This window comes from Candidatus Falkowbacteria bacterium (assembly GCA_016699775.1).
In the GTDB taxonomy this organism is placed as follows: domain Bacteria; phylum Patescibacteriota; class Patescibacteriia; order Patescibacteriales; family Patescibacteriaceae; genus Patescibacterium; species Patescibacterium danicum.
Genome location: CP065010.1, coordinates 805877 through 863547 on the forward strand (window position 1 = coordinate 805877; position 57671 = coordinate 863547).

At 38.9% G+C, this 57671-nt stretch carries 27 protein-coding genes, 6 tRNA genes and 1 rRNA gene (2 of these 34 running past the window's edge); 7 read left to right on the forward strand and 27 right to left on the reverse strand.

Annotation, left to right across the window (positions count from 1 at the left end; all coding sequences use genetic code 11):
* Window positions 1-1483, reverse strand: partial view of a hypothetical protein gene (locus IPN41_04100; protein QQS60271.1) — the 5' portion only. The gene continues 92 nt to the left of window position 1, outside the view; the window shows 1483 of its 1575 coding nt (coding positions 1-1483); the start codon lies at window positions 1481-1483; the stop codon falls past the left edge of the window.
* Window positions 1484-1534: 51 nt separating this feature from the next.
* A complete protein-coding gene (locus tag IPN41_04105) occupies window positions 1535-19612 on the reverse strand; it encodes a fibronectin type III domain-containing protein (GenBank protein ID QQS60272.1) in 18078 nt (6025 codons plus the stop codon).
* A 271-nt stretch (window positions 19613-19883) separates the two neighbouring features.
* On the opposite strand from IPN41_04105, the gene IPN41_04110 reads away from it, so the two are divergent.
* Window positions 19884-20342: a hypothetical protein gene (locus IPN41_04110; GenBank protein QQS60273.1), complete on the forward strand. Its 459-nt coding sequence runs from the start codon at window positions 19884-19886 to the stop codon at window positions 20340-20342.
* 134 nt (window positions 20343-20476) lie between these two features.
* Here IPN41_04110 and IPN41_04115 read toward each other — a convergent pair.
* Window positions 20477-20558, reverse strand: a tRNA-Leu gene (locus IPN41_04115).
* Window positions 20559-20683: 125 nt separating this feature from the next.
* Between IPN41_04115 and tsaD the strand changes: the two genes are divergently transcribed.
* The 3 genes from tsaD to IPN41_04130 all read left to right on the forward strand — a co-directional run bounded on the left by tsaD (window position 20684) and on the right by IPN41_04130 (window position 24086).
* Window positions 20684-21715 carry a tRNA (adenosine(37)-N6)-threonylcarbamoyltransferase complex transferase subunit TsaD gene (tsaD, locus tag IPN41_04120; protein ID QQS60274.1) on the forward strand — a complete coding sequence of 344 codons (1032 nt, stop codon included), beginning with the start codon at window positions 20684-20686 and terminating at the stop codon, window positions 21713-21715.
* 128 nt (window positions 21716-21843) lie between these two features.
* Window positions 21844-22836, forward strand: coding sequence for a tryptophan--tRNA ligase (trpS, locus tag IPN41_04125; protein QQS60275.1), 993 nt, complete (start codon window positions 21844-21846; stop codon window positions 22834-22836).
* 2 nt (window positions 22837-22838) lie between these two features.
* Window positions 22839-24086: a Glu/Leu/Phe/Val dehydrogenase gene (locus tag IPN41_04130; GenBank protein ID QQS60276.1), complete on the forward strand. Its 1248-nt coding sequence runs from the start codon at window positions 22839-22841 to the stop codon at window positions 24084-24086.
* A 21-nt stretch (window positions 24087-24107) separates the two neighbouring features.
* On the opposite strand, the gene IPN41_04135 is transcribed toward IPN41_04130, so the two are convergent.
* From IPN41_04135 to IPN41_04165, 7 genes are all read right to left on the reverse strand, one after another.
* Entirely contained in the window at window positions 24108-25475 is a 1368-nt protein-coding gene (locus IPN41_04135) for a phosphomannomutase/phosphoglucomutase (GenBank protein ID QQS60277.1), read from the reverse strand.
* Window positions 25476-25477: 2 nt separating this feature from the next.
* Window positions 25478-29350: a hypothetical protein gene (locus IPN41_04140; protein QQS60278.1), complete on the reverse strand. Its 3873-nt coding sequence runs from the start codon at window positions 29348-29350 to the stop codon at window positions 25478-25480.
* Between the two features lie 88 nt (window positions 29351-29438).
* Window positions 29439-29843: a ribonuclease HI family protein gene (locus IPN41_04145; GenBank protein ID QQS60279.1), complete on the reverse strand. Its 405-nt coding sequence runs from the start codon at window positions 29841-29843 to the stop codon at window positions 29439-29441.
* Window position 29844: 1 nt separating this feature from the next.
* Window positions 29845-31581 (reverse strand): single-stranded-DNA-specific exonuclease RecJ, encoded by a 1737-nt coding sequence (gene recJ / locus IPN41_04150; protein ID QQS60280.1) that lies wholly within the window; start codon window positions 31579-31581, stop codon window positions 29845-29847.
* 227 nt (window positions 31582-31808) lie between these two features.
* Complete coding sequence (gene lepA / locus IPN41_04155; GenBank protein QQS60281.1) at window positions 31809-33590, reverse strand: elongation factor 4; 1782 nt, start codon at window positions 33588-33590, stop codon at window positions 31809-31811.
* Window positions 33591-33834: 244 nt separating this feature from the next.
* The gene (locus tag IPN41_04160; protein QQS60282.1) at window positions 33835-37188 is read right to left on the reverse strand and encodes a hypothetical protein; all 3354 of its coding nucleotides are present in this window, start codon (window positions 37186-37188) and stop codon (window positions 33835-33837) included.
* A gap of 314 nt (window positions 37189-37502) precedes the next feature.
* Window positions 37503-38690: a polymer-forming cytoskeletal protein gene (locus IPN41_04165; GenBank protein ID QQS60283.1), complete on the reverse strand. Its 1188-nt coding sequence runs from the start codon at window positions 38688-38690 to the stop codon at window positions 37503-37505.
* 56 nt (window positions 38691-38746) lie between these two features.
* On the opposite strand from IPN41_04165, the gene IPN41_04170 reads away from it, so the two are divergent.
* The 3 genes from IPN41_04170 (at window position 38747) to IPN41_04180 (ending at window position 42861) form a co-directional block, all read left to right on the forward strand.
* Window positions 38747-39988: a serine hydroxymethyltransferase gene (locus IPN41_04170; GenBank protein QQS60284.1), complete on the forward strand. Its 1242-nt coding sequence runs from the start codon at window positions 38747-38749 to the stop codon at window positions 39986-39988.
* 9 nt (window positions 39989-39997) lie between these two features.
* Complete coding sequence (locus IPN41_04175; protein QQS60285.1) at window positions 39998-40864, forward strand: bifunctional 5,10-methylenetetrahydrofolate dehydrogenase/5,10-methenyltetrahydrofolate cyclohydrolase; 867 nt, start codon at window positions 39998-40000, stop codon at window positions 40862-40864.
* A 68-nt stretch (window positions 40865-40932) separates the two neighbouring features.
* Window positions 40933-42861, forward strand: a complete 1929-nt coding sequence (locus IPN41_04180; protein ID QQS60286.1) for a RecQ family ATP-dependent DNA helicase — start codon at window positions 40933-40935, stop codon at window positions 42859-42861.
* A gap of 42 nt (window positions 42862-42903) precedes the next feature.
* On the opposite strand, the gene rpsP is transcribed toward IPN41_04180, so the two are convergent.
* The 17 genes from rpsP to IPN41_04265 all read right to left on the reverse strand — a co-directional run.
* Complete coding sequence (gene rpsP, locus IPN41_04185) at window positions 42904-43185, reverse strand: 30S ribosomal protein S16 (protein ID QQS60813.1); 282 nt, start codon at window positions 43183-43185, stop codon at window positions 42904-42906.
* A 129-nt stretch (window positions 43186-43314) separates the two neighbouring features.
* Window positions 43315-43389: transfer RNA gene (locus tag IPN41_04190), tRNA-Gly, on the reverse strand.
* 8 nt (window positions 43390-43397) lie between these two features.
* A complete protein-coding gene (locus IPN41_04195) occupies window positions 43398-43976 on the reverse strand; it encodes a hypothetical protein (GenBank protein ID QQS60287.1) in 579 nt (192 codons plus the stop codon).
* A gap of 1 nt (window position 43977) precedes the next feature.
* A tRNA-Pro gene (locus IPN41_04200) sits at window positions 43978-44048 on the reverse strand.
* Window positions 44049-44141: 93 nt separating this feature from the next.
* A tRNA-Phe gene (locus IPN41_04205) sits at window positions 44142-44214 on the reverse strand.
* 88 nt (window positions 44215-44302) lie between these two features.
* A tRNA-Met gene (locus IPN41_04210) sits at window positions 44303-44375 on the reverse strand.
* Between the two features lie 91 nt (window positions 44376-44466).
* Window positions 44467-44540 (reverse strand) — tRNA-Ile (locus IPN41_04215).
* 287 nt (window positions 44541-44827) lie between these two features.
* Window positions 44828-46313, reverse strand: a 16S ribosomal RNA gene (locus IPN41_04220).
* Between the two features lie 378 nt (window positions 46314-46691).
* Window positions 46692-47576, reverse strand: coding sequence for a DUF4931 domain-containing protein (locus IPN41_04225; protein QQS60288.1), 885 nt, complete (start codon window positions 47574-47576; stop codon window positions 46692-46694).
* 272 nt (window positions 47577-47848) lie between these two features.
* The gene (locus IPN41_04230; protein QQS60289.1) at window positions 47849-50479 is read right to left on the reverse strand and encodes an AAA family ATPase; all 2631 of its coding nucleotides are present in this window, start codon (window positions 50477-50479) and stop codon (window positions 47849-47851) included.
* Between the two features lie 87 nt (window positions 50480-50566).
* The gene (locus IPN41_04235) at window positions 50567-51136 is read right to left on the reverse strand and encodes a hypothetical protein (protein QQS60290.1); all 570 of its coding nucleotides are present in this window, start codon (window positions 51134-51136) and stop codon (window positions 50567-50569) included.
* An 86-nt stretch (window positions 51137-51222) separates the two neighbouring features.
* Window positions 51223-52710: a hypothetical protein gene (locus IPN41_04240; GenBank protein QQS60291.1), complete on the reverse strand. Its 1488-nt coding sequence runs from the start codon at window positions 52708-52710 to the stop codon at window positions 51223-51225.
* A 9-nt stretch (window positions 52711-52719) separates the two neighbouring features.
* A complete protein-coding gene (locus IPN41_04245; protein QQS60292.1) occupies window positions 52720-54474 on the reverse strand; it encodes a hypothetical protein in 1755 nt (584 codons plus the stop codon).
* A gap of 181 nt (window positions 54475-54655) precedes the next feature.
* Complete coding sequence (locus tag IPN41_04250) at window positions 54656-55780, reverse strand: acyl-CoA desaturase (protein QQS60293.1); 1125 nt, start codon at window positions 55778-55780, stop codon at window positions 54656-54658.
* Window positions 55781-55900: 120 nt separating this feature from the next.
* Window positions 55901-56371: a crossover junction endodeoxyribonuclease RuvC gene (gene ruvC / locus IPN41_04255; protein ID QQS60294.1), complete on the reverse strand. Its 471-nt coding sequence runs from the start codon at window positions 56369-56371 to the stop codon at window positions 55901-55903.
* Between the two features lie 162 nt (window positions 56372-56533).
* Window positions 56534-57253 (reverse strand): YebC/PmpR family DNA-binding transcriptional regulator, encoded by a 720-nt coding sequence (locus tag IPN41_04260; protein QQS60295.1) that lies wholly within the window; start codon window positions 57251-57253, stop codon window positions 56534-56536.
* Between the two features lie 103 nt (window positions 57254-57356).
* Window positions 57357-57671: the 3' end of an Nramp family divalent metal transporter gene (locus IPN41_04265; protein QQS60296.1), read on the reverse strand. It continues 1089 nt past the right edge of the window; only the last 315 of its 1404 coding nucleotides appear in the window; its start codon lies off the right edge, out of view; the stop codon is at window positions 57357-57359.

Sequence of the window (57671 nt, forward strand, 5' to 3'; positions counted from 1 at the left end):
GTACACTCATAAAAGTAATGAAAGCAAAAATCAATAATACCAATATAATCAAGGAAAGATATCGGAGCACCAAATCAATAATCTGAGACATAAACCTAAAGGTAACAATCATCATAAGCGGGATTGTTTCATGACTTTCCATATTTTGATTATCAATTACTTTTGCAGTGAGAGAATAAATACCAGCCTTAAATGGCTCAGAAATAAGGAGCATAAATTCTCCTGCCTCATTACTGGTAACACTTTCTTTATAAATAATTTTTTTATCATCCCGAAGAAATATCGTTACTAATGAATGTGGATACGTTAGTCCAGTAACTTTTATATCATCACCTGACTCTAAGCTACTCGTATAATAAGTGATAACCGGAGAATTAATTCCTCCCACCAGAATTTCTTTGGTGGCAACAATAATATTGCCGGCTTTATCAGCAGCTGTAATTGAAATAGTATGAGTACCTGGCTCTAAAAATTGTGTATCAAAAAAATTTTCTTCTGGATTAGGAGTAAGATTCTCAAAAATAGTCTGGCCATCAACATTAATAGTGTAATGACTTAACCCTGACAAATCATCAACTGTCCGAAATGAAACTCCGTTGCCCCGATAACCAATGATAAAATGTTTTGGTGGTGCGGTATCAATATTTAAACAATAATATGAAACATTTCCCCAACCAATAGCATTGCGCAACATAAGACTAAAACAATGTCTTCCATCTTTAAGATCTTCAATCTTTTTTTCAGAAATTGGCGGTATATATGAAACCGTTGGTTTATTAATAATTGACTCACCAACATCAGCCCGAACTTCAAGAACTCCATCTGGTAAACTCCAGGATAACTCCGGAGAATTATTTGTATACCATTTATTTTGATCACTATGAGTGCTTGAAATAATACGGGACACGGTTGGTAAGTCGCTATCAGTATCACTCTCTTCCTTATTCTCATTATCAGTCTCAGTATCAGTTCCGACAATAGTGAATTGAGCTCTACCGCCTAAAGATAACGGGCTTGTGTCTTGATCACCATTAGCCAGAACCGAACCAAACGTATAGGTTACATAAGCAGGACCATTTTGAATTACCTTAAAACTAATAGCTATAACCTTACCCCCATTTCCGCTATAGCCTCGATTCAAAGCCGTACCTTTAAAATTAATAGTTCCGCTTGAGTTGGAAAAAGTCGGTTCCTGTGTCCATAAATTAAGAATAGAACCACTACGGCTTAAGGATGTGACCTGTAAAGTATCTTGTGTGAAGGATACTGCGCCAGAAACAGCGTCAATGGTATCTTTAGCACTATCAATAAGAAGATTGACAGTCACTGAATCACCAACCTTAAACTGACCCGAACTTGGTGAAAAATAAACACTGGCCGCCTGTGCTTGTGTTGGCGAAGATACTAAAAAGAATATACTAGTAAAAAGTAAAAGTAATACATAGATAAAACTATTTTTAAATTTACCACCAAATATTGCCATATAAGTAATTAATAATTCTATTTTTGACTAGAAAAATTCAAATCCAGCTCCTTACTTAACATACTGCTCAGTCACCCAGCCGGTTGTTCCATTATTTAATGTAATGAGATACCAACCCTGTTCATATTTAGTATACACATACGTTTGAGATGGATAGACTCTAGTTCTTATTGTTCCCTGAGTTGAAGGAATACTTCTAACATTCAACCAGCCAGTCGGAGTTGCTTGAACAGTTACAGTTTTTGCTTTGGGAACTATAATTTTCTTTGGTTCAGGAATAGTAATTTTTTCCGGAGTAGCTCTTGAAACTACAGTAACATACTGACCGCTAACCCATCCCTTTCTATTTCCTGAGATTGTTATATTAAACCAACCATTTTTTTCTTGGCTAAATGTATATCGTTGATTTGGATATACTGAGCCCATAATAGTTCCCGTTAATGAAGGTGCACTACGAACTCTCAACCACCCAGTCGGCGTTGACTTAATAACTAATATATTGCCTGTTTCTTTTATAATAACTTGTCCACGACCTGATAATACATAAGCCCAGGCACGGACTACCGACCAATCAAAGGCGGAAACCGGCTTACGTTTGAAAACTTTAATATAATGAGCCACGGCCGCATTTTCTTTAACGATATTACGTGGGAATCGCAAACGATACATCATGGTATGCCAAGCAAGATCATCTGTCAGATCTGCTGGATTATAATTCCTACCAACCAATGTTCTGAAAGCTTGAGAGACTGCTGAAAACTGCTTTTGTTCATAGACTACATTGCGTTTATTTGGTTTTACCCCATCACTAATTTCATTAAGTGCATATACATTAATATAACCTAATGTTTGTAGCTGGTCACCGACTAATTTTAATCGTTCAACCCATCCCTGTCGGATCGTAACATCAGAAACACCGTAAGTTACAAAATTAACCGCCACTGTTAAATCATAATTATTTATGATAACTCCCGACTGTTGAGCGATAGCTATAACTCTACTAATATTATCAGCCTCCCAATTTGTATGTCGTTCTATTCCGAGTATCCTCGTTAAAGCTACTGCATCATCAGCTACGTCGATAGCCCGTTGATTACCAGGAGGGGTTACTGAATCAATCGCCAAGGTAATGGAATCTGAGACAACGAGAGATTCATTACCGGCAAGGTCTTTAAACTTTACAAAAACATTTTTTACTCCATTACCTGGACTTAAGAACCAAGGCTTTGAAGTAACATACGTTTCCCAAGTAGCTCCTGTAAAAGCGCTATTATCAGAGATCATCATATAATTTGCACCTATAGCCGTCATTGTCAAAACTACACTAGTCGTATTAATAACAGCTACTCCAGCAGCAATTGTAACTGATACATTGGTCGGTGGCGTTATGTCTGGAGGTGTACCTCCACCGCCGCCTCCACCGCCGCCACCTCCACCGCCGCCTCCACCGCCGGTGCCAGTAGCTGTAAAGGATTGAGCGGCTTCTGAAGATTCAGAACCAAATTGAACGCTAATATGGAACCAATAATTACCGGCTGTTGGAACAGTTGAATTTAGTGTAGTATCAAAATTTTCTGCCGGCTGAATAAGTTTAGCTGCGGTTGAACTAAAAATATCATCACCGCCACCACAGAAATTATTATCGGCAGTTGTTACACACCAAGTATATTGATATTCATAAGCTGTTGATCCTTCATTAGTTATACGAACAGCTGTGCCAATATTTGGCACCACTAAACTTGGAAAACTTTGAATGAGAACTTGAGCCGGTGATCCCGGGGTTGCACTGACAGATACCGAAGGTGAACCTGTACCAACTAAATTTTTTGCCGATACCCGAAAATCATATGAATTATTGTTAGACAAATTAATTACAGTTGTGGCTGGTGTAGTACTTACGCCATCAGCAAAGGTTGCCCATGTTCCATCAACTGTCAGTTTATACTGCACAACATAATCTGTAATTGGTGAGCCACCATTAGAAACAGGAGCTGTCCAGGAAAGATCAACACTGCTGTCATCAATTGTAGCTGCAAGGTTTGTTGGTACGTCAGGAACACTGGCTGGAGTTACCGAATTACTTGTTCCCGAAGGGCTACTAGTTCCAATTGCATTAGTAGCAGTAGCTGTAAAAGTATATGTAACACCATTAGTTAACCCAGTGACCGTAAGTGGAGAAGATCCACTAGCTGTAAACCCACCCGGACTTGAAGTGACTGTATATGAAGTTATTGCAGAACCTCCGTCAAAAGCCGGAGCTGTCCAGGTAAGCGTAGCACTACTATCTCCAATGGCAGCGGCTAAATTTGTCGGAGCATCAGGGACAGTGGCCGGTGTCACTGAGTTACTGGCAAGCGAAGCACTACTAGTTCCAAGAGCATTTGTAGCGGTGACAGTGAATGTATAAGCTGTCCCATTAGTTAATCCAGTAATAGTGATTGGCGAAGCTCCTCCCGAAGCAGTAAGGCCGCCGGGACTTGAAGTGACAGTATATGAAGTTATAACTGAACCACCATTATTAACCGGTGGAGTGAAAGTGATTGTTGCTTCACCGTTTCCTCTTGTTGCTGTACCAATGGTTGGAGCATCTGGAACAGTGGCTGGAACAACCGAGTTACTAGTTCCAGATGAAGAACTTGTACCAACAGCGTTTGTTGCCGTAACCGTAAAGGTATATGTCGTTCCATTAGTTAATCCAGTAATAGTTAAAGGTGAAGCACCACCGGAAGCTGTAAATCCTCCTGGACTTGAAGTTACAGTATAGCTTGTTATAACCGAACCACCATTATTAACCGGTGGAGTGAAAGTGATTGTTGCTTCACCGTTTCCTCTTGTTGCTGTACCAATGGTTGGAGCATCTGGAACAGTGGCTGGAACAACCGAGTTACTAGTTCCAGATGAAGAACTTGTACCAACAGCGTTTGTTGCCGTAACCGTAAAGGTATATGTCGTTCCATTAGTTAATCCAGTAATAGTTAAAGGTGAAGCACCACCGGAAGCTGTAAATCCTCCTGGACTTGAAGTTACAGTATAGCTTGTTATAACCGAACCACCATTATTAACCGGTGGAGTGAAAGTGATTGTTGCTTCACCGTTTCCTCTTGTTGCTGTACCAATGGTTGGAGCATCTGGAACAGTGGCTGGAGTTGCTCCACCGCTGGCACTAGAAGCAATACTTGTACCAACAGCGTTTGTTGCCGTAACCGTAAAGGTATATGTTGTGCCATTAGTTAATCCCGTAACAGTAATTGGTGATGAACCGCCCGTTCCGGTAAAGCCACCGGGGCTTGAGGTTACGGTATAAGAAGTGATCGCTGAACCTCCATTATTAACTGGTGGAGTAAAGGTAACTATTGCCTGTCCGTTACCCCGAGTCGCCGTACCAATGGTTGGAGCATCGGGAACAGTAGCTGGTACTACTGAATTGCTGGTTGACGAAGCAATACCAGTACCAACAGCGTTTGTTGCAGTGACGGTAAAGGTATAAGTTGTTCCATTTGTTAGACCCGTAACAGTAATTGGTGATGAACCGCCTGTTCCGGTAAAGCCACCAGGGCTTGAGGTTACGGTATAAGAAGTAATTGCTGAACCTCCGTCACTGGACGGTGGGGTAAATGTAATTGTCGCTTCACCATTTCCTCGAACAGCAGAGACGTTTGTTGGGGCTCCTGGAATCGTTACTGGTGTGACTGAGTTACTAGCACTTGATGCCGAACCTGTACCAACAGCATTAGTGGCAGTCACGGTAAATGTATAAGCAGTACCATTAGTTAAACCTGTCACTGTTAATGGCGAAGAACCACCAGAAGCTGTAAAACCACCAGGACTTGAAGTCACAGTGTAAGAAGTAATTGCTGAACCTCCATCACTACCAGGAGCAGAGAATGTAATTGTTGCTTCGCCATTACCAGCAGTGGCAGTTCCAATTGTCGGAGCACCGGGTACAGTTGCTGGCACTATTGGATTACTGGCAGCTGAAGCAACACTAGTTCCAACATCATTAGTAGCTGTAACCGTGAATGTATAAGTCACACTATTAGTTAATCCTGTAACAACAATCGGTGAAGCTCCACCTGTACCAGTAAATCCACCAGGACTGGATGTCACGGTATAAGAAGTAATAGCTGAGCCTCCATTAAATACAGGAGGAGTAAATGTAACTGTCGCTTGGCCATTGCCTCGTGTAGCTGTACCGATGGTTGGCGCATCCGGAACAGTGGCTGGTGTAACAGAATTACTTGCACTGGAAGCTGAACCAGTACCCACAGCATTAGTAGCTGTGACAGTAAATGTATAGGCTGTTCCATTTGTTAAACCAGTCACAGTTAATGGCGAAGAACCACCACTAGCAGTAAAACCTCCAGGGCTTGAAGTTACGGTATAAGAAGTTATAGCAGAACCACCGTCACTACCGGGAGCAGAGAATGTAATCGTCGCTTCACCGTTTCCTCGTGTGGCAGTACCGATAGTTGGAGCTCCCGGAACGGAAGCTGGTGTAACTGAGTTACTTGTTCCGGATGCAGAGCTTGTTCCAACAGCATTAGTCGCGGTAACTGTAAATGTATATGAAGTACCGTTTGTTAAACCAGTTACAGTAATCGGCGAAGCTCCACCCGTTCCAGTAAAGCCACCAGGACTTGAAGTTACAGTGTAAGAAGTTATGGCAGAACCTCCATTGTTAATCGGAGGAGTAAAAGTAACAGTAGCTTCTCCGTTACCTCGTGTGGCTGTGCCAATTGTTGGTGCGTCAGGAATTGTCGCTGGACCAACTGAGTTACTTGTTCCAGATGCAGAACTTGTTCCAACAGCGTTGGTTGCAGTAACAGTAAATGTATATGACACACCGTTAGTTAAACCAGTTACAGTCAATGGCGAAGCACCACCGGTAGCGGTAAATCCACCAGGGCTTGAGGTCACAGTGTAAGAAGTGATAGCTGAACCACCATTATTAATTGGAGGAGTAAATGAAACAGTTGCTTGTCCATTTCCACCCGTTGCTGTACCAATTGTTGGTGCATCAGGAACAGTAGCTGGTGTAACTGAGTTACTGGTTGCTGAAGCAATACTGGTTCCAATAGCATTGGTTGCTGTAACTGTAAATGTATAAGCTGTACCATTAGTTAAACCAGTAACCGTAATTGGTGATGAACCTCCAGTTCCTGTAAACCCTCCTGGACTTGAAGTGACTGTATAAGAAGTAATAGCTGAACCACCATTGTTTGCCGGAGGAGTAAAGGTAATTGTTGCTTCACCATTACCTCGAACCGCCACAATGTTAGTTGGTGGATCAGGTAAAGTTTGAAAATTGAAACGTGGATATGTAGAAGTTTCTACAATATTCCATATAGGTAAAATAGTAAAATCCCATCCAGAGTAAGTTGCTTGTTGTTTCATTACTGATGTGATTGCACCTGTCATTCCGCCAGGGTCAGCACCATTTCCAACTCCATTATTTTTTCCGGATGTGGTAGTATCCCAATAATTTGATGAGTATGTTCCGCTCGTAGGATTACCAGTAAGACCTCCAACATATTGTAGAGCTGAAGAAGCTCCTGCTGCTCCCGAGCTACCAGCACTTCCTCCGGTTCCACCGGTACCAGCTGCTCCACCAGCACCACCGGTTGCACCTGATGTTTTTGTACCCGTTGGTACGCCAATAGAATACGTATTAGTAATTACTGCTGTAGCGTTAGCACCAAGAAGTCCCCCTGCAAAAGCACTCGCACCAGCACCACCAACACCACCGTTAGCACCATTGCCGTTTGCTCCAGCACTACCACCTCCAGCTGCTCCCCCATTTCCTCCGTCTCCACCATTTCCACCATTTCCCGGTGTACCAGCTGTTACTGTTACTGAACCTAGTGCATAGGCATTTGAAATTGTTCCTGTATTATCTCCCACTAAACCACCACCAGTAACCGCTCCACCGACTCCACCAACACCGCCAACAAAACCAACTGTACCGGCACCACCATTACCTGAACCGCCTGAACCACCAGCACCACCATTACCTCCCTTACCGCCAGTACCACCAGTTGCACCATTACCACCGGTCATTGTCACAGTACCTGATGCATAACTTGTATTGAATGAGCCGGTTGTTAAGTTTGATCCAATAAGACCACCCACAAAACTTGCTCCACCAGCTCCACCAGCTCCACCAGTAATACCAGCTCCACCAGCACCACCAGCAAGTGTTCCACCAGCTCCACCAGTTCCAGAGATCCCTCGAACCCCGGCAACTCCACCCGCACCACCAACTGTTGTAACATTTCCAGCTGACCAAGAATTTTGGATTAATCCAGCTGTAAAATTATACCCAGCTAAGCCTCCGGCGTGTAAAGCACCTCCGGCACCGGCTGCTGCCGTCGCACCTTGAGCACCACCATTACCACCAGTTCCCGAAGGACCACCATCGCCGCCGTTACCACCGTTACCACCATTTCCACCAACTCCACCGGCTGAACCAGTTACTGAAACATTTCCAACCGTATTAATTGTATTTATAGTTCCAATATTATAACCAACAAAACCTCCACCATATTTAATACCACCAACTGTTCCAGCACCACTAGCACCAGCAATTCCACCAGTACCACCAGTAAAAGTTGTTACACCATCACCACCATCTCCTCCATTACCACCAGCACCACCTGCACCACCGGCACCACCACTTAAAGTTAATGTTCCAGTTGTATATGAATCTTTAATAGTACGTGAAGTATTATTCCAACCAACAAAGCCTCCACCATAACCTATACCACCGGCTCCACCGGCAGTAGCCGCACCACCAGCTCCACCAACAGCTCCATTTCCTCCGCTTCCAGGAAAGCCATTTACACCACTACCACCTGCTCCACCTGTTCCACCGCTACCGACATTTCCTACCACATTAGTCGTTGAATAAGAATGCAATTGAATTGTTCCATTATTATAGCCAACAAACCCACCAGTATATAAAACACCACCAGCACCCGCAGCTCCGCCTGCTCCTCCAATACCTCCAACACCAATACTTCCAGGATTACCACCTGCTCCACCTGTTCCACCCGTTCCCCCATTACCACTTGTGCCAGTGACTGTGGTCCCCGTTGAGTAACTTGTATTAACTGTATTTGTTGTACTTATATTATTTCCAATAAGTCCACCAGAATAAGAAGCTCCGCCTGCTCCGGCAGCTCCACCAACACCACCAGCTCCACCAATATGATTTCCTGTTCCAGCAGAACCATCACCACCAACACCACCCGTTGCACCATTAGCACCATTACTCGCTAATGAAGTAACGTTTCCAGTTGCATAAGAATTTATAATAACTCCGGTGGCTGCATTATTTGCAGTTAAACCTCCAGCGTAGGAAGCTCCACCAGCAGCTCCTGCTCCACCAGCACCACCAGTTGCAGCAGTACCAGCTGAAATACTTCCGCTCACTCCCCCTGCTCCACCAACTCCCGGTGTACCCGTTGCTCCACTGTTAGAAATCACATTTCCAGTAGCATACGATGTACCTCCAATAATTCCTGTATTGGAAGCAACTAAACCACCGGCAAAAGATCCTCCACCAACACCGGTTGCACCACCAGCTCCTCCAACACCTCCGTTTGCACTTGAGCCTCCAGTACCCCCAACCACACCAGTTGCACCGTTACCACTGATTCCACCGTTTGCGGTAACATCTTTTGTCGAATAACTAGAGGTTGTAAACACACCACCGCTCATCTGTCCAGTAAGTCCACCGGCATAGGCTGCACCACCAACACCACCGGCTCCACCAGCACCCACTGTGCCTCCAGCTGCTCCAGATCCTCCAGAGCCAGGTTCGCCAGCACTTCTTCCAATACCTCCGGTTCCACCAGTAGCAACCACACTATTCCCGGTTGCATAAGAACCAAAAGATCTACTGCCTCCAGTAGTAACGCTAAAGTATCCTGCCAAACCTCCAGAGTTTGCTTCTCCACCTACTCCTCCAGTACCTCCGACACCGCCAGCTCCGCCAATTGAACTAGCAGCTCCATTAGCTCCATTTCCACCAATACTTCCGGTACTACCAGTACCGCCTGTACTCGTCACAGTTCCTGTTGCAAACGAACTTATGTTATCACTTAGTCCAGTCGTAACTCGGTTGTTTCCAACAAGACCTCCAGCATAAGCCGCACCTCCAGCCGCAGCTGCCACAGCACCTCCACCAGCTCCACCCGCAACTGTAGTTCGTGAGGCACCACCATTACCTGATGTTCCGGCAGTACCAGCATTACCACCATTGGCGGTTACATTTCCTGTTGCATAATCATGAATAAAATTACTCGTTCCTGTAGTGAAGTTACTAAGACCGACTAAACCTCCAGCGTTAGCTTCACCACCAACACCAGCCGCTCCTCCTAAGGCTCCAGCTGATCCAATATGAGTACTTGTGCCTGTTGATCCATCTCCTCCTGTTCCACCAGTTCCACCAATTCCTCCGGTTCCACCGGTCACTGTCACTGAACCAGTCGCATATGAATCTAATATTTGTAATAACTGAGTCGTACCAGTCATACGTCCAACAAGACCACCACCATAGGTAGGTGCTCCGGCACCTCCGGCACCTCCGGCACCACCAACCGCTGCTGTACCACTTGAAATTGTGCTTCCTGAGGTTCCTCCATTACCACCTGTTCCTCCGTTACCACCAGTACTTCCCGTTACAGCAATATTAACTGTAGAAAATGAAGTGCCTTGAATAGTTCCAAGATTATCACCAATCAATCCTCCAAAACTACGAACACCTCCGGCACCTCCGGCACCTCCTGTTGCTCCAATACCTCCATTAAATGCACCTATTCCTAAACCACCAGAACCTCCATTTCCTCCGTTACCAGCAGGCTGTTCATTTCCAGAAATAGTTAAAATTTCAGAATATGATGTTGTGAAGAGTCCCGTAACTGCACTATATCCTGCTACGCCTCCAACAAACGAACCTGTAGCTATACCACCAATACCACCAATTGCTCCAGCACCACCAGCTCCTCCAGTAGCTAGTGCAGATCCACCGTTTCCACCATTACCACCAGTACCAGTAACGCCACCAGTTGTTGTGATATTACCTCTCCCCGATCCAGCATGATAGCTAGCATAAGAAGAAACAACATCTGAAGTTGTATAACCAACCAAACCTCCAACATATAAAATACCTGACGCACCTCCAGCACCTCCAGCACTACCTGCCACTCCACTATTTACCGCACCACTTCTTCCATCTGATCCATTTGTTCCGGCACCACCTGTTGCCACTATTTCTGTTTTTGAATATGAGGTAGTTTGAATAACACCAGTGGTGTATCCAACTAATCCGCCAACATAAATTGAACCACCGGCACCACCGGCACCACCGGCACCAGCTAAACCATCAAGTGCAGTTCCGGTTCCCCCTAATCCACCTTGAGCACTTGCACCACCTGCTCCGCCAGTAGCTGTCACTGTTCCTGTCTGCGCATAACTTGAAGTAATTGTTCCCAAAACATTTTGCCCAACCAAGCCACCAGCTTGTAATGAAGCTGCTACGGTTACAGGCGCACTTCCACCTGCTCCTCCAATACCTCCCGCACCACCAATATGATTTGTTCCTGCTGAGCCATCTCCGCCATCTCCACCCAATCCCCCAGCGCCTCCAGCACCTCCGATAGAAGTTACATTTGTAGTTGCATATGAACTATTAATCAAGGCAATAACTGTATTATTTCTACCAATTAATCCTCCTGCAGAAACAGCACCAGCTAATCCACCGGCTGCACCCGCACCGCCAATTGCTGCTGTTCCATTTGTGATACTTCCGGATGCACCACCTGTACCACCAGAACCACCAACACCACCTGCACCACTGGTTGCAGTAACTGCTCCAATTATGTGATATGAAGATTGAATTGTTCCTGAGTTATCTCCTACTAAACCTCCAGTAAAGTTTGCACCACCAACTGCTCCAACAGTTCCCGCTGCTCCAATTCCACCAATTGCTCCAGAGCCACCAGTACCTCCAGCTCCGCCATTTCCAGAAACTCCTCCGGCACCTGATATGCCTTGGACTATTCCAGTTGAATACGAACTAACAATACTACCAGATGTAATAAATCCAGCTAACCCACCAGTATACGAAATACCTCCAGCTCCGGCAGCTCCACCAATTGCTCCAGCTCCACCAACAGAAGATGATCCACCACTTCCACCCGCACCGCCATTACCTGCTACACCACCATTTCCTGAAGTCACAGTTACATTTCCGGTTGCATATGAAGTTCCAATATAAACGTTAGTTGTAGCAAATCCAATTAAGCCTCCGCCATAGGCATTAGATCCACCACCACCTGCGCCACCAATTGCTCCAGCACCACCAGTCATTGAAGCTGCTCCAGCTCCACCGGCACCACCAACACCGCCACTACCACCATTATCACCCACTACCGTAATATTTCCAGTTGCAAAAGAATCAACAATAGATCCTCCAGCACCTACTATATCTCCAATCAATCCACCAGCATTCAAAGCGGTTAATTGAGTTATACCTCCAGCACCGCCAGCTCCTCCAACACTACCAATTGCTCCATTTGTTCCAGCTGTTCCAGCACCTCCACTACCACCAGCATCTGCATTTACAACAACATGATTAGAAGAAATGATTGTATCAAAAACCACATCAGCCAAAGAGCTGTGTCCAATTGCTCCACCAACAAAAACTGCACCTGTAACAGCCCCTGCACCACCGGCACCCGGTGTACCATTTCTTCCACTTGCACCAGAAGCTCCGCCGGCACCACCAACTCCACCATCGCCTCCTCCCAAAGAAACGGAAACTGTCATTGTGCCACTTGTACTACTGGAAGAAGAAATATTTCCATTTCCTTGACCAACCAATCCTCCCATAAACAAGTTACCAGAAGCACCACCAACACCACCGGCTCCTCCTACTCCACCATTATGACCTCCTGTTCCAAGTGTGCCAGCTCCTCCAGCTCCACCTGTACCGCCGTTTCCTCCAGGTTTATTGCTAGCAGAAATACTACCTGTTACAGCCGCGCTAATTATTACACCAGAATTATCACCCACAATTCCTCCAACATAAGTTGCTCCTCCAGCACCACCAGTACCACCAGCTCCGGCAGTAGCACCTGTACTACCAGCAATATTTCCAGAAGCTCCTGCGTCACCACCAGTTCCACCATTACCAGCAGCTCCACCAACAACAGTGATGGTTGTAATTGCATAAGTCACACCTCGAATTAAACCAATATTTACTCCAGCAATTCCTCCACCATAAGAAATACCTCCTGCACCTCCGGCACCTCCAGCACCACCCGTACCTCCAATTGCACCAGTAGTACTTCCTCCTGTTCCACCAGTACCACCACTTCCTCCAGAATTTCCTGCTCCACCGATAGAAGTAATCGTCCCAGCACTATTCACTGTACTAATTGTTGTGCCTATAATTCCGTTATAAGCAATAACTCCGCCGCCATAAGAAATACCACCTATACCACCTGTACCACCTGCTACACCCGCTACTCCAGCAATACCAGCTCCGCTTGATCCTCCGCTACCAGCATTCCCGGAAGCACCACCCGCACCACCTGTTGCTGATACATTTCCACTTGCATATGAGTCATCACTGACAATAGCAATATTCCATCCAACCAATCCACCAGCAACTCCGATTCCTCCAGCACCGCCGCTAATACCAGCAATTCCAGCTGCACCAGCAACTGCGCTTGATGAATTTCCTCCATTGGCACCACTAGCTCCAGCGCCACCAGCACCACCGGTTGCAGTAGTGATACCAGTGGCATATGAAACTCCTTGAACAATTCCGTTGGTTGTATTATAGCCAAGTAAACCTCCAGCATAGGCAGCACCGCCTGCACGTAGCAAAACGTTAGCAGCTACGTCTGTACCTCCGTTTGCTCCGCCCGTTGCACCAATTGTTCCACTACCTCCATTGCCTCCAGAACCAGGATTTCCTCCGCCTCCACCAGTTACAGTAATTGAGCCAGTGGCATAGGAATCATTAATAGTTCCGCTACTTAATCCAACCAAACCTCCGCCATACGCAATAGCTCCAGCTCCACCGCTTGCACCACCAGCACCACCAACCGCTCTTGACGCACCTGCACCGCCAGTACCTCCAGTACCTGAACTACCTGAAGTTACTATTACCGCAACTGTAGAATGTGAGTCATCTTGAATAATTCCACCTAAGTTATGAGCTACAACTCCTCCACCATAAGCAACTCCACCTACACCGCCTCCACCACCAACTCCTCCAGCACCGCCAATTGCGCTGGCTCCACCCGTACCACCAACTGATCCATTAGCACCGTTACCACCATTTCCACTGGTTGCAGTAACACTACCTGCTTCAATATATAAATTTGTAATTGTCGAAGTATTAAGACCAGCAATTCCACCAGCATAGGCAATTGCTCCAGCTCCGCCGGCACCACCGGTTGCTCCGATAGCACCCACATGACTTGAACCTCCGGCAGAACCATCGCCCGCAGCTCCAGGGTTAGCACCATTTTTTCCATTACTTGCAGTAGCAGTTATATCACCACTTACGTAGGAATTACTTATAATATTAGTATTGTTTCCTACAATTCCACCGGCATAGGCAATCGCGCCGGCACCACCAGCACCACCATTACCTCCAGCAGCAGCAGTTGCAGAGTTAAATGTTGCCGTTGTCGCTCCGCCGTTTCCACCAATACCACCATTACCTGGAGTTCCACCGTTAGCTGTAATATTCGCTGTTGAATATGAAATACCTTGAATAACGCCAGTACTTTGACCAGCAATTCCTCCAGCATAAGCAATTCCTCCAGTGCCTCCGGCTCCACCAATTGCTCCAACACCTCCTATGGCATTTGTTCCACCTGTACCACCTGAACCACCGACACCGCCGTTTCCTCCGGCACCACCAGTGACAGTAATATTTCCAGTATTATAAATTTCTGTAATTGGTCCAAGAATATAGTTACCAATAACACCTCCACCATAAGCAGCACCACCGGCTCCTCCGGCCGCACCAGCAGCTCCCGCTCCTCCAGTGGTTGAAGCAGCTCCAACTCCTCCGTTACCACCAGCACCACCAGCCCCACCAGCACCACCAGCTACTGTTACATCACCGGTAGAATATGAATTAAAAATTTCTCCATTTGCAGTATACCCAACAACTCCACCAACATAAGCGATTCCACCTATTGCACCCACGCTTCCTGCAATACCTGCCAAACTCGTGGCACCAACTCCGCCGTTAGCTCCAGCTCCACCTGTTCCAGATGTTCCAGTTACGCTGCCCGTTGAGTAAACATCTAATATTGAAGTTCCGGAATTACTTCCAACTACTCCACCAACATAAATAATTGCACCAGCAGTTGCAGTACCCGCTGCTCCCGCAAGTGCACCAGTTCCACCCGCTCCTCCTGCACCAGCTGCTCCTCCGGAACCTGCAATTCCAACAAGAGCACCGGTTGTATGATAGCTTTCTATAACTGCTAGGGTATTTCTTCCTGTAATACCTCCAAGATTAATAATTTCACCTGCTCCTCCTGTACCTCCGGCTGCGCCAGCAATTCCAGTCAATCCGGCAACACCCACTCCTCCAGCACCACCAGCACCACCCGTTGCATTTACTGCATTTGTTGAATACGAAGTTTCAATAATTCCTGTGTTATCTCCAACTAAACCCCCACCATATGATGATGTTACGTTTGCTGAACCTCCGGTTCCAGATGCACCACCGGCACCATTAGCCCCCGATGATCCTTTGGCTCCACCTGATCCACCTGTTCCACCAACACCCCCAGTTCCACCAACAACTGTAACTAATCCCGTTGATGAATTTGTTGTAATAGTAACTCCTGCATTAAGACCAATTAAACCACCGGCATTGCCTGATCCGCCTCCGCCACCAACACCACCAGCCCCACCTGTTCCTCCAGTATGAGCTGTTCCAGAGCTTCCATTTCCTCCAACTCCCCCGCTTTGTCCGTTTATGCCCGAACCTCCATTTGCAGTAACCGTACCAGTTGCATACACAATACTTGTTACACCAGTAATAACACCATCAGAACTATTAAGCGCTACCAATCCACCTGCGTACCCAATTCCTCCAGCTCCACCAGCACCACCAAGTCCTCCGGTAGCAGCAGTTCCTGTAGTTGCAGTAGCAGAAGCACCCGCAATACCTCCGGCTGAAGGAGTACCACCCGTACCACCCGTTGCCTGAACAACTCCAGTTGCATATGAACCATTTTGGATTGTTCCAAGATTATTTCCGATCAATCCTCCAGAATAGCTTGCACCACCAGCACCTCCAACTCCACCAGCACCACCGACTCCACCAATCGCTGCTGTTCCACCATTTCCTCCATTGCCTGCGCTCCCGGCTGCACCACCTGTTCCACCTGTTGCTGTCACAGTACCAGTCGCAAATGACTCTCTAATTCCTCCTGAGTTTACCCAACCAATTAATCCACCGACATAGGCTATACCTCCAGCGCCTGGTGCACCAACTGCACCTCCGGCACCACCAATACCAGAGCCTGAGTTTGTTCCTCCAGTTCCACCATTTCCACTCGCACCACCGGTTCCACCCGTTCCAATAACTGTGACTGAACTATCAGCAGTAATACTTCCTTGTTGAGAATATCCAACCAAGCCTCCAGCATATACTATGCCTCCAATTGCAACAGCGTTACTAGCTGATGCTCCGCCAGCTCCGGAAACAGTTCCACCACTCGTAGTGTTTCCTCCATTACCAGCGTTACCAGCTGCACCACCTGTACCACCAGTTCCAGTAACACTTCCATCAATACTGACATTTAAAATTGAACCAATATTATACCCCACCACTCCTCCAATATATAGAGCGCTACCAACCGTACCGGCCGTACCCGTACCTCCAGCCGTTGGAGTGGCACCCGAAGTACCGTCAGCTCCGTTACTACCATTACTACCGGCAGTTCCAATAGCCGTGATAGATACTCCGGTAAGAGAAACATTTTTTATACTATTATTTGAATAACCAAAAAGTCCAACATAATTTTTTGTCGTTGAATTAATATACAAATTACTAATAGTATAATTATCACCATCAAAAATTCCACTATAGCTTGTTGTATTGTCTCCCACTGGAATAAAACCTTCACCAGAGTTCCATCCAGAAGTCACACTGGCATTAATAGCATTATTTAATTTATACGAACTGGAAAGGTTTGTTTTCATTCCCTGTAATCCATAGACATCAAAAACCATAAACGGATCAACGCTGATTCCCAAACCGGTATAACGTCTAAAAGTACCAGCCGTAACCGAAAAACTTCCGGTTGCGGAAAAAGTATTATTGGCCGGGTCAATGGCTGTAAATGTGGCGGCTGAAGTTTGAGAATAATCTCCGGATTGAGCGCCGGAATCAGTGATAGTTAAATCAGCGTTTTGGACTATTGTCCCGGTGTAACCACTAATACTCATTGAGCCAATACTAAAATTACTATCTATAGTTATGGTAGTAGCGGCTGATCCTGACGAAGCATCAAAAAAAACATTACTGGTAGCGTCAGGTAAATTAGCGATTCCCGGAGTTCCGTTTGAAGTTGATGCCCAGTGGTTGGCTGCATCAGACCAATCTCCGGTTCCACCAACCCAATAAGCATTGGCCGGAGGGTCAATAATAAAATCAATATCAACATTACCAATAATTTTTAAATCAAAACTATCAGTTGGAGTTAAAAGGTTATTTAATACAATTCTATATTTTCCATCCTGATCAATTGGTGGATAAGCAGCCAGAAATTGATTATTCAAAGTATAGACTTCTATATATGCTAGCTGATCAAGGTCACGTGGCTTAGCATAGATTGTTATATCTTTGGTATTATCCAATTCAGTATCAAAAGTTACACGAACATATTCGGTGTCATTTAAAGAGGCATAGACCTGATCTCGGGCTTTTACCAAGTCATAAATATCTTCAATTTTATTTTTCTGTGAATCTAAACGAAGGGCTCGAGAAATATAAATTATTTCAAACTTCTCTGTAGATAATTCCGGAATGATCCACTCGACAGTATCTAAGTAACCGTTATTATCAAAATCTTTTCCAGAAAAATGTACCAATTGATTACCGTTAGTTTGCCATTTGATTTTTATTTGATTAAGCTGATCAACTTTCAACAGTTCAGGAATTTCAATATGTACTGGAATATCAACCATCAAGTCAGTTGCCTTTTGTTCTTCGGTTGCCGAGACTGTAACAATTTTACCAGTAGTCGTTGATTCAACAACCACTTTTGGTGGATCGACAATATAATCTATATCCAAGTTACCGATAATTTTTAAATCAAAAATATCTGTCGGTGTTTTTAGATCACGCAAAGAAATTATATATTTATCAGCTTGATCAATATTATCCAGTACTGTTACCAACTGACCCTCTGTTGTATAGACCTCAATAGAAGCGGACTGACCAGTGTGAGTTGGTGTAGCAAATAAAATAATGTCTCGTGTCTCATCAAGTATATTTTCAAATTTCATTCGTACATATTGACCATCAAGCAATGAAACAGATTTTTCATCTTGCTGCGATATATATTCATAAATATCTTCTAAATTCTTTTTTGCTGAATCCAAACGCAAGGCTTTAAAAAGATACTGTACTTCAAAAGTTTGTTTTCCGGAGTGTGGAGCTAACCATTCAATATGATCAATCAACCCGTTTTGATTTTCATCATATGTCGTAAACTCTTTTTCAGGATTCACTGCATTGTCTGCATTTTCAGAATCTTGATTTTTCCAAAAAACTGAAATTGTATTTTTTTGTTCAATTTTAAACAATTCCGGAATTTCAATTCGCACTGGAACCAAAGCAACTGATTCAATGGATTTCTGAACCTCAGCCGCTGATACCGTTACTAATTTTCCGTTTTCAATTTCTTCGGTAGTGATTATTGGCGGATCAAGAATAAAATCAATCTCCACATTACCGATTATTTTGAAATCAAAAACATTTGCCGGAGTTTTTAAATCTCTTAAAAAGAGTCTATAGGTATCTTCGTGATCTATCAGAGGGGAAGTAGCAATTAACTCTCCTTCAATCGTATATAATTCAATCGTCGCAGATTGGTCTGATTTTGTTGGTCGAGCATAGATTGAAATGTCTCGGGTATTTTCCAAAAGATGTTCAAAGGTCATTCGAACATATTCACCATCAGCCATTGAAACAAATTTTTCATCTTGTGAAAAAATATAGTCGTAAATATTCTCAAGACTTTTTTTCTCTGAGTCCAAACGAAGCGCTTTAAAAATATAACTTACTTCAAAAGTGTGATTTGGAGTCTCGGCTGAAATTTCCGGCACTACCCAATCCATAGAATCAAGCAATCCATTTTTATCATCATCAGTGACAGTGAAGTCTATTTTTTTATCTTCGTTATTTTTCCAGGTAAGATTAATTTTATTTTCTTGACCAACAGGATAGATTTCCGGAATTTCAATATGTACTGGAAAGTTAATTATTGGTGTAGTTAATTTTTGCTCATCAAGAAAAGAGACCGTGATTATTTTTCCGGTCGTTGTTGGTTGAATCAAAATTGTTGGAAGAAGATCTTTTTCTGTTTCTAAAATTTTTGGTTCATTATTCTCCTCAAGAATTGGATCAGGCTCGGGGACAATTATTGGCTCAATTGTTTCTTCAACTTTTTCCTCGTCAATCGGATCAGGCGCTGGAATAATTATTGGATCAATCACAGGCGCAGGCTCAACAATTGGATTTTCCGGAGGTGTGGAGTTTGAATTTTCTTCATTAGAAATATTTTCTTCGGTAGAGGAAGTAAAGTTATCAGTTTTCGAATTAGAATTGTTTGAAGAATTAACTTCAACTGATATTGGAGAGTCGGAAAGTGATTTAGTTTCTAACTCTTGGCTTGAAATAATAATTGGTAAATTTTCAGAAACATTAATCACCGGTGTATTTGTAATTTCCACCATTGAAGCATTACTATTTTCCAACAATAAACCACTATCCAAAACAGCTTGCGCAGGATAGCTACCAACCAAAGAAATGGCAGTAATTATTATTAAAAATTTTTGTATACTTCTTAGCAACATATTCACATATTATACCAACTAACGGTAATACTGTAAAATAAAAATGACCTACAACGCATGAGTTCTTCTCCCTTGCAAAAATTTGATCAAAAAAAACAAAAAATGGATGCTTACTTTGATAATTTTATGGTATCAAGTTGCTTAAGATAAAGTATCCGTTATCAGGTACTAGAAAATTGTAAAAATAGATAAAAAAGTATGTCTTTTTGAGCTAATAATTAAACGTCAGAAAAATTGACGTTTATTTTTTACCCTGATATAATATATGTATATGAATATAGAAAAATTAGTTTCAATCGGAATGTCACCTAAAGAAGCAATACTCTATTTAACTGCTTTGCACGAAGGAACTTCCTCAATAACACACTTAGCCAAGAAGGCAAATGTAAAACGGCCAACGGCTTATCTTATTATTGATGACTTATTAAAAAGACATTTATTAATCGAGGTCCCCTTTGGAAGGCTCACTCACTACCAGGCGGCTGACCCAATTATTCTAGCCAAAGAAATTGAATTAAAAAGAACAATCACCGCACATGTATTACCTGAACTAAAATCCTTATATAAATATGGTCTTACAACCAAAAAAATAAAAATATATAAAAGTAACAAAAACATAATTCAAAAAAAGATAGATATAGAAAATACACAAAATACCAAAAAAGTATTTTTACAGCCAGCAGTTTTTTCTTTTCATTTACAAAAAAGAAGTAATATATTTTTTTATTGAGGACTTTTTAAACCAAGTATTTTCCAGTACTGGAAATATAACAAAAAACAAGCACCGGGCTTGTTTGATGGTTAACTAACATATATTGTTTCTGTCTTCCTGCAAACGAGGAAAAAACGTTACGTTACTACTAGTGCGGATGGAGGGACTCGAACCCTCATGCCTTACGGCACATGCTCCTAAGGCATGCGTGTATACCAGTTCCACCACATCCGCAAACACAAAACAAGAACAAAAATAAAAACTATATAATCCAAAACTTAGAACAAAAGCCCAGAAAGCTTTCTAGACTGTAACATAAAATAAAACATTATGCTATAGTGATAAACACTTCAAATAATATGATAATTTTAGGAATTGAATCAAGCTGTGATGAGAGTGCTGCGGCCGTTGCTATGGGCAACCGCAGTCAGGTCTCTTTGCTTTCAAATATAGTTTCCTCGCAAATCGCTATTCATAAAAAATATGGCGGGGTTGTGCCGGAGGTGGCTGCCCGTGAACATGTCCTTAATATTTTACCAGTGATTGAAGAAGCCTTAAGCACTGCTGGTATAGACAGAAAAGATGCGTCTAAGAAAATTTCAGCCATTGCTGTAACAACAGGGCCAGGATTAATTACATCTCTACTCGTAGGTATTGAAACAGCCAAGACACTGGCTTACGTTTGGAAGTTACCCTTAATTGCCGTTAACCATATTGAAGGTCATCTTTATAGTAACTTTATAGATACCTCGCCAAAACTTCCAGCAATCATTCTAACTGTCTCGGGTGGTCACACTCAATTAGTTGTCATGAAAAATCATTTAGAGTATAAGACAATCGGCGAGACACGTGATGATGCTGCTGGCGAAGCCTTTGATAAAGCTGCAAAATTATTAGGCCTTGGATATCCGGGCGGACCACTCTTATCAAAACAAGCAAGAATTTGGGCAAGAGAAAATAATAAACAGTCTTCTATTATTCTCCCCCGCCCAATGATTAAAGACATAAGTTTTGATTTTTCTTTTTCCGGATTAAAAACCGCTTTGCTGTACACAATTAGAGATGATAAAAATTATAAGAAAAGAATTTCTGAATATTGTTTTGCTTTTGAACAAGCAGTGGTTGATGTCTTAGTTAGTAAAACAATTCGTGCCGCCAAAAAATTTAATGTTAAAACTGTCATGCTGGCCGGTGGAGTATCAGCTAACACCGCTTTAAGAGAAAAACTTTCAGAAGAAGTTAAAAAACTAGGCTTAGAGTTTTTTATGCCACAATTTGAATATACTACTGATAACGCTGCCATGATCGCAACGGCCGGGTATTATAAACTTAAAGCCAAAAAAACAATTCCCTGGCAAAAAATAAAAGTCGACCCTAATTTAGATCTATAATCTATCAATATTATTTATTAATTAAGGTTCAAAATATTTTTTTATTTATTGTTATATTTTGGCCGTTATTATTAGACAACTTTAGACCTAATTGAAATTTTCTTAATATTCTCTTACACTGCATATATATGAAACCATCAACCAAACCAGTTCTTGTTTCTGGCATAAAGCCTTCTGGCGACTTACATATAGGAAACTATATTGGCGCCCTGTCTCAATGGACAGATATTCAAAATGACTATAGATGTTTAGTCTTTATCGCTGACTATCATTCAATCACCGTTAAGCAAGAGCCAGAAAAATTACGAGCCGCCACAATCAACCTGACCCGAGCATATCTGGCCGCTGGTATGGACCCGAAGAAAGTTACAATCTTTAAACAATCTGATATAGCCGGCCACACCGAGTTGGGTTGGATTTTAAATACCATTACTAAAGTCTCAGAGTTAGAAAAAATGACTCAGTATAAAGACAAATCTCGGGAGCAAAAAAAAGAAGGACCAGGTGCCGGTCTTCTTAACTATCCAACCTTGATGGCAGCAGATATTCTTTTATATCAAGCTGACGTGGTGCCTGTCGGTGATGATCAAACTCAACACCTAGAGATTACTCGGATGCTTGGCCGTCGTTTTAATCAATTATTTGGTGAGACCTTTGTTATACCAAAAGCCCTCGTAAGAGAAACTGGTGCCAGAATTATGTCGCTAGATGACCCAACAAAGAAAATGAGTAAAAGTGGTAGCGGTAGTAATTGTATTTTTCTTGATGACGACCCAGTTGTGGCCCACAAAAAAATAAAACGTGCCGTAACAGACTCCGGTTCGGAAATACACTTTGATGAAAAGAAAAAACCAGCAATCTCAAACCTACTCGTTATCTACTCGGCCCTAACGCACATAAGTATTAAAGAATTAGAAATTCGTTATACAGGGAAAGCCTACGGAGAGTTTAAAGAAGATTTAGCTAATATTGTTGCTAACTTTTTAGAAGATTTTCAAGAACGAGCTAAAACTTTTTCAGATAATGAAATAAAAAAAATTCTCAGTGACGGAGCGGTAATCGCGAAATCAATTTCTGAGAAAACAATGAAAGCTGTTAAAACTAATTTAGGTCTTATATAAATATGATGAAAGATAATCTGAAGCAATTAAGTGAAGCCTATGAAGCAATCAAAGCTCATAAACTTTTTGATATTGATCAAAAAGGAAATATTATTGAAATATTAAAATTGCCACAAAGGGTGGTTAAAGTTAATCTTCCGGTTGTTATGGACTCTGGCACCATAGAAATGTTTCAAGGCTATCGGGTTCAATATAATAATGCTCGAGGTCCATATAAAGGCGGACTACGATATCATCCTGACGTTAATGAAGATGAAGTTACATCACTAGCGTTTTGGATGACAATTAAATGTGCTGTAGTGGATATTCCTTTAGGCGGTGGTAAGGGTGGTGTAATCGTGGACCCAAAAAAATTAAGTGCTGGCGAAATTGAACGTCTTACTCGAGCCTTAGCCAGAGCAATCGCCCCAATCGTTGGACCAGAAAAAGATGTTCCAGCGCCTGATGTCTACACGACTCCCGAAATAATGAATTGGTTTAGAGAAGAATATGAAAAAGTCACTGGCGACAGTCGTCCAGCTGTTATTACCGGCAAACCCATAGCTCAAGGTGGATCCGAAGGCCGAGGAACAGCCACTGGTCTAGGAGCAGTATATGTTCTGGAATCATATTTAAAAATAACTAATCAAGCTGAAAAAGAAATAACGATTGCCCTTCAAGGATTTGGTAATGCCGGACTCTATTTTGCATCGTCAGCTCATCCTAACTGGAAAATTGTAGCTGCTTCTGATTCCAAAAGTGCGATCTATAACAAAGCCGGCTTAGATATTAAAGCCTTACAAGAACATAAAGAAAAAACTGGTGCAGTTCTAAACTTTCCTGGCAGTGAGAATATTACCAACGATGAATTATTGGCTCTTCCGGTTGATATTCTGGTTCCGGCTGCCATGGATAACAGCATTACGGAAAATAACTGGCAACAAGTTCAAGCCGGTATAATTCTAGAGATTGCAAATGGACCTGTGAGCTTACCAGCTAGTAAAAAATTAATTGAAAAGGGAATTGTTATTATCCCTGATGTGTTAACAAATGCTGGTGGTGTGGTTGTTTCCTATTTTGAATGGGAACAAAATATGAAAAATGAAAAGTGGACTTTAGAACAAGTTAACTCGCAACTAGAGACAATTATGCAAACATCTTTTGCTTCTATTTGGGAAATTTCACAAAAATATTCACTTGATCTACGCACTGCAGCGTACGTTATCGGTGTACAAAGAGTTTTAGAAGCCATTACAATACATAAATCCTGACACAACACTTACAATATTCGTTTACTGTAACAAACTTAAAATTTCATCTCGCTTTTTTTCCATTACCTCTTTGGATCTTGCCTCAATATTTAAACGAAGCAATGGTTCAGTATTTGATAATCGAACATTAAACCAAAAGTCAGGATATTCAACCGAGAGACCATCAAACTCACTTATCTTTCCAGTTTGATATTTTTCTTTAAGAGTCATAATTTTTTCTTGTCCATTAATAACAGGTAAACTAATTTCACCACTGTTAACATATATATAATATGGACTAGAATATTCAGACAACATTTTTCCAGTCTTTGATAATTCCACCATTAATTGCAAAGCCACAATGCCAGGAATTTCATAACACCCCTCGGACTCCATATTCAAGAAAAAATGTCCTGAAGATTCTCCAGCAAAATATGCTCCGGTATCAATCATGGCTTCTTTAATTAAGGTATGTCCAACACGGCAGACCAAAGCCTTGCCTCCGTTTTTAATAATAGTGTCATAGGTAATCTTCCCCGGACTAATATCATAACCGATCGTAGCTCCTGGTTTTTTTTCTAGAAAAATTTTAGCTAAAATTGCTCGGGTAATACCTGGCTCAATTTGCTTTCCTTGATTATCAACAAAGAAAATCCGATCACTGTCGCCATCAGTAGCAATCCCAAAATCAGCGCTTGTTTCTTTTATACGAGAACAAAGATCAGCCACATTTTCCGGTTTAAACGGATCTGCTTCATGAGCCGGAAAAGTTCCATCAAGTTGCCAATTCATTTTCTCAACTGTCAGCTGCGGTAAAAATTTTAATAATTCATCAAAATAAACAGCTCCCATTGAATTAGCAGTATCAATAATAATTGTAAAAGGTTTGATTATTTCTTTATCAATAAATGAAAGATCATACTGTACCTGATCAGCGATTACATCATCTTTTTGTACAACCGTACCAGGTTGCTCTGAAATTAAAATATTTTCTTTTGTCATTAAAGAAGATAAATCTGATAAACCACTATCCAAACCAATCGGAGAGGCCATCTGTCTAACCAATTTAAAGCCATTGTACTGTTTTGGATTATGAGAGGCACTCACCATAATACCTCCGTCATATTTATAATGTGCCACACTAAAATAAAATGTTGGCGTCGGCACTAAACCAACGTCAATCACTGTCACACCTCCGGCTTGAAGACCACGAATTAATTCTGCTTGTAAGTGTTCCGACGAAACTCGCATATCTCGCGCCACCACAATCTTGAGGTCTAATCGACCAAGTTCAGTTCTTCGCAAATGACAATAGGCTAATCCAAGCTGATAGGCAAAATCATCATTATAATCAAGGCCATACACTCCACGAATATCGTAGGCTTTAAAAATTGATGATTCAAAAATCATACTTATTTATATTCGGGAATAGCATAAAGATCTTGGTTTCGTATACCAATCCAAGTACGCTTTGCAACTTCTAATAAGTTGTTAATTGTTATCATAACGCGAGATCCACTTGGTTCAACATACCAGGTTTCTCCTTTACTCTCAGTTTCCAAAAGAACAGAGCCACGTAATCTCTTCTCTATGTTATTTAAGAGATTATTTTCTTGTAACTTAGAAATTTTTTCAATGTCATTATGAGAGATTCCTAATGCAACAGATTCTAGAAAACATTGTCCAGAGGAAATATTAACTCCATAGCGATAGCCATTTAAAGGGTGCACATACCAAACTGTACCTCGTTCCTCAACTGCTAAAGTAAATCTCCCTTTTATTCTTTGGTATAAAGAAGAATTAATTGCTTTAGAAAATAAAGGTAGTTGACTGATTCCTTTTGGACATAGCCTAGAACCTAAAGAAGAAGGTATATTATCTGGATCACCGATTAATTCTTCCAAATCTGCTACGGGAGTAGGTTCAATATTTATATTTCCATGATTAATACCTATGCCTCCGCCTCCGCTACCTCCAGGCATCGAGAATGTTTGGTCAGAAGAACTAACAGTATTTGTTTGTGCATCAACTGAAGTAATACGAAAATGATACGTTCTGCCTGGTTGTAAATCAGGTAATATTACGGAGTGAGAAGTCTCAAGTGAGGCTAAAAAAACACTGCCACCATAAGAAGTATCTAATCCATATTCCACTAACGAATCAGAAGCTACGTCTGTTATCCAGGTAATTGTTGCTGAGGTTGGTGTTGTGACCGAACTGGCAATATTGGATATAACCGGAGGCACTCCTCGCAAGGAATTTGAAACAGTGTTAAAGATTGAAACGTAATTATCTTGAAAAGTGGAAACGTATATGTCGGTTCCACTAACACCCAGACCAGTCGGAGAGTGGCCGACCGTAACTGTTGCCGTAACAGTGTCGGTAAGAGTGTCAATGACGGAAATAGTACCGCCATCAAAATTCTGAACATATATATTCGTTCCCAACGGCGAAATTCCTCGTGGACCCATTCCAACCGGGATGGTTGCGACAACTGAGTTTGTTGCTGTATTGATTACAGAGACATTGTTAGACCGAAAATTACTAATATAGACTTTAGACCCTAACCCAGATAAACCGCGAGGACCATCAACACTACTTGGTAAAATAATCGTCGAGCTGACTGTATGTGTTTCTGGGTCAATGACTGAAACTGAATTTCCCCCAGTATAATTTGGATCACCATAGTTAGCGACATATATATAGCCTGATACAGCTTTAATACCACGTGGATATAAACCAACCGGGATTGTGGCTGATACCGTATTTGTATTTGCATCAATTACAGAAACCGTATTTGATTGACTATTTGTAACATACACGTAGGTTCCATAAGCAGCCACATAATATGGTTTTACGCCGACTGGAACAGTGGCCACAACAGTATTAGTAGAAGTATTAATTACCGTTACATTATTAGAACCAGTATTTGATACATATACATACGTGGTACCCGACAAAGTGACGGAAACTATCCCATACGGCTCAGTACCCGTACTAATAGTAGCTACAACTGCTTTGTCTGTTAAACGCACCACTGTAACGTCATTACTTCCCTGGTTAGCAACATATACATACGGAATATCGTTAACAATAATTTGTGTCGACACTTGATAAGGATTAGATCCAACTGTCAAATTATAAAAAGAGCCAACAACGATATTTTTTGAATCTCCAATATTTCTTTGAATAAATGAATTTTCGGCAACCAAGTTTCCTTGAGAAGATGGGATTTCATACTCTGTTTGTGTATTTCCTAATAAATCTGTAACCGATGCATTAATAACACTATTAACTGCTAAATCAGGAGTATTTTCACCAGGGCCAATAGTATATACACCAGATAAGGTTTTACCACTAACAGTTCCTAGTTCAACTTCGGCACCAGAATTTAGTTCAACCGTCATCGTTGAATTATTTTCAAGCAGTCTACCGAAATTTGCGGTTATATTAATATTCTGACCGGAAGTATACGTGCCATCAGCAGTTGAAGAAGTAAAAGAAATAAGATGTGGACGCTTGGAGTGTATAGAATCAGTATCAACTACGGAAATTGAGCCACTGGCATTATTACTGACATACAATCTATGTCCAACTACGCTAGCATAAAATGGTTTAAAACCTACCGCAATACTTTCTGTAACTGTATCAGTAGTAGTATCAATAACTTCAATAGTACTATTAGTAGAATTATCGTGAGTAATATAAACCTTTGAACCTAAAACAACACACGTTGTTGGGTTAGAGGTGACGGGGATAGTGCTTGTAACAGTATTTGTTAAGGTGTTAATTACAGAAACTGAACTACTCCCCCTATTCGGCGCATAAATCTTTGTGCCTACTCGACAAGAAAAATAAGGAATAGAGCCAACTGAGATTGTGCTAGTAATAGTGTCTGTCAGAGTATTAATTGCATACATGGAATTATTTCCTCCCACATACATGGTGGTACCCGCTGAAATAGCATTCGATCCCGATAAGCTAGATGTTATTGCAATTGTTGATGATACGGTGTCAGTAATAGTATCAATAACGGAAACACTATTACCGATACGGTTTGGCACATAGACCTTACTTCCAATTGTTCCAAGATACCACGGGGAATCACCAACGGTGATGGTAGTAATAACTGTGTTTGTATTTGAATTAATTACTGAAACCGTATTACCACCTGTATTGCTAACATAAATTTTAGTCCCAACAACAGTCGAAAAATATGGACCCGTTCCAACCGTTATTGTATTTGTAACACTATCAGTTAATGTATTAATAACCGAGACGGTTCCGCTGAGAATATTATTAACAAATAATTTATTTCCCACTAGTACGGACATTTCAGGTCCATTTCCAACGGCAATAGTTTGTACAATATCATCAGTTAGAGTGTCTATTACTGACACACTGCTACTTAGCTTATTGCTTACATATAATTTAGTTCCCACTAAAGTTGCATATACCGGCTCAGTTCCAACTGATATCGCTGGTGGTGCATCATAGGTAATTATTTCATCAGTAAAACTAGCGGCATTTAAGCCTCTTTCATCAAGAATAAGATATGTTCCGTAATTATAGGTCAGTGTGACATCGTCGCGATCTGCAGCTGCTTGATCTAAAATAATAACCACCTGATTTCCTGAAACTTCAACATCTATAACATCAACTTGAACACTATCAATAGTAGCTATAAAACTAGCTGGCAACGGAATTGAGTCAGAGTCTAATTCTTTATTATACGTTAATGTAATCGTATTAGTAACAATCGTTTTATTAGTTAGCTCAATAACACTTGTTGTAAAGAAACCCCCATTCATTGTTAAAAAAATAGTATCATCATCGTAAGCTGAACCATTACGATCCAGATTAACTTCTACTCCATCAGCAACTATCGTCCACGGACCATCACTGGTAAAATCACGACTTGGATCAGTTGCAGTAGAATAGTAACGAGTCTTAAAACGCTCTACTACTCCATTATTTTCCGATTCATCTTCATAGAAAATTGCATCGCCGGTAATCGTACCCTCATTTGTAGCACTACCTCTGATACTTGCATTACCTTCATAGGTTGCGCCCGAAACTATAGTTAAATTATCAACACTCAAATCAGGCAAAGCTACAGCCGGAATAGTGAGACCTGCATCTAACCAATAATTACCAAGACTTTCTGGGCTTGTATCAACAGCATTATTGAACCAATAGTCAGCTGGGCTTGCTTGACTTTTATAAACAAAAATTCCTAAAAAAACGACAAACACTAGCAATAATTTAAATAAAAAATTTTTCATTGGGTTAATACTATATTAAAAAAATAATCTAAAGATTAAAATTATTATCAATTTTATCACAATTAGTGATGTTTGTGAATAAAAAAATTTATTTTAAATAGTTATCCAAAGCTTCATTGACCAACTTATCAGCCACCTTATTCTTTTCACGAGGCACGTGATTAAAACTAATTTTCTTAAATTGCAGTGATAGATTATGAGCTTTAACAAATAATGTAGCTAAATCTTTATTTTTTACTTTATATTCATGACGTAATTGTTTAACCACTAATTCACTATCCAAAAAACATTCCACTGCCTCTGCTTTCAGTTCTATAACTTTTTCTAGGCCAGCAATAATTGCTTGATATTCAGCTTGATTATTTGTTGTTTCACCAATACAACGAGAAATAGTTGTTACGACTTTGTTGTCTTGAAAAATTACAACACCAATCGCTGCCGGACCAGGATTACCACGTGCACCCCCATCACTATAGATAGTATATTCTGACATATTATTCACTAGCTCGTAAATCAACAATTTTTAATTGTAGATCCCGACGATTATTAAAAATATTTAAACTCACAGTATAAATCAGATCAACTTTTTGCCCAATCTTTATATTTTTCCATTCTTCGGCCTTACCAAAAGCCACAGCCCAACAATTATTAAAACGAAATTTTATATGTCTTTTATCTTGTCCCATTATCATACTATCTTCAACTAAAACATCAAAGCTCACAAACTTTGGTTCAGGATTATCTTGACCATAGGGCTTAAATTTTTCTAAATCATCTAACAGCTCCATCGTGATAGCCTTAATTGGTATATCTGCATCAATATATATTGAGGGCGATAACTCTTTATTGGCTAATTCAGTTTCAGCAACTTTTCTAATTTTTGTAATAAAAGGAAATAAATCAGCATCGGTTTTAACCGTAAAACCACAAGCCATTTTATGTCCTCCAAAACGCTCTAAATATTCTTTACCAGCCTCTAAGCTCGCCCCCAAATCAAAACCCTCAATACTACGACCTGACCCCTTTATCTTACCTTCACTTTTACAAATAACAAAACAAGGTTTTGAAAATCGTTCAGCAATTCTCCCGGCCACTAAACCAATAATTCCCTCAGGCCAACATTGAGATGAATTTTCTCCCCCTTCACGCAAGTCAGGCGAGACAACTACTAATAATTTTTCTTCCATCTGCTCGGCCTCCACTAAAGCAATACCACTTTTCATTATTTCCTCAGTCATTTTCTGACGTTCTATATTTTTTTCATTAAGCTCTGTAGCAAATCGCCTGGCTTCATCCTGAGAAGAGGCTGTAAATAAAGCATAGGCAGTATTGGCATGATCAATCCGTCCGGCAGCATTTAATCGTGGAGTAATTTGCCAACTAATATTCCAGGTATTTATATCATCAAAATTAACCAGCGCAACTTCTAATAATTCTTTTAGTCCCCGTCGTGGCTGCTGATTAATTAAGGCTAAACCCTGCTTCACAATTAAACGATTTTCTCCAAGTAAAGAAACACAATCAGAAATTGTTCCAATGGCTGCCAAGTCAACCAACCGGTCAGTTAAATTCTTTTTATCTTCGTCAGACAACGTTGAACGACTAATCAAAGCCGAAGCAAATTTATAAGCCACCCCAGCTCCACATAAATATTTAAAAGGATAGGCTTCTCGACTAAGAATTGGGTTAATTAATAAACAAGGTGGGAGTTCGTTTTCGTCTTTTGGCCCCTCGTGATGATCTGTCACAATAACATCCATGCCGAAGGATTGTGCTAAAAGAATCTCCTCTTTAGCCCGAACACCATTATCAACAGTAATTATCAAGCCCGTGTTATGATCCTTAAGCTCAGAAACAATATTTTTATTTAACCCATACCCTTCACCAAAACGACTAGGAATCCACACCTCAACATTAGCTTTTAATATTTTTAAGGTCTCAACCAGCAGAGCCGATGATGTCACTCCGTCAGCATCATAATCACCACATACAACAATATTACTCCCGCTTTTTATATGTTTAATTACCAAGCTAATAGCAGCTTCCATATCCTTAAATAAGAAAGGGTCAAAACTTTCTTCCTGTATTTCTGGATTAAAAAAATAGTCAATGTCATTTTTTGTTAATAAACCACGGTTAAATAACAATTGACTAACAATTGGTGAATAGATTTTTTGACTTTCAAAAAAAGTTTCCGGGGCGGATGGTAAAACCTGCCAATTTTTTTTCATAGATTAAGACATTGGAGCAAAGCCCCAAGCTAACATTGAAATAATCACAAAAATACTAAGTATTGCCCAAACAATTTTAATAATTTTTTTTCTTTTCATAGAGTTTTATTATAAAAATATTTTTTAAAAGCATTTTACTTTATTACTTTAGATCCGGGGATTAACCAGCAAAGCTGATAAGCCGGGACAACTTTATAACTTTATAACTTTATAACATTATAACCAAATTACTGTTTTAATAATTTTACAAACGTATCACTTGGAATTTCTACACTTCCCTTTCCCGCACTCATCATTTTCTTCTTACCTTTTTTCTGTTTTTGTAATAACTTACGTTTTCGACTTACGTCTCCACCATACAATCCAGCAGTTACATCTTTTCGCATAGCCGCAATTCGTTCGGCAGCAATAATCTGTCCACCAATAGCTGCTTGTAATTTAATCACAAACATTTGTTTCGGTAATGTATCTTTTAGAGTAGTAACGATCTCTTTTCCGCGTCGAAATGCTTCATCCCGATAGACAATTAATGACAAAGATTCAACCGGCTCTTCAGCCACCAAAACATCCATTTTCACAACATCTGCCTGACGGTAATCAAGGTATTCATAATTAATTGAGGCATAACCAGAAGAAACACTTTTTATCCGATCATAAAAATTAGTTAAAATTGCCGCCATAGGAATCTCATAATGCAAAACCAATCGTTCAGCATCTAAATATTCAGTTGTAATATAGACTGCTTTTCGCTCTTGGACCAAGGTCATAATTCCACCAATATAATCTTTTGGTGTCACAATATCTAGCTTAACCCAAGGCTCTTCAATTCTATCAATTCGACCAGGATCGGGAAGCATTTGTGGACTCCTCACAGTTAATGACTCTGACTGTCCAACAACAAAGACACGATAGGCAACACTTGGCACAGTGACAATCAATTCCAAACCATATTCTCGACTTAAACGCTCTTGGACAATTTCTAAATGTAACAAACCAAGAAAACCGCAACGGAAACCAAGTCCCAAAGCCTGTGATTGTTCAGCTTCATACATTAAGGCGGCATCATTTAATTTTAATTTTTCAATACCATCTCGTAAGCGACCAAAGTCATCACCTTCTTTTGGAAACAGACCGGCAAAGACCATTGGTTTAACTTCATGATACCCTTGCAACGATTCTATTTCACCAGTATTGGCAATGGTCATCGTGTCACCAACTCGACATTCAATTACACTCTTAAAACCAGTAATAACATAGCCAATCTCACCTGCTTCTAAACTGCCCGTTGAAAAATAATCCGGACGAAAAATTCCGACATCCAAAGCTTCACTTTGGGCCTTAGTGGCCAAAAGTTTTATCCGACTATTTTTTGGTAAAACTCCATCAACAACACGGACATAAGCAACCACCCCTTTATACTCATCAAAATTTGAATCAAATATTAAAGCTCGAACATTTCCCTCTACATTCCCTTGAGGAGCGGGAACACGATCGATCACTGTTTGTAAAATACTTTCTACTCCAACACCGGTTTTACCCGAAGCTAAAATAATTTCTGATTCATCACAGCCAAGTAATTTTATAATTTCATGTTTAACGCGAGGCACATCAGCCGCTGGTAAATCAATTTTATTGATAACCGGAATAATGACTAAATCTTGCTCCATAGCTAAGTATAAATTAGCCAGAGTCTGAGCCTGAATTCCCTGAGAGGCATCAACCAATAAGACTGCTCCTTCCACAGCAGCCAAGCTTCGCGAAACTTCATACGTAAAATCCACATGACCTGGAGTGTCAATTAAATTTAAACGATAGTCTTTATACTCCATAGCGACCGGTGTTAATTTTATGGTAATACCACGTTCACGTTCCAAATCCATCCGATCCAAAAGTTGAGCTTTCATTTTGCGCTGTTCAACTGTTTTGGTTACCTCAAGCATTCGATCAGCTAAAGTTGATTTTCCGTGATCTATATGAGCAATAATACAAAAATTTCTAATGTTTTTCATGTCTGTATTGTACAATAAAAGGAGCTTATGAATAAACTCCAGTCTGGCTAGTATACTAGTTTTTTTTATGAAAATCAAGCTAAATTAAAACACTATAAAACCTTAAATTTTATAAATAATTAATAAGTTATTTAAACTCATTATAAACACTATAATTTACAAAATAATACAAATACTACAATTCTTAATCAAAATAAACTTTCATACAAAAATGATTGTATTATTAAAATAATAATACAATAATCTACTGATAATAGGTTGGAATGCTAGTTAAATCTTTATTAAGAACTCCAGTTAAATGTTGCTTAGCAATATCTAAAAGTGTTTTTGATGTAACCTGAATACGATTTTTTGAAGGTGATACATACCAAGTTTTCCCCCTATCTTCAACTTGTAATAATATCCAACCTTTAAAACGATCCCCCAACGAAGAATACGATTGTGAGTACTTACTAATTTTCTCTAAATTACTATCAGAAATACCTAGAGCAGATGATTGAAATAAGCATAATGCATCACTTTCTTTAACTTCATATCGATATCCTGTTTTTGGGCTTATATACCAAATTTTTCCCTTATCCTCAGTAGCTAAGAGAAATTTTCCTTTCAAACGATTAAAAATCGATACATTCACATCACTATATTTAGCCTGAAATGAATCATCTCGACAAAAATTTTCCCTTTTAGGAATATCTTTAAATCTATAAACAATTGATTTTGAAACTACTTGCACCAAACTTCCAGAAACATAATATCCTATGTGCACAGTATACAAACCTTCTCTGGCAGGTAATTTAAAATTAATCTTCGACGTAAATGGATACACTAGTTTATTCCCTGAATCGTCATTTAACCAAACAGAAATGTTAGAAATATTTTCCAGCTGATTTAAATGAGTAATAATTAACTCTTGATTATCAGTTTCTTGATCTCCATTATTAATCAGAAAATCAAAACTTTTAAGACTGTTGTTCTCTCTATCTTGATTAAATATCAATCCATTACTAGAACAAGCGCTTGTAGAAATCGACATCGTTCTGTAATCGGTTTCAACATTATTATCATTTCTACCCTTCAAAGAAATTTGGTATTCTGTATTACAGGTTAAATTATAAAAAGTATAGTCCATTCCAGAAATCCAACCTGATTTTGCATCACCTATTTTAACAAAATATTCATTAGCATCTCCTTCCCACTGTAATGAAATACTATTTCTACCAGAACTCAAGTAGGAAACTGTTGGTACAGAGCTTAAAGAAGCAGCATCAAAGGAAGCCGTAGTGAAAGTAAAAATAACTGGCGATGAAAACTCGGTATCATTTTTCGCAATAATTTTAAACCAATACTCATTATCACTAAGGAGATTATTAAGAGTATAGCTAAAATTGGCGTAATTTGATTCTAATGTTGTATAATTGACTCCATCAGTTGATAAAAAAATTTGAAATGTTACATCAGGTGTTTCTTCCTCCCATGTTATTGTTACAGTATTGGGGGTTGATAAAATTGTTGTTTCTTCATACTCTTTTAAATAACTCGTAATTATGCCAAGCGGTATGTTTTTCCAGTTAGTAAAAAATTTCTTTCCACTACTTGACATAAAAAATTCATTTGGCACTTCATTAGTTAAATCAAATAATCTAACTGAGTCAATATCAAAATTAGGATATTTAGCGATATAACCACTATTTCCTAATAAATACAAATTATTCCCATTAATAAATACTCCATAAGCTTTAGGCGCAAAAAATGAATCTATAGACATATCTCTAGTATCTAAAACATAAGCGATATTACTAATTTCTGAAGAAATATATAAAAGTCCACCAGTATCATCTAGTGGTCGAAAAGCAATGTCATCGCTAATTACTATGTCAGAATCAAGTTCAAATATTTCATAACTAAGATCACTTGCATCAACTTTAATGACTGTCTGTGTCCCTGCTGCAGCAGTAAAGTATAATTCAGTTCTATCACTATAAGTATATATCTGGCCGGCATGACCAAGACTTGCATCTCCAACCCAATCTGCCGAATTTACTAATTCCCAATCGGCAATTCTATACTTAAAAATCTTTATAGGATTTGCATAAGTTACTCCATATACATAGGTATTATCAGTAACTAATCCCGGATCAGAAGAACCGGAAAACAGATTCTCACTTACTACAGTCGAGTAAGAATTTATATTATCAGGATCAATAGAAAGTATTGTAAAATTATTAGTATTTGTCATCTGGACAGCAGCATAGATTCTATAATTCTCACTATCAAATGTCATCGTACCAATACTTGAAGTATTTGGAATAGTTACCGAATTATAATCACTTAAATCATTCGGATTATTAAAAACAATAATTTTTGATGGGGTTGTTCTAGTCCCAATATAAAACTTATCATTAATTTGAACATTGCCGTGTGCATAATCAAAAACAGACGGCCCCGAATTTTGAATTTCCTCAGTTTTAAAAACCGGAAAATCATTAAGTGTTTTGAGAGAGCTCACATTATTAGTAATAGTAATATTCTCTGGTGCGCTGGGTGTAACTAAATCTCTTTCACCAGAAAATAATTCATTGGTCTGATTAGCTACCCAAACAATAGATCCAGTTTGATTCACTATGATATTACTCCAAGTCTGATTACTATTTCCTGCCGGCTGAGTCTCATACCAAGAAGATCCTAAATTAGTTGAATAATATAATCTGCCAGGACTTGCCAATATAAATAGAGTTGACCCATCTTCACTAACAACGACCGATGACCATTGATTATCTAACTCTCCAATAATATTGAGTTCTCTCCAGGCATCTTCAGTAGAATCTTCTATATACACCCGACCGCCACTGACAGCTGCTAACATAACACTACCATCACTATTTATACTTACTGAAATCCAATTTTTATTTTCACTCCCCGCAGGCTCAACTTCATCCCAAGCATCACCACTGTCTATTGATCGATACAGTCGACCGCCACTGACGGCTGCTAACATAGCATTACCATCACCACTCACACTTACTGAAATCCAATTTTTATTTTCATTCCCCGCAGGCTCAACTTCATCCCAAGCATCACCACTGTCTATTGATCGATACAGTCGACCGCCACTGACGGCTGCTAACATAGCATTACCATCACCACTCACACTTACTGAAATCCAATTTTTATTTTCATTCCCCGCAGGCTCAACTTCATCCCAAGCATCACCACCGTCTATTGATCGATACAGTCGACCGCCACTGACGGCTGCTAACATAGCATTACCATCACCACTCACACTTACTGAAATCCAATTTTTATTTTGATCTCCCGCAGGCTGAACTTCACCCCAGGCATCACCACCGTCTATTGATCGATACACTCGACCGCCACTGACGGCTGCTAATAGATTACTTGAGGTCAAATCTCCAGCAATATATTTTAACTCTACTGAAGGCAACAAGTTTTCTGGTCCCGCAGTATCCCAAATAAATTCATAATAATCAGCATGAGTGAAGCTAAAACTAAGAAAATACGTTAAAATAGCAAAAACTGTAAAAATAAATAAAATTTTCTTTATTTTCTTGATAAATCGATAAAATTTTATATAAATCATACTAGGTTCGCCAAGTAATAGCTAACTTTAATTTCTAAATTTTAGCTTTTTTTATAATATAATTCAAGTTTATAAATTAAATTCAATCTGAAGTTTAACTAATATAACAAAGTAATGTGTATACACATATTGCACTTTCTACTGATCTAAATAAAAATATCAAAAAACCCTTTTCAACTAAATAATTATTTATTAATCAAACTTAACTTCAACATAATAACTAACTTAAAATTTTTGCAATAATAAAACTCCATATGGGTTTTATTATTATGAGTACATTATTAAGTTTTTTTAGAAAATAAAACCTTCATTGTTTAATTATGAATAACACTCTTCTCTCTTCCATAAATCCAAATCAAACCGACTCCAAAAATAGTGGCCAACATAGACATGAAGCCACCAAGAACAGGTATTGAAAAAATTAGATATGAGACAACAACTCCCACAACCATTGCAAGCACAGCCGATGACTTTTTACCCTCAACTTGTTTACGTCGTTTCATAATTTCTTGACCAACGATAATAGCTGTTATAATTTTTCCAAGATAGAGAACAATCAACCAAATGGCGCTCATCATTAGAGCCAACGGAATACCAATAAAAGTAAACATAAGTAAGATACTAATAATTGGCGTGACAATAATAAACAGTAAACCATAACCAAAAGTTGCATATGGCTTTACAAATATTTTCTGAGAAATTTCATGAAGTGGACGCTTTAACCAACTAATCAAAATTAAACCAACGAGCAAAGCTGAAAAGATAACAATAATTCTCCACCAGATATAGGCTGCAACAGCCGAGTTTGCATCACCTGATCGACGTAAAGCAAAATCATGACGATCAGTTGAACCTTTAATCATAGCTCCTTCTTCAACCAAAGCATCTTGTGTCGCTGTGTATGATAGATTTCCATTAATTACTGCTTCCTTGGCAATTGTTATTGTTGGATTATTATTCTTATCATTTTTTGAATCATCATTTCGATCACCAAATAAATTTACATTACGTCCAACCAAACCACCAATTGTCATTATTGCTCCAGCACCGTCTATATCTCTTTTCACCGCTCCACGAATATCTGAATAGGCTGAAGCAAACATCATATCCCATCCAACCTCACCCTTTGACCCTAAACCAACATCACTTCCGGCAACAGTTACATTACGAGCAACTTTTCCATTAATAACAACTGAACTTCCGATCGCCCGAACACTGCCTCGCACTTCCCCGTTAATAGTAATTGTCTGTCCAAGACAAAGAACATCACCATCAACGAAACCATTGATGATTATTGACCGTCCAGCACAAATCACATCACCCTGTATCTTTCCATCAATCGTAATGGTAGATCCAGCTGCCACATAACTGCTACTAATAACCTCATCTTTAGCAACATAGAGCGACTCTTTATTTTGCACCATCAAAGCTTTTGCTTGAAAGGCAAAAAAACCAACAAAAAGCGCTAAAAATACCGCTAAACCTAACCTTGTCTTTGACATATTTTTATGGTTAAATACTAATACTGTTATTATACTAAATTTAAGCAAAATTATCCATGAAAACTACTACATTACTTTCTCAAACTGATTCAGAAATCTCTGACTTAATTAATAAAGAAACCCAACGACAGGCAAACGAGTTAGAGTTGATCGCCTCAGAAAACTACGTTTCACCGGCTGTCCTTGAAGCGCTTGCTTCACCATTAGCGAATAAATATAGCGAGGGGTATTCTGGACATAGATATTATGGTGGCAATACCGTGATTGATGAAGTAGAAACTCTAGCCATTGAACGAGCAAAAAAATTATTTGGTGCTGAGGCTGTTAATGTTCAACCTTTGTCCGGTTCACCGGCTAACGCAGCAATTTATTTAGCCCTCTTGAAACCAGGTGATACAGTTCTTGGTTTACGTTTAGATCATGGTGGACATCTTTCACATGGTCATCCAATTAATTTTTCCGGTTTAATGTACAATTTCGTACACTATGGTTTAAATGCAGAAGGTCGAATTGATATGAATCAAGTTCGTGAACTTGCCTTACAAAAAAAACCAAAAATGATTGTTGCTGGTTTTAGTGCGTATTCACGTGATGTTGATTGGCAGGAATTTAAAAATATTGCAGACGAAGTAGGTGCCTTAACCTTTGCTGATATTTCACACCCAGCTGGTTTAATTGTCGCTGGAGTATTATCTAGCCCTGTTCCATTTTTTGATGTTGTTATGACAACAACGCATAAAACCTTACGTGGACCAAGAGGGGCAATTATTATGTCCAAAGAAATTCATGCCAAAGCAATTAATCGTGCAGTCTTTCCAGGAATTCAAGGTGGTCCACATGATAATATGACTGCTGCCAAAGCTGTGGCCTTTGGTGAGGCCTTACAGCCTGATTTTAAAGTCTATGCTCAAAGAGTCATTACCAATGCTCAAACAATGGCCACTGAATTTACAACCTTAGGCTATGACATTATTTCTGGTGGAACTGATAATCATTTATTTGTCATTGATCTTCGTAATAAAAATATCACTGGGAAAGAGGCAGAAAAAGTTTTAGAAAAAATTGGTATTTCTGTTTCTCGCTCAACAATTCCAAATGACCCAAATCCACCACTTAATCCTTCGGGTATTCGCTTAGGCACGGCTGCAATCACGACTCGGGGTTGCAACCAAGAAGATTGTATTTTAATCTCTAAAACTATAAACACCGCTCTGGAAAATAAAGAAAATGAAGCAACGCTTGAAGTATGCAAACAAACAATCCAAGTTTTGTGTTCAAAATATCCCCTTCCATATTAATAAAAATGAATGAAACTGATTGATGGAAAGGCCCTTGCCGAAAAAATAAAAGACGGAATTACTTCCGAAATTCTTACGTTCAGCGGTCCGCGTCCCGGACTTGCCATTATTTTAATCGGAGATCGACCTGATTCAACGCTCTATGTTGGCTTAAAAGAAAAGCAAGCCAAAGCTGTGGGCATTGATACACACGTCTATCGCTGTGATGATGATATTAAACAAGCTGACCTTATTTCAACCATTGAGTTTCTTAATAATGATCCAGCGATTGATGCCATTCTGGTACAACTTCCCTTACCAAAGCATCTTGATACAGACACTATTATTAATACCATTAAACCAGAAAAAGATGTTGACGGCTTTACGAAAAAAAATCTTGAAATGTTAATGTCCGAAGATAATAACGCTGAAGCAATATTGCCTCCAGTTTATGCTGTTATATTAGCTATGTTACAAAGCATTGATTTTTCTCTGTATGAAAAATCAGTTGTCCTAATCGCCAACTCTGATATCTTTGCCGATAATTTGGCCGAAGTGTTACGTAGACAAGGAGCGGAAGTAACACTGGTAGAAAATACGTTAGAAAATATTTCTGAAAAAACATTATCAGCCGACCTCTTAATCTCTGCAATTGGAAAACCTCACTACATCACCAGAGAAATGGTTAACACTGAAACTGTCATTATTGATATTGGCATTAGCAAAGGCAGTGACGGAAAAATAAAAGGTGATGTTGATTTTGAAAATTTACAAGATATTGATGGTTGGGTCACTCCTGTTCCAGGAGGTGTTGGCCCAATGACAATTGCCATGGCTTTCTGGAACACTCTGCAAATGTTTAAGAAAAATAAAAATTTATTACAAACCACAAAATAATAAAATATAAAACTACAAAATAAGTTTTTTTATTTTGCTTTTTTACACTTTAGTATTTAATTATTACTATGCCTGATCGCGCCACTCTCACCTCCCTGCTTCATCAATACTACGGTTTCTCTGAATTTCGTCCTGGTCAAGAAGAGGCTATTGAAAATATCTTTAATAAAAAAAATACTGTAGTGATTATGCCAACTGGTGGTGGTAAATCTTTATGCTATCAACTTCCAGCTCTAGCTTTGCCAGGAGTAACACTAGTTATCTCACCCTTGATTGCCTTAATGAAAGATCAGGTTGATTCTTTATTAGCACGTGGACTAGCCGCCACTTTTATTAATAGTGCTCTAAGTCCTGAGGAAACAAAAATTCGTCTTGAGCAAATTGAACGAGGAGATTTTAAACTTGTTTATATTGCTCCTGAGCGATTTTATAATGAAGATTTTACTTCTCGACTCAAAGAAATAAAAGTTAGTTTATTTGCCATCGACGAAGCTCATTGTATTAGCCAATGGGGTCATGATTTTCGCCCAAGTTACATGCGCCTTAAACAAGCAATTGAGTCAGTCGGTAATCCTCCGGTTATTGCTTTAACCGCTACAGCCACTCCAGAAGTGAGGGAAGATATTATTACCCAACTTAATATTCACGGCTCATCACAAATCATTACAGGCTTTGCTCGCCCCAACTTACAATTTGGTGTTTCTGAAGCAGCTGACAGTCAAAAAGCCCATATTATTTTAGATGTTCTATCAAGCCTAAATGAAGCTTCAGGGATTATTTATGTTGGAACACGCGCCAAGGCCGATGAAATGTTAGAAGTTCTTTTGGAAGCAGGTATCGAAGCAGTTGGCTATCATGCGGGGATGCAGAGTGAAGAAAGACAATGGGTGCAAAATAATTTTATGAGTGGCAAAGCCCAAGTTATTGTTGCCACTAATGCCTTTGGAATGGGTATTGATAAAAAAGATATTCGATTTGTAATCCACTATGATCTCCCCGGAACTATTGAAGCCTATTATCAAGAAGCCGGCCGTGCTGGACGTGATGGTCAGCCCAGTGTTTGTCTATTGTTATATAATCCTCGTGATCGATATTTACGTGAATTTTTTATTCGTGGTGATAATCCACCACCAGAACTAGTGTATCAAGTATATGAATATTTACTAAGCTACAAACAAACAAAAATATTATTAACCTATAGTGATATCAAAAAATCAATTGGTGATGATTCTCCAGAAATGGCAATCGGAACAAGTATAAAGATCCTAGAGCAAGCCGGGTATGTTCGTCGTTCACGCGAACGAATTGGTCAAGCAAGTTTTAAATTATTAGCTTCGGTTTCTGAAGCCCGTGACTGTCTTGGAAATCGTGCCAAAGTTCAAATTGAAACCTTTAATAAATTTTTTGGCCGGTTTGAAAAAGAATTAGTAGAAGGCTTTGAAGGTAATCTTGATGAAATTTCTAGTCTAATTAATGTTAATCGTGAAACCTTAAATCGTTTAATAAAAAAATTAGTGACCGCAAACATGCTTACCTACACACCACCATTTAAAGGTACAGAAATTGAAATGTTAAAAGAAGTTGACTCGACTGATTTAGATATCAATACACAAGCCATGAAAAAAAAGGCAGCCAAGGCGTATACCAAACTTGATATGATGGAGCAATATGTTTTTACTACCGGCTGTAGACAAAAATATTTGTTACAATATTTTGGCGATGAAGAATTAGAGCGTTGTGAAAAGTGTGACACTTGTTTAAAGTATAGGGCTTTTGCCACCTCTGAAGGTAAAGAAGTTGAGGTTGAGCTTGCTTCGGAAAAACCAGTTCATAAACTTTCAACAAAGCTTACACAATTAGAAACACTGGAACTAATTAATCAGGGACTACGTATTGAGCAAATTTGCCAAGCTCGAAATATTTCAAAAAAAATTGTTATGGATCACATAACATTTTTGCAAAATAAAGGTCTGAAATTTAAGATGCCGAAAGAATAATTTGGTACAAAAAAATACCCCAGTCACTGACCGGGGTATTTTTTATTTAGCTTCTTTCTTCTTAGTTTTTGCAGCAGGAGATTTTGTCTTTTTACCTTCAATAATTTTCTTTGTAACCAGTAAATTATTAACAGTGTCTGACATTTGAGCTCCCATAGAAATCCAGTGTTTAATACGATCTGGCTTAGTTTGGAGTTCTTTTGAATGTGGATTATATGAACCCAAAATTTCCAAAGCCTTTCCATAGGGGTCACGTTGCTTTTCAGAAATAACTAAGCGGTAGGTTGGATAACCTTTTTTCCCAATGCGAGATAAACGAATCATTAACATAATAGATAATATAATTAATATTGAGCAAAAGACGGTGAAAAAATTTTAGCCTAGATTAAAGAATTTGTCAATAAAATATTGGGCTAGTAGAATATTACCCCACGAATGTCTTTTTATTAAAAATGGAGCGGGTAAGGGGAATCGAACCCCTATCTTAAGCTTGGAAGGCTAACATAATAACCATTATACGATACCCGCTTAACTATTTATTTTGGAATATTTGTTGTTCCTCTTTCTAACATCATATCAAATAAATCTATTTCCTCAACTGGTAAATCAAATAAGGCGATAGTTAATTCAGTTGTAGAAAAATCAATATTCTTTTCAAGTTTTTTGCTTAATGCAATTGCCGTCGCTCGATGATGACCTTCAATGCAAACAATTTGATTGGTATCTAAACGTCTAATCCCGATAAATTCAGTATCAAAAGGTAAGGCATTCATCATTGAAACTAATCCCTCTGAATTACTAAATACCTCATATTTAATCGGAACTTCTAGGAACTGAGAAAATGACAAAGAATTTTTCTCTGATAAATCTGCCTGCCATCCTGAATATGGCCCAACTAACATTTCAGGAATTTCTTGTAAAGGATCGCTGAATTTAAAAATTTTCCATTCACGTTCAGCTGCTCTAATCTGACTTGCAGTAAACTGTCTCCAGCTCTGCCAATCTGACCAACCTTTTACTTCAGTGGCAACTTTAATCCATTTAGGATTAGTGCCTTCCCGCTCTCTCCATGAAGAAAATATTTCTTCCCAAGAAATGTCTTTAATAAATTCCATGTCGGGGTGCTGGGAATTGAACCCAGTCAACATGCTCCCAAAGCATGCGTACTACCGGTATACGACACCCCGTAATGAGTTATAAAGTAAAAAGTTATAAAGTTATAAAGCTTAACTTAATGTTTACTTTATAACTTTCAACTTTATTACTTTTAACTCACTCTGTGCCTTGGGTCAGAATCGAACTGACGACACGAGGCTCTTCAGGCCACTGCTCTACCAACTGAGCTACCAAGGCAAAGTAGTTTAAGTTCATAAAGTTATAAAGTGCATATTAAATTTGACTTTATAAACTTTATAACATTACAAACTTTTAACTAATTTTGTTGCGGGGGTCGGATTCGAACCGACGACCTCCAGGTTATGGGCCTGGCGAGCTGCCAACTGCTCTACCCCGCTATATAAGTTAAAAAGTTGAAAGTTATAAGGTTTAAAGTATTTATTAAATCATACTTTATAACATAATAACTTTATAACCTTTAACTTCCGGTGGGCATACATGGACTCGAACCATGGACCTCGACATTATCAGTGTCGCGCTCTAACCAACTGAGCTATATGCCCTTGCTGTCTTCCATCTACCCATCCAAATATTCTAACAAAAAAGGACTGACAAAAAAAGTTTTGGCCAATCCCTTGTTGTCATCCATAGCCCTTGCTCTGGATGAGTCCCAAATAGGCCCATAAACTATTTGCATATTATTGTAATGAATTTCTGTGCTAACAGGCGCTAAAATAGCCCTTCTATAATTCTCAAAAGAAAATAGTAGAAGTACTTCAGTGCCTTTCTATCTCTAGTGACTAGAGCATCAAAAGGCCGACCATTGCTTCTTTCGAAGCGATCTCCCTAGAAAGGAGGTGATCCATCCACAGCTTCCGCTACGGATGCCTTGTTACGACTTCACCCTTATCATCGGCTTCACCTTCCTTGCTGCAATAGCAAGTTCGGGCGCCTCCGACTCTCTTGGTGTGACGGGCGGTGAGTACAAGACCCGAGAACGTATTCAACGCAGCATGGCTGATCTGCGTTTACTAGCGATTCCAGCTTCATGAGGGCGAGTTGCAGCCCTCAATCCGAACTGAGGGAAGTTTTTTGGGATTTGCTCCATCTTACGATTTGGCGTCCCTTTGTACTTCCCATTGTAGCACGTGTGTCGCCCAAGGTGTAAGAACCATGCTGATTTGACGTCATCCCCACCTTCCTCCTGCTTAAAGCAGACAGTTCCCTATGACACGTAAAACATAGGGTAGGGGTTGCGCTCGTTTCCCGACTTAACGGTACATCTCACGACACGAGCTGACGACAACCATGCAGCATCTGTATAGCACCCTCGAAGGCTCCCCTGTTTCCAGGGGTCTGCAGCTATATGTCAAACCTTGGTGAGGTTCCACGCTTATCGTCGAATTAAACCACATGCTCCACCGCTTGTGCGGGTCCCCGTCTATTCCTTTGAGTTTTAGCCTTGCGGCCGTACTCCCCAGGCGGGATGCTTAAGGTGTTAACTTAGGCAGACAGCACTGAGAGGGTCGAAACTCCCAATGCTTAGCATCCATCGTTTACAGCGTGGACTACTGGGGTATCTAATCCCATTCGCTCCCCACGCTTTCGTGCCTGAACGTCAGAACTGTTCCAGTAAGCTGCCTTCGCATTTGGTGTTCCTGCTGATATTAACGGATTTAACCCCTACACCAGCAATTCCGCTTACCTCTTCCAGCCTCTAGTTTATCCATATCTCCCGCAGCCCCAAGGTTGAGCCTTGGGATTTAACAGGAGATGTTATAAACCGTCTACGCACGCTTTACGCCCAATAAATCCGGATAACGCTCGGGGTACTCGTATTACCGCTGCTGCTGGCACGAGTTTAGCAACCCCTTATTCCTCTGGTACCGTCATTGTTTCTTCCCAGAGAAAAGCAGTTTACACCCCGAAGGGCTTCCTCCTGCACGCGATGTCGCTCCTTCAGCCTTTCGGCCATTGAGGAAGATTCTTGACTGCAGCCTCCCGTAGGAGTCTGGGCAGTTTCTCAGTCCCAGTGAGGCGGGCCATGCTCTCACACCCGCTATCCGTCGTAGCCTTGGTAAGCCGTTACCTTACCAACTAGCTGATAGAACATAGGTCTCTCTCGAAGCGAAAAAACTTTACGTGGGAATGACTTATGTCCCCCCACGGCCATCGGGAATTACTCCGGATTTCTCCGGGTTATGCCCGACTTCGAGGTAAGTTACCAATGTGTTACTCTCCCGTTTGCCATGCCAGTATTGCTACTAGCATTCGACTTGCATGCCTTAGACACATCGCAAGCGTTCATCCTGAGCCAGGATCAAACTCTCTGTGATATTTTTTCAGTTGGGGTATTTCCAACGATTAACTTTTTAATCTTGGTTAATCAAACAAGTGAACTATTCCGAAGAATAGATCAAAGGAATGTATTTCCGAATTTAATTAGCGCCTGTTAGCACAAAAATTCATTTGTCAACGATCAATTTTCTTTCTTTGCGGAAAGAAAAAACAGGGACACAAACTCCAGAGTTTTCGTCACTGTTTCTTCTTTACGTGTTTTCAAATTTTTCGATCCAAGTACTTGTTCGGCTCAGCCATGAGCGGAATAAATATTAGATTAATCAGTAAGAATAATAATAGGGTATTTTGGAATCGGTGTCAAGGGGTAAAATCTAACAACTAAATAGATAGATAATTAGCTAATATTAAACAAATTATTTCTTTCTATAATATTTAGCTGCATCCTCTGGAGGAACTGAATTTATAATCAATCCAGCATCTAATTCCACACCAGCCCAAACACTATCTCGTGGTTCAATTTTGATACAGAAATGTTGATGCTTATTAGAAACAGATTGACGACAGGTATAATTATAGGCCAAGCCTAATTTTTTTAATTTTTCTAGAATCATTTTCAAAACCTTTGCCAGAGCTAACACCTCGGATTTAGAAAGCTTAGTTAGATTGTCTACCTGGCGTTTAGTAAAGACCCAAACTTCATAATGAAAAGCACTGGCATATGGTGTAAAGGCGACTATGTGTTGATCCTCATACACTCTTCGTGAAGTTTTTATTTCTTTTTTTATTAAGTCACCATAAAAATGACTACGATTTTTTTTATGATACTCTTCAAGTAACCTAAACTCCTCTACAGCTTCAGGTGGTAAAAAATTTGATGCAAAAATTTGTGAGTGTTCATGTTGGATTGAAGCTCCAGCTGAAGCACCTTCATTCTTAAAGCAAAGAATATAATCTATTTTTGGCAAGGCCATCAATGCTTTAATTCTTCGTGAATACATTGTCAGTAATCTAACAAAATGTTCTATCGGTAAATCTGATAAGCGAATCGATGGGTCAGGGACTTCAATAATTACTTCCTGAGTTCCATAGGCTTTTTTGTTATTCAACGCTACCGCTGGAAATAAATTTTTTAAAACAATGATCTGATCTTTTCCTCGACCAATTGAATCTATAATTTTTTCTTTTTTTAAATGGTCAGAGGTAAAGGGACTAATTGGACTAACTACTACACTGGTTTCTTTAATCTGCTTCGGTAGCTTTGAACGACGCGGTGCAATGATCACGTATTTATCCATCAAATAATCTTTTCTAATTTCTGATTTTTTTAATTTTTAAATAATCGCGCATTTTGAAAAAATCAAGTTTAAGCGACACAAAAACAAGGATATCGCCGAAAAAAAAAAGGCAAAAAAAGAAAGACAAACTCTCTGGTTCCGACACAAAGACAAAAGTAGAGATAAACAATATAGAACGACCCCAAACCAACTTCCCTTTACTAAGCTAAAAAGGGCCCCAAGAAAGACCAAAAAAAAGCAAGAACACCAGGAGGAACAAGCCAACGCATAAAATTCTAACTTCTCCACTTCGCATCCTCCAACTTAATACTCAGCAACTTTGAAACCCCGTCATCTTGCATTGCTACGCCATATAAAACCGCTGCTCGCAACATTGAAGCTCGATTATGAGTAATAACTATAAACTGAGTTTTATGAGACAAGTCATCAAGAATTTTTGCTAATCGTTCTGAGTTAGCTTCATCCAAAGCAGCATCAACTTCATCAAGCACCACAAAAGGCGAAGGATTAGCACTAATAATGGCACAAATTAAAGCAATCGCCGTTAAGGCGCGTTCACCTCCGGACAACATAGTAATTGACTTAATTTTCTTTCCAGGAGGGGTAGCCTGAATTTCAATACCTGCTAAACCAGTGGCATTATATTTTTGTAAAAACTTAATCCGCTTTAATTTCTGTACAACAATGGTAATATTTTCTGTATTCTCATCTGACTTGGTAGCCCCGCCAGTTTGCTTTGAAGATATAATTTCTTCATCTTCTTCATCGGTCATCACTTTAATAATTTTAGCTACTCCGCCATTGAACAAAATTTTAAAATATTCTTCAAATTTTTGTGAAATCACTTTAAACTCTTTATCAAACCGTTCCTTAATAGTTGCATCAAGCTCTTCAATAACTTTTTCTAAAGAAGCTCCAGTACTTAATAAATCATTTACTTGGTTAGACAAAAAATCAAAGCGTTCTTTGGTTGTAATATATTCACTTTCTATTTCTGGATCAATTCCACCAATCAAATCCAATTGACGCTTTAACTGATTAATTTTTTCTTGAACAGCAAAACGATCAATTTCATCATTTTGTCGATGATCTCGAACTTCTTTTAAGCCACCGAGATTTTGCCTAATTTCAACTTCCAAATCTTCAAGTTTTGTTTCCTGTCTGGCTGATTCAATTTTACTATCATTCAACTCACTCGTTAAACGGTTAACTTCTGTTTGTAAATTCTGATTTTCATTTTGCAAAGAAAATAATTTTTGACGCTGACTTTCCTGATCACTTGTGAATCGCCCTAATTGATCTTTTATTTTTTTTATCTCTGTCTCTAGATTTTCTACTATTTCCTCAACGCTCTTTCGCTCAACAGGTGATGAGTCACCTCCATCAGCTTTTAATTTTGAATTAGTTAAAGTTTTTTCTTTAATTATTTCCGCCAAACTAATCCGTCCTAAACGTAATCGTTCTTCGGCAATCGTTAAAGCCTGACTTGATAAGCGTAGTTGTTCTAAAATACTTTCTTTCTGGCTAGTAATAGCTAGAAGTGAAGTCTGGGTTTGTTTGGACAAAGAAATACCAAGACTTGTTGCCAATTCATGCAATTGCGTAAATTCATGGCGAATGTCTCTAATGGCCGCTTTTATACCCTCAATATCATCAAGTTGCTCAGCAGTCTCAAGCATGTCTAATGACCTTTTTAAACGATTTTTTAAATCATTAATTCGGCCATCAGATTGTGCTCCGTCATCTTGGCCCAAAGATGTATGTAGGATTTCTATTTCTCTTGTTAAGCGATTTTTTTCAGTTTCTAATTTTTTCACTTCTTGTTGATAGTCGGCAACCGATTTTTCTAGAGCTAAAATCTCTGTCTCTAATCGATTTTCCTCACGCTCAAGTTCAGTAGCTCGTCGTTTAAAAAACGATAAATCAAACTTTCCTTCACTTTCAAATTTTAATTCTAAGCGTGCATCAATTTTTGCCATCTCGGCCATGGCTTTCTCTTTGGCTGATTGTTTGTTTGATAATTCGGTCTGCAACCGATCAAATTCTTGACTTACTCCGGCTTGGCGTTGCAAAGCAACTAGCTCAGTATTTAAAAGAGCCAATTTTTTATCTTTAGATACTTTATTTTTTTCTAACTCTAATAATTTTTCATTTGCCTGTTTAAAACGGTCATGTATTTCATGCCAAACTGTTCGATAATACATTAATTGTAACTCACGTAATTCTACCTCAACTTCACCACGTTTTTTTAAGCGCCCAACTTGACGAGTTAAATGATTAAGGCGCGGCTCAATTTCACCAAGTAACATTTCTGCTTGACCAAGGTGTTCAAGACTGGCTCGTAATTTATTTAATGAATCATCACGCTTAATTTGAAATTGTTTTACACCAGTGGCTTCATCAAAAAATTCTTTACGTTCTGACAAAGACGTATTTAAAAATCCTTCCACCATTCCTTGACCAATGACACTATATGTTTTTTGTCCGACATTTGCTTTTGCTAAAAGAATCTGAACATCAATCAAACGTGCCTTGGCATTATTAATTAAGTATTCACTTTCACCATCACGATATAATCTGCGAGTTAAAACCAACTCAGAGTAATCAATAGCTGCCTTGCCATCACTGTTATTTAAAAACAAAGATACCTCAGCCATGCCAAGTTTACCTTTTTTATCTGATCCAGAAAAAATAACATCTTCGGATTTTTTACCCCGAAGTGTTTTCATACTTTGTTCTCCAAGTGCCCAGCGAACAGCATCAGCAATATTGGATTTGCCTGAACCGTTTGGACCAACGACAGCTGTTAGGCCACGGCGATCACCCTCAATTAAGCCTGGGAAAATAAGTGTATTTTTTGTCGCAAAGGATTTGAACCCCTGAATTTCCAGTTTTTCTAAATGCATAATCTTATCTTCTCAGTATACTGTATTTTTCCAAAAACCAAAAACAACCGCGGGGACGGTTGTTTAAGATTTATAAGAGTGTACTGATTATGCTGATTTTTTATATATTGAAGTTTTTTTAGCAACTCTAATAGGTCGATCTGATGATAGTCCCTTATCATATGGTTGTCTTGCACGCTTCCCATCATCATCTACCTCATAGCGCATTCCTGCTTTGTTAAAATAATTATCATCAGAAAAAGAATCGTCATCCTTTATGTCCGATATTTTTGGGTCATTAACATCATATTCATTATTACCATATTCTTCATATTCTCCGACATTCTCATATTCATTTCTATTACCAAGATATTCATCCTCTTCATCCTTCTTATCTTTTTTGCCATTATCAATATCTTCATCTTCTTCATCGTCTTCGTCTTTTTCTTCATCTTCAAACTCGTCTTGTAAAGGTCTATCATCAGGTATACCAGCTAATATATCATACGAGTTAGTAAATTTATTATTATCACTATTGTAAGGGTCATTAAGATCCTCATGTTCTTCTATATATTCATCGTAATGCTCTGTGCGCGTATCTTTGTTTAAATTTTTATTTATTTCTCTAGAACGAATTCGGCTTGAAGGCCAATCTAGAGAATTTCTTTCAATTCCCATATATTTTTTTGTTATGTTTATTAATTATTAATGTTATTAAAAAATAATTTTATAACTAACTTCTTTTAATGTATTATGCGACAAAACTACTTATCTAATTTTAGTAATTTACTTATATCAGTATACGCGCCATTAGACAGTGTATAACCGACAAGAGGTTTTTTGGTTACTCTTTCCTTTATTATTTCTCTAACACCTGAGAGCGTTTCTTGTTCTCTCTCCAATGTATTCTCCAACGACTTAATATTATATTTATCATTCAGACTTTCTTTTTTAAAATTTTCATTTAACATTTCTAGGTCATTAAATTTATTCTTAAGTTCAGAAATTTCTTTGTTAGCGTTTGCTAAACTTTCTTTATATACGTCACTTTCTTCAACTTTTTCCAAAGCATCTTTAGGAGTTAGATTTTTGGTTTTCAAAAGAAAATTCAATTCTGCCAGTTCGGAGGCGGTTTTCTCCAGTAGTATGTTTCTTTTTTGTATTTCTTCAGCATTCTCTATTAACTTAATTTTCTCAGCTACTACCTTTCCAAGAGGCGTTATGTACTGAACAAAAATCACTCCATCATCAAACTCAAAATCTTCTAATGTATCAATCGACTCTTTTGTTTGACAAATAACATCATCAATAACAATGTTTTTTTCTCCATTCCTTACCTTCGAAGCAATTACCGCTACTCTATCTGATTTCTTGTCAGTAACAATTTTATCCACTGAAACAAAAGTATTTTTCCATTCACCGGTTTTGCCATACATATTACCTACAATAACACTTCTTTCAGTTCTTTTGCCCGTCTTATCACTCACAACTGCTACCGTTTTGTTATTCATATCAAATTTCTCAATGTCAAATGGGTTATCATTTCTTTGATCCTCGGTATCTTTTGACGGTAGCATGTCCTTTTCTGAAAGTATCCATTTTACATCATCAATATACAAAGAATTTAAATACTGTTCCGAAGTACTGACAATAGCAGCTACATGACCCTGCTTAGCTTTTAATGATCCAATTGACCTAAATGTATTGCTCCATGGTCTATTATTAACAATTACAGAATTCACATCTTTTCTATACTTTGTTTCATCATTATTAGTTGCAAAAGCAACCTTAATAGCATCTGGATCATCCAGATCAAAAGCTACTCTATGCCCATTCCAATATATTTTTTGACCATTTAAAGATTCCCATTGTTTACCATTAACCAATATATCATCTCTATGGTGAAAAGACTGTGTACGACAAGTTATTAACGGATATTCTTCCTCTAAATTTTTAGTATTAAAGAATTGATACTCATATTCATGTTCATATTGATCATTCTTCTGAATCGTACCAACCCTCATGCGAACTTCGGACACATCTGGATTAAGTGTTTTCCCTATTTGACAACCTTCAATTCTTTCATATCCCTGCAATACTTTCCCGTCGGCTTTTATTGAATAAGTGCCGTCATCATTTTTCTCAATGTTTATTATTGGATGGTGCCTTGGATCTACTATTTCACTTGAAAAAGGTTTTTCTATTATTTCTTCTTGCTCAAAGGTTACTCCTTCGGTTTTAATATGGTTCATATATATTATTTAATAAATCTTCTTAACATCTGTCCCAGTATAAAAATACCTCAAGACATTCTGCCAGGTCTGCCCCTCATTAATCATCATTAAAGCTCCTCGGGCAGACAAACCAACTCCGTGGCCATATAAATTCTTTCCTGCATCTTGCAACACAATCACACTTTTTAACCAAGGCATAACGGTTGATCCCCAGACTTCGGTCCAATCACGAGTACGGCCATCTGAGTTTGAAAAATATGGGGTAATTACTGGTTTACTATTATAAGTAACTACTACGCCCCGAGTGGCCAGAACTGCTTCTGTTAAACCTGTTAAACGTAATTCAGAATTATAACCGCGATACACTTGATCATAGACTGAATCAACATGGAAATGATCACTTGCATGTTTTGTTGAGCCATCTGGAACACCAAAAGCAACACCTCTAAAATAATGGTATAGAGCATAACTTCGAGCAATTGTGGCCATTACTTTTTGAAACTCAACTGGTGAAGCATTGGTTGTTTCGGCTAAGCCTTTAACATAATCTTCAATCGGTAATTCATTTATTAACCAGACAACTTTAGCTGGTTCTGTATATCGATACTCAATAATATTTCGAAAACGATTATCTTGAGGTCTTTGTCCAACACGATAGTCTAGAAGAGTTACAATTCCATTGCTAGTTTTAGGAACTAAGCGTATATGACTATTTGAAAAACGAGTTATGGCCGGGGTTACAACTGTATATTGTTTTTGGGTTGAATTATAGGAAACTGTAATAACAGTGCCCGCCGACAAGTCAGAAAATAATATTTGATTTGCACTATAGATATCAAATATCTGATCAACAGTTAGCCGTTGCGGAGCTTGAGTTGAAAATAAACCAACTCGTAATGTTGGTTGATTAATCAACATACTATTGGAAACAATACCATTACCAGCACTAGTTTCATTACGATTTGTATTACAATCGCTATAGGCTGATGTATTCTCAGATGCAGTTGCAATACACAAAGAAGCTGAGCTTACGTTATTTACAGCTGGAACTGCTACCACGGGTGGAACCGTGGTAGCAGACAAGGAAGCGGGAGTTATAGAAGGTGAAGAAACTGGAGAAATTGAAGCTGGCTTAGAAGTAGTAATAAAAAAACGAACCAAAGATCCGGGAATTGGACGATTATCAAAAACTAACTGAAAATTTTCTTGAATTGTTCCTTCGGTATCAATCGGAGCTTTAACAGGAAAAGAAACAGTGACTGATTCACCTGGCTTAACATTTTTAGTTAGAGAAGTAGGTTGATAAAATTTTTTCCAAGATGTAGTTTGAACTTTTGAAAATGTTTTTAAATAAGGACCGGTCTCAAAGCTAACTTCTGCTGGCTTCCAAGTAGACTTACCTGTATTCTTAAAAATAATCTGCAGAGTTTTTTCTTCCCCAGAGTACATATTTATGAATTGTGTATCTTTGAAAACTTGAGCTTGATATGGAACAGAAACTGTGGCTGCTTTGGCGGTTGGAATACTAAAAAATGATCGAGCAATATATGCTGTATCAAGAACTCTTTCAGTTTGTGAAGAACCTGTTGCTTCCTTTGCTTCGAGTGAAGCAACAATAACTCGTAAAGCAACAGCACAACTTGCAACAATAAAAAAAGCAATGGAAATACTAATAATAAGCCCAGACCAGCTGAGCTCCTGTTCCATTGCTTTCTTTCTTAGAAGTGTATATGACTTCCACCCAAAAGAATGTGAAGATGCATGAGAAGAAACTGAAGACATATTTTAATTTTTGTTTTTTATTTATATAAGCTTTATGCCCACATAAATACTACTCACTTTTCTATCAATATTTTTAAGTTTAGCATATTTTTGAGCAAAAGTCAATGGAAATGAACACAATTTGTGTACAGTTCCAATAATATTATTATTTTAAAAAATAAAAAGGTGACTGATGTTCTAGTCACCTTTGAGGTTGCATACCTAACTCTTTAAGTTTTCTTAAATGGGATATGCAAGCTGCAATGAAGCTTGATTTTTCATTATATTGATATCCAAAGTTATTTGGATTATTCGATGTTCCTTGTATAGCTTCTTTAATTTTAGAAGCTATTTTTTTGTAGTGCACATGTGACATCGTCGGATAGAGATGATGCTCAACCTGACAATTTAAACCACCAATAAACCAGCTAAAGAATTTGGTAGTTTTAAAATTACAGGTTGTTCGTATTTGATGAACATATGCATGAGCATCAATATTACTTCCTTCTGTTACTTCCGGATGTTGTTCAAGCCCCTCAACTACGTGAGCAGTTTGAAAAATAAAAGAAATAAGTATGCTTGAGAAATAGTGAACTGAAAAAAACCCAAGCAATACTTGCCACCATGAATAATCAGTAATAAGGATAGGCAATACTATTGCAACGAACAAATAGACAATTTTCAGGAAGGATACTTTTAAAATTTCCCACCCCAAAGTAAATGAATATTGTTTGGGTAATTGTTCTTTATCATATTGCAACATTTTTCCAATTTCTCCGAAAAATCTTCCAAGAGTTAGAAATCCATAGAAAAAAGGCGCAACTATATGCTGAAATCTATGAATTTTACGCAAAGGACTGTTTTCTGAAAATCTCAGAAACCATGGTGGTTCTATATCTTCATCCAAATCATGGATATTAGTATATCTATGATGGTAATAATTATGCTGAATTTTCCAATTCAACAAATTATCACCTTGCAGATAAATTGTTCGACTCATAAGCCAGTTGACCCATTTATTTTCGGAAAATGCCCCGTGAGCGGCATCGTGCATTATGTTTAAGGCACTACCAACTTTTCCAAAGCCCAGAATAGCTAAGAGTAAAACTGCCACCCAACCACTCGGAGAATATATTACAAGTAGACAGAAAGGAACAATATAGAGAAAGAGCATAATGAAAGCTTTTACTCTTAACTCAGTATTTCCCTTCAATGATGGAATGGTAGATTTATAATTTTGGATTACGTGATCAAGGTTATTTTTTAATTTAATAGCCTTATCATCGCCACCGATAAATTTAGGGGATGATTGATTTATTTTTGTCATTTTTCTTCTATTTATGTTAAAGGACTATTTTCATCATAGCACTATCTCAGAATTTCTAATATATTAAAAAACTGAGCCTTGAGCCCAGCCAAAATATCAAACTTGTATTAACAAAAATTATCAAACTGTACCACTGCCACAAATCGCAATCGCCAAAGCGTCAGCAGCATCATCTGGTTTTGGGATATCCTCTAATCGAAGTAACATTTGCACCATTCGTTGTACCTGATCTTTGGCAGCACTGCCATACGATGAGACTGCTTGCTTTACTTGATTTGGAGTAAATTCAATCATAGGAATTCCAGCTTGTTCAATCGCTAATAACACTACTCCCCGAGCCTGACCAACCACCATTGCCGTTTTTACATTCTTTGAAAAAAATAATTCTTCAACACAGACTACAGCTGGTGAATGTTTCTTCAAAATCTTTTGAACACTGGAATATACTATAACTAATCGTTCTGACAAAGAAAGTTTTGAGTCGGTTTTAATTGAACCATATTCTAAGCAAATTAATTTTCCATTCTCTTTTTTAATAACACCAAAACCAGTGTCAGCAATTCCTGGGTCAAAACCGATAATAGTGTTCATAAAGTTATAATGTTCAAAAGTTATAAAGCATGTCCCCGGTAGGCGGGGATCCGGTGTTCTTAAAGTTAAAAAGTTAAAAGTTCATAAAGTTATAAGGTAAAAAATTTTAGGAAGGGAGTAAATCGTTACTTTACTTTATAACATTATAACCTTACAAACTTTCTAACTACAATTTGTATAATACTCACTGACATCTTCATCGGCTTCCAGAGCTTCAATAAATGTATTTACTTTTTCCTGATCACTATCAGATAAAGTAACTTTTTCTTTGGCAACATATTCAATCTCGGCTGATGAAGTTGATAATTTTTTAGTCTCCAACCATTTTTTTACTTGCGCAAAATGATCAGGCTTTGTATAGATAACTATGCCTTCATCTTCAAAAATGGCATCTTCAAATCCAACATCAATTCCCTCAAGAATAAAGGTATCCCACTCAAGTCCGCTGGCATCCCAAACATCTTTAGCAATCATAATCAGACCTTTCTGTTCAAAATTCCAAAGCACTGCACCAAGTGATCCACCAAACTTTGAAAAGGTATGACGTATTGTGGCCGCAGCGCGGTTACGACTATCTGTTAATACTTTTACCACAAATTGAGTCTGGGCTGGACCAATCCCTTCATATATTAATTCTTCAATTGGTCCCCCGCCACCTTCGCCAGTTCCACGTTTAATTGCCCGTTCAATATTATCCTTGGGCATATTTGCTTCACGAGCCTTATCAATCGCTAGTCGTAACTGAAAATTAATTTCTGGGTCACCACCCTTGCGAGCGGCAATGGAAATTAGGTTACTGACCTTAGTAAAAATAGTGCCACGTTTTGCATCAACGACTGCTTTTGCTCTTTTAGTTGTTGCCCATTTTGAGTGTCCTGACATATATTCTAATCTATTTTAGATAGTAGGATTATACAAGATACGGAGTAAAAAGCAAAACTTCAAAACATTAACATATACAATTGTTCAGTAGCTCTAAATACAGCTATTTCATTAAATTACTCCACAAGGTCACAAGTCCAAAGCCCAAAAAGAGAAGAAAAATAACTATCATAACTATTTTACGCCACATAGCCGGACGAAATTCTTTGGCCAGTTCTTTATGATTTAAATAATAGACCAGGGCAATATGAACAATCATTGCCCAAGCGTTTATTATTGCCCCAAGAATTATTAATTCTTTAGGTTCTTTAAAATCAAGTAAGAACAATAGTATGCCAAAGGCGATTTGTGACCATAGAAAAAAATAATAAATTTTACTTAAATTAATTTTCTTTTTCTTGTGTTTATTAATTTCAAT

Coding starts and splice junctions, on each gene's coding strand:
- IPN41_04105 (QQS60272.1), bottom strand. CDS start 19,612: ATGTTGCTAAGAAGTATACAAAAATTTTTAATAATAATTACTGCCATT.
- IPN41_04110 (QQS60273.1), top strand. CDS start 19,884: ATGAATATAGAAAAATTAGTTTCAATCGGAATGTCACCTAAAGAAGCA.
- tsaD (QQS60274.1), top strand. CDS start 20,684: ATGATAATTTTAGGAATTGAATCAAGCTGTGATGAGAGTGCTGCGGCC.
- trpS (QQS60275.1), top strand. CDS start 21,844: ATGAAACCATCAACCAAACCAGTTCTTGTTTCTGGCATAAAGCCTTCT.
- IPN41_04130 (QQS60276.1), top strand. CDS start 22,839: ATGATGAAAGATAATCTGAAGCAATTAAGTGAAGCCTATGAAGCAATC.
- IPN41_04135 (QQS60277.1), bottom strand. CDS start 25,475: ATGATTTTTGAATCATCAATTTTTAAAGCCTACGATATTCGTGGAGTG.
- IPN41_04140 (QQS60278.1), bottom strand. CDS start 29,350: ATGAAAAATTTTTTATTTAAATTATTGCTAGTGTTTGTCGTTTTTTTA.
- IPN41_04145 (QQS60279.1), bottom strand. CDS start 29,843: ATGTCAGAATATACTATCTATAGTGATGGGGGTGCACGTGGTAATCCT.
- recJ (QQS60280.1), bottom strand. CDS start 31,581: ATGAAAAAAAATTGGCAGGTTTTACCATCCGCCCCGGAAACTTTTTTT.
- lepA (QQS60281.1), bottom strand. CDS start 33,590: ATGAAAAACATTAGAAATTTTTGTATTATTGCTCATATAGATCACGGA.
- IPN41_04160 (QQS60282.1), bottom strand. CDS start 37,188: ATGATTTATATAAAATTTTATCGATTTATCAAGAAAATAAAGAAAATT.
- IPN41_04165 (QQS60283.1), bottom strand. CDS start 38,690: ATGTCAAAGACAAGGTTAGGTTTAGCGGTATTTTTAGCGCTTTTTGTT.
- IPN41_04170 (QQS60284.1), top strand. CDS start 38,747: ATGAAAACTACTACATTACTTTCTCAAACTGATTCAGAAATCTCTGAC.
- IPN41_04175 (QQS60285.1), top strand. CDS start 39,998: ATGAAACTGATTGATGGAAAGGCCCTTGCCGAAAAAATAAAAGACGGA.
- IPN41_04180 (QQS60286.1), top strand. CDS start 40,933: ATGCCTGATCGCGCCACTCTCACCTCCCTGCTTCATCAATACTACGGT.
- rpsP (QQS60813.1), bottom strand. CDS start 43,185: ATGATTCGTTTATCTCGCATTGGGAAAAAAGGTTATCCAACCTACCGC.
- IPN41_04195 (QQS60287.1), bottom strand. CDS start 43,976: ATGGAATTTATTAAAGACATTTCTTGGGAAGAAATATTTTCTTCATGG.
- IPN41_04230 (QQS60289.1), bottom strand. CDS start 50,479: ATGCATTTAGAAAAACTGGAAATTCAGGGGTTCAAATCCTTTGCGACA.
- IPN41_04235 (QQS60290.1), bottom strand. CDS start 51,136: ATGGGAATTGAAAGAAATTCTCTAGATTGGCCTTCAAGCCGAATTCGT.
- IPN41_04240 (QQS60291.1), bottom strand. CDS start 52,710: ATGAACCATATTAAAACCGAAGGAGTAACCTTTGAGCAAGAAGAAATA.
- IPN41_04245 (QQS60292.1), bottom strand. CDS start 54,474: ATGTCTTCAGTTTCTTCTCATGCATCTTCACATTCTTTTGGGTGGAAG.
- IPN41_04250 (QQS60293.1), bottom strand. CDS start 55,780: ATGACAAAAATAAATCAATCATCCCCTAAATTTATCGGTGGCGATGAT.
- ruvC (QQS60294.1), bottom strand. CDS start 56,371: ATGAACACTATTATCGGTTTTGACCCAGGAATTGCTGACACTGGTTTT.
- IPN41_04260 (QQS60295.1), bottom strand. CDS start 57,253: ATGTCAGGACACTCAAAATGGGCAACAACTAAAAGAGCAAAAGCAGTC.